The 57671-nt window shown below is 72.7% G+C and carries 44 protein-coding genes (1 of these 44 running past the window's edge); 30 read left to right on the top strand and 14 right to left on the bottom strand.

Going from position 1 to position 57671, the window contains the following annotated elements; translation table 11 throughout:
• Positions 1 to 407 carry the 5' portion of a TetR-like C-terminal domain-containing protein gene (locus VMF51_RS06480; protein WP_325473591.1) on the bottom strand. The gene continues 340 nt to the left of window position 1, outside the view, so 407 of the gene's 747 nt are visible here — the first part of the coding sequence; the start codon lies at positions 405 to 407; its stop codon lies off the left edge, out of view.
• Positions 408 to 526: 119 nt separating this feature from the next.
• On the opposite strand from VMF51_RS06480, the gene VMF51_RS06475 reads away from it, so the two are divergent.
• A complete protein-coding gene (locus VMF51_RS06475; protein WP_325473590.1) occupies positions 527 to 2707 on the top strand; it encodes an MMPL family transporter in 2181 nt (726 codons plus the stop codon).
• 110 nt (positions 2708 to 2817) lie between these two features.
• Positions 2818 to 3552, top strand: coding sequence for a hypothetical protein (locus tag VMF51_RS06470; RefSeq protein ID WP_325473589.1), 735 nt, complete (start codon positions 2818 to 2820; stop codon positions 3550 to 3552).
• 55 nt (positions 3553 to 3607) lie between these two features.
• On the opposite strand, the gene treZ is transcribed toward VMF51_RS06470, so the two are convergent.
• From treZ to VMF51_RS06445, 5 genes are all read right to left on the bottom strand, one after another.
• Positions 3608 to 5347, bottom strand: a complete 1740-nt coding sequence (treZ, locus tag VMF51_RS06465; RefSeq protein WP_325473588.1) for a malto-oligosyltrehalose trehalohydrolase — start codon at positions 5345 to 5347, stop codon at positions 3608 to 3610.
• Positions 5347 to 7635 (bottom strand): malto-oligosyltrehalose synthase, encoded by a 2289-nt coding sequence (treY, locus tag VMF51_RS06460; RefSeq protein ID WP_325473587.1) that lies wholly within the window; start codon positions 7633 to 7635, stop codon positions 5347 to 5349. Before treY ends, treZ begins: the two co-directional genes overlap by 1 nt.
• Before the next feature lie 3 nt (positions 7636 to 7638).
• Positions 7639 to 9828, bottom strand: a complete 2190-nt coding sequence (glgX, locus tag VMF51_RS06455; RefSeq protein ID WP_325473586.1) for a glycogen debranching protein GlgX — start codon at positions 9826 to 9828, stop codon at positions 7639 to 7641.
• Between the two features lie 78 nt (positions 9829 to 9906).
• Positions 9907 to 10698 carry a hypothetical protein gene (locus VMF51_RS06450; RefSeq protein ID WP_325473585.1) on the bottom strand — a complete coding sequence of 264 codons (792 nt, stop codon included), beginning with the start codon at positions 10696 to 10698 and terminating at the stop codon, positions 9907 to 9909.
• The gene (locus VMF51_RS06445) at positions 10695 to 11174 is read right to left on the bottom strand and encodes a SigE family RNA polymerase sigma factor (protein ID WP_325473584.1); all 480 of its coding nucleotides are present in this window, start codon (positions 11172 to 11174) and stop codon (positions 10695 to 10697) included. The genes VMF51_RS06450 and VMF51_RS06445 overlap by 4 nt, the downstream gene beginning before the upstream one ends.
• A 79-nt stretch (positions 11175 to 11253) precedes the next feature.
• Between VMF51_RS06445 and VMF51_RS06440 the strand changes: the two genes are divergently transcribed.
• Positions 11254 to 12399, top strand: a complete 1146-nt coding sequence (locus tag VMF51_RS06440) for an acyl-CoA dehydrogenase family protein (protein WP_325473583.1) — start codon at positions 11254 to 11256, stop codon at positions 12397 to 12399.
• Between the two features lie 51 nt (positions 12400 to 12450).
• Entirely contained in the window at positions 12451 to 13197 is a 747-nt protein-coding gene (locus VMF51_RS06435; RefSeq protein WP_325473582.1) for a VIT family protein, read from the top strand.
• A gap of 135 nt (positions 13198 to 13332) precedes the next feature.
• On the opposite strand, the gene VMF51_RS06430 is transcribed toward VMF51_RS06435, so the two are convergent.
• Positions 13333 to 14076, bottom strand: coding sequence for a GTP pyrophosphokinase family protein (locus tag VMF51_RS06430; RefSeq protein WP_325473581.1), 744 nt, complete (start codon positions 14074 to 14076; stop codon positions 13333 to 13335).
• 131 nt (positions 14077 to 14207) lie between these two features.
• On the opposite strand from VMF51_RS06430, the gene thpR reads away from it, so the two are divergent.
• From thpR to VMF51_RS06405, 5 genes are read left to right on the top strand one after another with little or no spacing between them, the layout of a single operon-like run.
• A complete protein-coding gene (gene thpR, locus VMF51_RS06425) occupies positions 14208 to 14780 on the top strand; it encodes an RNA 2',3'-cyclic phosphodiesterase (protein WP_325473580.1) in 573 nt (190 codons plus the stop codon).
• A gap of 50 nt (positions 14781 to 14830) precedes the next feature.
• On the top strand, positions 14831 to 15952 hold the full coding sequence (locus VMF51_RS06420) for an NAD(P) transhydrogenase subunit alpha (protein WP_325473579.1): 1122 nt from the start codon (positions 14831 to 14833) through the stop codon (positions 15950 to 15952).
• Positions 15953 to 15956: 4 nt separating this feature from the next.
• Positions 15957 to 16265: an NAD(P) transhydrogenase subunit alpha gene (locus VMF51_RS06415; RefSeq protein WP_325473578.1), complete on the top strand. Its 309-nt coding sequence runs from the start codon at positions 15957 to 15959 to the stop codon at positions 16263 to 16265.
• Positions 16262 to 17644, top strand: a complete 1383-nt coding sequence (locus VMF51_RS06410; protein ID WP_325473577.1) for an NAD(P)(+) transhydrogenase (Re/Si-specific) subunit beta — start codon at positions 16262 to 16264, stop codon at positions 17642 to 17644. The genes VMF51_RS06415 and VMF51_RS06410 overlap by 4 nt, the downstream gene beginning before the upstream one ends.
• Before the next feature lie 29 nt (positions 17645 to 17673).
• A complete protein-coding gene (locus VMF51_RS06405; RefSeq protein ID WP_325473576.1) occupies positions 17674 to 17847 on the top strand; it encodes a hypothetical protein in 174 nt (57 codons plus the stop codon).
• 147 nt (positions 17848 to 17994) lie between these two features.
• Here VMF51_RS06405 and upp read toward each other — a convergent pair whose 3' ends face one another.
• Positions 17995 to 18636 (bottom strand): uracil phosphoribosyltransferase, encoded by a 642-nt coding sequence (gene upp / locus VMF51_RS06400; RefSeq protein WP_325473575.1) that lies wholly within the window; start codon positions 18634 to 18636, stop codon positions 17995 to 17997.
• 119 nt (positions 18637 to 18755) lie between these two features.
• Here upp and VMF51_RS06395 point away from each other — a divergent pair, with 119 nt between their 5' ends.
• The 3 genes from VMF51_RS06395 (at position 18756) to VMF51_RS06385 (ending at position 21127) form a co-directional block, all read left to right on the top strand.
• Complete coding sequence (locus tag VMF51_RS06395) at positions 18756 to 19241, top strand: tRNA adenosine deaminase-associated protein (protein ID WP_325473574.1); 486 nt, start codon at positions 18756 to 18758, stop codon at positions 19239 to 19241.
• A gap of 62 nt (positions 19242 to 19303) precedes the next feature.
• Entirely contained in the window at positions 19304 to 19738 is a 435-nt protein-coding gene (locus tag VMF51_RS06390; protein WP_325473636.1) for a nucleoside deaminase, read from the top strand.
• 81 nt (positions 19739 to 19819) lie between these two features.
• Positions 19820 to 21127, top strand: a complete 1308-nt coding sequence (locus VMF51_RS06385) for a hypothetical protein (protein WP_325473573.1) — start codon at positions 19820 to 19822, stop codon at positions 21125 to 21127.
• A 7-nt stretch (positions 21128 to 21134) separates the two neighbouring features.
• Here the strand turns inward: VMF51_RS06385 and VMF51_RS06380 are convergent, their stop codons facing one another.
• Positions 21135 to 22097 (bottom strand): FAD-dependent oxidoreductase, encoded by a 963-nt coding sequence (locus VMF51_RS06380; RefSeq protein WP_325473572.1) that lies wholly within the window; start codon positions 22095 to 22097, stop codon positions 21135 to 21137.
• 99 nt (positions 22098 to 22196) lie between these two features.
• On the opposite strand from VMF51_RS06380, the gene VMF51_RS06375 reads away from it, so the two are divergent.
• The gene (locus tag VMF51_RS06375) at positions 22197 to 22880 is read left to right on the top strand and encodes a VC0807 family protein (protein ID WP_325473571.1); all 684 of its coding nucleotides are present in this window, start codon (positions 22197 to 22199) and stop codon (positions 22878 to 22880) included.
• A 23-nt stretch (positions 22881 to 22903) separates the two neighbouring features.
• Here the strand turns inward: VMF51_RS06375 and VMF51_RS06370 are convergent, their stop codons facing one another.
• Positions 22904 to 23929 (bottom strand): LacI family DNA-binding transcriptional regulator, encoded by a 1026-nt coding sequence (locus VMF51_RS06370; RefSeq protein ID WP_325473570.1) that lies wholly within the window; start codon positions 23927 to 23929, stop codon positions 22904 to 22906.
• A gap of 215 nt (positions 23930 to 24144) precedes the next feature.
• On the opposite strand from VMF51_RS06370, the gene VMF51_RS06365 reads away from it, so the two are divergent.
• From VMF51_RS06365 to VMF51_RS06315, 11 genes are all read left to right on the top strand, one after another.
• Positions 24145 to 25695, top strand: coding sequence for a sugar ABC transporter ATP-binding protein (locus tag VMF51_RS06365; RefSeq protein ID WP_325473569.1), 1551 nt, complete (start codon positions 24145 to 24147; stop codon positions 25693 to 25695).
• Entirely contained in the window at positions 25692 to 26810 is a 1119-nt protein-coding gene (locus VMF51_RS06360) for an ABC transporter permease (RefSeq protein WP_325473568.1), read from the top strand. The genes VMF51_RS06365 and VMF51_RS06360 overlap by 4 nt, the downstream gene beginning before the upstream one ends.
• The gene (locus tag VMF51_RS06355) at positions 26807 to 27904 is read left to right on the top strand and encodes an ABC transporter permease (RefSeq protein WP_325473567.1); all 1098 of its coding nucleotides are present in this window, start codon (positions 26807 to 26809) and stop codon (positions 27902 to 27904) included. Before VMF51_RS06360 ends, VMF51_RS06355 begins: the two co-directional genes overlap by 4 nt.
• 45 nt (positions 27905 to 27949) lie before the next feature.
• Complete coding sequence (gene rhaS / locus VMF51_RS06350; RefSeq protein WP_325473566.1) at positions 27950 to 28987, top strand: rhamnose ABC transporter substrate-binding protein; 1038 nt, start codon at positions 27950 to 27952, stop codon at positions 28985 to 28987.
• Positions 28988 to 29271: 284 nt separating this feature from the next.
• The gene (locus VMF51_RS06345; RefSeq protein ID WP_325473565.1) at positions 29272 to 29658 is read left to right on the top strand and encodes an L-rhamnose mutarotase; all 387 of its coding nucleotides are present in this window, start codon (positions 29272 to 29274) and stop codon (positions 29656 to 29658) included.
• 7 nt (positions 29659 to 29665) lie between these two features.
• Positions 29666 to 30838, top strand: coding sequence for an L-rhamnose isomerase (gene rhaI / locus VMF51_RS06340; protein WP_325473564.1), 1173 nt, complete (start codon positions 29666 to 29668; stop codon positions 30836 to 30838).
• Between the two features lie 38 nt (positions 30839 to 30876).
• On the top strand, positions 30877 to 32913 hold the full coding sequence (locus tag VMF51_RS06335) for a bifunctional aldolase/short-chain dehydrogenase (protein WP_325473563.1): 2037 nt from the start codon (positions 30877 to 30879) through the stop codon (positions 32911 to 32913).
• Positions 32910 to 34421, top strand: coding sequence for a rhamnulokinase family protein (locus VMF51_RS06330; RefSeq protein WP_325473562.1), 1512 nt, complete (start codon positions 32910 to 32912; stop codon positions 34419 to 34421). Before VMF51_RS06335 ends, VMF51_RS06330 begins: the two co-directional genes overlap by 4 nt.
• Before the next feature lies 1 nt (position 34422).
• Positions 34423 to 34632, top strand: coding sequence for a hypothetical protein (locus VMF51_RS06325; protein WP_325473561.1), 210 nt, complete (start codon positions 34423 to 34425; stop codon positions 34630 to 34632).
• Positions 34633 to 34818: 186 nt separating this feature from the next.
• Positions 34819 to 40944 carry a family 78 glycoside hydrolase catalytic domain gene (locus tag VMF51_RS06320; protein WP_325473560.1) on the top strand — a complete coding sequence of 2042 codons (6126 nt, stop codon included), beginning with the start codon at positions 34819 to 34821 and terminating at the stop codon, positions 40942 to 40944.
• A 181-nt stretch (positions 40945 to 41125) separates the two neighbouring features.
• Positions 41126 to 44107 (top strand): glycosyl hydrolase, encoded by a 2982-nt coding sequence (locus tag VMF51_RS06315; protein WP_325473559.1) that lies wholly within the window; start codon positions 41126 to 41128, stop codon positions 44105 to 44107.
• 18 nt (positions 44108 to 44125) lie between these two features.
• Here VMF51_RS06315 and VMF51_RS06310 read toward each other — a convergent pair whose 3' ends face one another.
• Positions 44126 to 44812 (bottom strand): FadR/GntR family transcriptional regulator, encoded by a 687-nt coding sequence (locus VMF51_RS06310; protein WP_325473558.1) that lies wholly within the window; start codon positions 44810 to 44812, stop codon positions 44126 to 44128.
• Positions 44813 to 44896: 84 nt separating this feature from the next.
• Between VMF51_RS06310 and VMF51_RS06305 the strand changes: the two genes are divergently transcribed.
• Genes VMF51_RS06305 through VMF51_RS06295 form a run of 3 tightly spaced genes read left to right on the top strand, consistent with a single transcriptional unit; the run spans position 44897 to position 47755 of the window.
• Complete coding sequence (locus tag VMF51_RS06305) at positions 44897 to 45643, top strand: (Fe-S)-binding protein (protein ID WP_325473557.1); 747 nt, start codon at positions 44897 to 44899, stop codon at positions 45641 to 45643.
• Positions 45640 to 47136 carry a lactate utilization protein B gene (locus VMF51_RS06300; protein WP_325473556.1) on the top strand — a complete coding sequence of 499 codons (1497 nt, stop codon included), beginning with the start codon at positions 45640 to 45642 and terminating at the stop codon, positions 47134 to 47136. Before VMF51_RS06305 ends, VMF51_RS06300 begins: the two co-directional genes overlap by 4 nt.
• A gap of 1 nt (position 47137) precedes the next feature.
• On the top strand, positions 47138 to 47755 hold the full coding sequence (locus VMF51_RS06295) for a lactate utilization protein C (RefSeq protein WP_325473635.1): 618 nt from the start codon (positions 47138 to 47140) through the stop codon (positions 47753 to 47755).
• Positions 47756 to 47838: 83 nt separating this feature from the next.
• Here VMF51_RS06295 and VMF51_RS06290 read toward each other — a convergent pair whose 3' ends face one another.
• Positions 47839 to 48702 carry a PfkB family carbohydrate kinase gene (locus VMF51_RS06290; protein ID WP_325473555.1) on the bottom strand — a complete coding sequence of 288 codons (864 nt, stop codon included), beginning with the start codon at positions 48700 to 48702 and terminating at the stop codon, positions 47839 to 47841.
• Positions 48703 to 48753: 51 nt separating this feature from the next.
• Here VMF51_RS06290 and VMF51_RS06285 point away from each other — a divergent pair, with 51 nt between their 5' ends.
• Complete coding sequence (locus VMF51_RS06285) at positions 48754 to 49758, top strand: aldose epimerase family protein (RefSeq protein WP_325473554.1); 1005 nt, start codon at positions 48754 to 48756, stop codon at positions 49756 to 49758.
• 294 nt (positions 49759 to 50052) lie between these two features.
• Here VMF51_RS06285 and VMF51_RS06280 read toward each other — a convergent pair whose 3' ends face one another.
• Positions 50053 to 52218 (bottom strand): alpha/beta hydrolase, encoded by a 2166-nt coding sequence (locus tag VMF51_RS06280; protein WP_325473553.1) that lies wholly within the window; start codon positions 52216 to 52218, stop codon positions 50053 to 50055.
• 40 nt (positions 52219 to 52258) lie between these two features.
• Positions 52259 to 53341, bottom strand: a complete 1083-nt coding sequence (locus tag VMF51_RS06275; protein WP_325473552.1) for a class I SAM-dependent methyltransferase — start codon at positions 53339 to 53341, stop codon at positions 52259 to 52261.
• A gap of 104 nt (positions 53342 to 53445) precedes the next feature.
• On the opposite strand from VMF51_RS06275, the gene VMF51_RS06270 reads away from it, so the two are divergent.
• Together VMF51_RS06270 and VMF51_RS06265 are read left to right on the top strand one after the other, a co-directional pair.
• Positions 53446 to 56196 (top strand): ATP-binding protein, encoded by a 2751-nt coding sequence (locus VMF51_RS06270; protein ID WP_325473551.1) that lies wholly within the window; start codon positions 53446 to 53448, stop codon positions 56194 to 56196.
• Between the two features lie 127 nt (positions 56197 to 56323).
• The gene (locus VMF51_RS06265; protein WP_325473550.1) at positions 56324 to 57610 is read left to right on the top strand and encodes an O-acetylhomoserine aminocarboxypropyltransferase/cysteine synthase; all 1287 of its coding nucleotides are present in this window, start codon (positions 56324 to 56326) and stop codon (positions 57608 to 57610) included.
• The last annotated feature ends 61 nt before the right edge of the window (positions 57611 to 57671 follow it).

Here is a 57671-nt window from a genome sequence, read left to right as displayed (position 1 = left end):
AACAGGTGGCCCGACGACGACAGGGTCAGCATCTCGCGGCGGGTGCAGGACGCGTCGGCGACCGGGTTGGCGAAGACCAGGCCGAACTCGCGCGGCTGGGTGAGCGCCCACTGGCGGAACGCGGTCACCGACACCACGAGCCGGCCGGCGTGGTCGTCCTCGGGCAGCTCGTCGGCGGCCGCCGCGAATGACGCGGTCGCCGCCTTGTCGATCTCGAACGCGACCAGGTCCACGAGCTCCTGGTAGCTCGCGACGTAGCGGTACAGCGCCGGCGCGGTCATCCCCATCCTGCTGGCCACCGCGCGCAGCGAGAGCTCGGCGCCCTCGGCGAGCAGGGCCCGTGAGGCCCGCACGATCTCGTCGTACGTCGCCTCGCGCTGGCGCTCACGCCTGGTCGGCTCCCGCAACGTCCCCACCTGTGTTCACTCCCGTCGCCCCGAAACCGTTGACGTGAGCAGTTTACACCGTTTATGGTTTACACCGTTCACTTTACTTACCTGTGTTCACCAGTCCCGAGGAGACCGTGATGATCGAACGCTGGGGTGCCTACGTCGGACGCCGGGCACGGACCGTGCTGCTCGCCGGACTGGCGATCGCCCTGGCCGCCGGTGCGTTCGGCATGGGCGTCTTCGACCATCTCTCGCAGGGCGGCTTCGACGACAAGGCCAGCGAGAGCTCGCGCGAGCTCCGCGTCGAGCAGGACACGTTCGGCAACCGGTCGCTCGACGTGATCGCGATCTACTCCAGCGAGGAGCTCACCGCCGACCAGCCGGAGTTCCGTGCGGCCGTCGCGGCCGTCGTCGACGCGATCCCGCAGGACCTCGTCTCCGCGGTGGTGCCGTACTACGACAGCGAGCGACCGGACCTGGTCAGCGCCGACGGACACGCCGCGCAGGTGCAGATCTCGTTGGCCGGCGAGACCGAGGACGACTTCACCAGCGCCTACGAGGAGCTGAGCCCCGACCTCGTGGCCACGGGCCTGGAGACCGACCTGGCCGGCACGTACGCCGTCTTCACCGATGTCAACGAGATCACCTCCGACGACCTCAAGCGCGCCGAGCTGATCTCGATGCCGCTGGTGCTGCTGCTCGCCCTGCTGATCTTCGGCAGCCTGGTGGCGGCGTCGATGCCGGTCCTAGTCGGCGTGGTGGCGATGCTCGGGGCGCTGGCGGTGGTGCGGGCGCTGACCATGGTCACCGACGTGTCGATCTTCGCCGTCAACGTGATCTCACTGCTCGGCATCGGTCTCGCGATCGACTACGCGCTGTTCGTGGTCAGCCGGTTCCGCGAGGAGCTCGCGCTCCTGCCGGACGACCATCCGGATGCCGCCGCCATCGCCGTACGGCGCACCATGGCGACCGCGGGCCGGACCGTGCTCTTCTCCGGCCTGACCGTGGCGGCGGCGATGTCGAGCCTGCTGATCTTCCCGCAGGCCTTCCTCAAGAGCATGGGGTACGGCGGGATCGCGGCGGTCCTGGTCGCGATGGTCGCGGCGCTGACCGTGCTGCCGGCGACGCTGCGCCTGCTGGGTCGTCGCGTGGACGCCGGCCGGCTCCCGTGGCGCCGGCACCGTCCCGTGGTGGTCGACGACGCCCACGGCCGGTGGGCGCGGCTGGCCCGTGCGGTGATGCGCCGGCCGGTCGCCGTGATCGCGGTGACCGTGGTCGGCCTGCTGGTCATCGCCTCGCCGTTCCTCGGCGCGCGCTGGGGGAGTGTCGACCACCGGGTGCTGCCGGACGACGCACCCGCGCACGTGGCGATCGACAAGCTGAACACGGAGTTCGGCGCCGAGGCGTCGACCGCGTCGCTGCTGCTGCGGGACGTGCCCGACGAGCAGGTGGCGTCGTACACCCGTGCGGTCCAGGAGGTCGACGGCGTCACGGCCGTCATCCCGGTCGCGCAGGCCGACGGCGCCACCCTGTTGCGGGCGGTCTGGGAGGGCAACAGCCAGACCGAGGCGTCCCAGGCCGTCGTCCACGACCTGCGGGAGGTCGATCCCGACGTAGGCACCGTGCTCGTCGGCGGCCAGACCGCGGCGACCGTCGACCTGATCGACTCCGTCGGCGCGCACCTGCCCTGGATGGGGCTCATCGTGCTCGTCGTGATGCTGGTGCTGCTGTTCCTCGCCTTCGGGTCGGTGGTGCTGCCGTTCAAGGCGGTGCTGATGAACCTGTTCTCGGTCGCCGCCTGCTTCGGGGTCGTGACCTGGATCTTCAGCGACGGCCACCTGGCCGACCTGTTCGGCTTCACCCCCCAGGGCTTCCTCGACGTGACCAACCCGATCCTGATGCTGGCGATCCTGTTCGGTCTCTCGATGGACTACGAGGTGTTCCTGCTCTCGCGGATCCGCGAGCAGTGGGACCGCACCCACGACAACGACCTCGCGGTCGCGACCGGCCTGCAGAAGACCGGCCGCATCATCACCAGCGCGGCCCTGCTGCTGGGCGTGGTGATCGGCGCGTTCGGCACCAGCGGGATCGTGTTCATGAAGATGCTCGGCATCGGCATGCTGGTCGCGCTGCTCATTGACGCGACGGTCGTCCGTGCGCTGCTGGTGCCGGCGACGATGAAGCTGCTCGGCGACTGGAACTGGTACGCCCCCGGCCCGCTGCGCCGCTGGTGGGAGCGGTACGGCTTCCGCGAGGGCGACGACGTGCTCGACGGCGTCGCCGAGGACGACCCCGGCCGGAAGGCGTCCGTGGTCTGATCCGGGCCGTGACATCGGCCTCACTGCCGGGGTGTCCCGTTTTGTGCGTCGCTCTCAGGGCACGTCTTGTGCTGTGATGCGGGCCCGACCCCCCGCCTTGAGGAGATCCGATGAAGACCCTGACCCTGGCCGCCGCTGTGCTCGGCGCCGCGACCCTGCTGACCGGCTGCGGTGGCGACGACGACAGCGGCAACGGCGGCGGGTCCGCCGGCGACAGCTCCTTCACCGACCAGTCCGCCAAGGAGATCGCCGACACCGCGCGCGAGGCCATGGCCGGCCTGGAGTCGGTGCGCGTCGACGGCTCCATCACCAGCGACGGTCAGGAGATCGCCCTCGACCTCGCGGTGAGCACGGCCGGCGAGTGCGCGGGCACGGTCTCCATCGGCGGCGCCTCGGCCGAGCTGCTCGGCACCGACGGCACGGCCTGGTTCAAGCCGAGCGACGAGTTCTGGACCGCCCAGGCCGGCGAGCAGGCCCAGACGATCATCGACCTGGTCGCCGGACGGTGGGTCGTGATGCCCGCGGACGACGACAGCTTCGGCGAGTTCTGCAACCTGAACTCCCTCCTCGAGGAGCTCGTCGACAGCGACGACGAGGGCAGCTACGAGAAGGGCGACGTGTCGGAGATCGACGGCACCGAGGCGATCGCGATCACCAACACCGACCAGGAGGACGGCCCGTCCGTCGGCCACGTCCAGGTCGACGGTGACCACTACCTGCTGAAGGTGGAGCGCACCGAGGGCGACGACCAGGGGTCGATCACCTTCTCCGACTTCAACGAGGAGGTGCCGGTCGAGGTCCCCGCCGAGGAGGACATCGTCGACCTCAACCAGCTCGGCAGCTGATCAGCGGCAAGGACGGGGCGGGGCCGCAGGTAGCGGCTCTGCCCCGTCCTGGCGTTCAGGGCGCGAGCAGCGCTCCCGCGTGCGGCGGCAGCGTGAGCGTGCCGCCCGCCAGCTCGGCTCCGGCGAGCGTCGCGAAGAGCAGCCGGCCGTGCGGCAGCGCGAAGCTCGCCTCGGCGTCGCCGAGGTTGACCACCACGGCCAGCTCGCCCCGGTGCATCACGAATGTACGGCGCTCCTCGTCCACCTCGCACCGGGTGCGGGCGAACGCCGGGTCGGTGAGCTGGCTCCACTCGCGACGCAGCGCGCCCAGCCGCCGGTAGACGTCGAGGATCCGCGCGTGCCGGCCCTCGGCCGCCTCGGCCCAGTCGAGCTTCGAGCGCGCGAAACTGGCCGGGTCCTGCGGGTCCGGTACGACGGCCGGGTCCCAGCCCATCCGCTCGAACTCCGCGATCCGTCCCTCGGCCGTCGCCTTCCCGAGCTCGGGCTCCGGGTGCGAGGTGAAGAACAGGAACGGCGACGAGGCCGCCCACTCCTCGCCCTGGAAGAGCATCGGCGTGAACGGGCCGGCCAGCGTCAGCAGCGCCGCGCAGGCGAGCTGGTCCTCGTCGAGGTGGTCCGTGATCCGGTCGCCGACGGCGCGGTTGCCCACCTGGTCGTGGTTCTGCGCGCACACGACCAGCCGCCAGCTCGGCATCGCCGCGGTGTCGACCGGGGTCCCGTGGTCGCGGCCGCGGAACGACGAGAACGTGCCGTCGTGGAAGAAGCCGCGCTCGCACACCTTGGCGAGTGCGCCGAGCGGCGCGAAGTCGGCGTAGTACCCGTCGGTCTCCCCGGTCAGGGCGACGTGCACCGCGTGGTGGAAGTCGTCGCTCCACTGCGCGTCCAGGCCGTAGCCGCCGGCCTCGCGCGGAGTCACCAGCTTCGCGTCGTTGAGGTCCGACTCCGCGATCAGCGTCAGCGGCCGCCGCTGGTGGGCGGAGAGTGCCGCCACCTCGACGGCCATCTCCTCCAGCAGGTGGGTCGCCGACCCGTCGGCCAGCGCGTGTACGGCGTCCAGCCGCAGCCCGTCGACGTGGTAGTCCTCCAGCCACATCCGGACGTTGTCCAGGATGTAGCGCCGCACCTCCGCCGAGCCGTCACCGTCGAGGTTGACCAGGTCGCCCCAGGTGTTGCTGCCGGACTTCAGGTAGGGACCGAAGAGCGGCAGGTAGTTCCCGGACGGGCCCAGGTGGTTGTAGACCACGTCCTGGATGACGCCGAGCCCGGCGGCGTGGCAGCCGTCGACGAAGCGCTGGTAGCCCGTGGGGCCGCCGTACCCCTCGTGGACCGCCGACCAGAGCACACCGTCGTAGCCCCAGTTGTGGGTGCCGTTGAAGGCGTTGACCGGCATCACCTCGACGAGGTCGACGCCGAGGTCGCGGAGGTGGTCGAGCCGGCCGAGCGCCGCGTCGAACGTCCCCTCCGGGGTGAAGGTCCCGACGTGCAGCTCGTAGACGACCGCCCCCGCGAGCTGGCGCCCGGTCCAGGCCTGGTCGGTCCAGGCGAACGCCGCGGGGTCGTGGGTTCGCGAGCGCTGGTGGACGCCCGCCGGCTGGCGCCGCGACCGCGGGTCGGGTCGGGGCACGTCCGAGTCGTCGATCAGGTAGCCGTAGTCCACCTCCGAGCGTGGATCGGGAACGGGTCCCGCGGGGGTCCACCAGCCGTCGTCTCCGCGGTGCATGTCGACGATGGCATCGCCCACCGACAGGCGGAGGCGCGACGGCCGCGGTGCCCACACGTCGTAGACGGAACGCATCAGATCTCCTCCACCAGTAGCGCGACGGGATACCCGTCGAGCAGCTCTCCCACCTGCGCCGACGCGGGCCGGTCGGCGATCACGTCGTGCCAGCGTCCGTCGGGCAGCCGGAGCTCGGTGTCGCCCCAGCCGCCCCGGGCGGCCAGCCCGACCGGCAGCCGGGTGACGACGGCGATCGCCCCGCCCCGGTCGTAGGCGAGCACGTGGCCGGCCGCCGGCCCGCTCGCGGCGACCGGCGCGTAGGACCCGAACAGGTCCGGCCGGTCGCGGCGCAGGCTCAGCGCCGCGTGGGTGACCCGCAGCTTCGTCACCCCCGGGTCGTCGAGCGCGCTGCCGAGCGGCGACCACTCGGCGGCCCGCAGCAGGTCCTGGCGACGGTCGAAGTCGACCCGGCGCCGGTTGTCGGGGTCGACGAGGGACTGCTCCCACAACTCGCTGCCCTGGTAGACGTCCGGCACCCCGGGGATCGTGAGGCCCAGCAGCTTGGCCGACAGTGCGTTGACCCAGCCCGGGCCCACCACGTGGGGGAGCAGGTCCTCGATGACGGCACGCACGTCGTCGCGGTCGAACGCCGCGTCGACGGCCGCGTGGACGGCGGCCTCGTACTCCTCGTCCGGCTCCGTCCAGGTGGTCCGGTCGCCGGCCTCGCGCATCGCCTTCTCGGCGTACCCGTGCAGCCGGGAGCGCAGGTCCGGGTCGGACGGCAGCCACGAGCCGACGACGGCCTGCCACAGCAGCGAGCCGAAGCCCGGGTCCGGCAGCGGCACCAGCGAGAGCAGCGACTCCAACGCCGGCTCCCACCGCCCGGGCAGCTCGGCGTACGTCGTGATCCGCGCCCGGACGTCCTCGCCGCGTTTCGTGTCGTGCGTCGACAGCGTCGTCATCGCGTGCGGCCAGTCCCGCTGCCGCTCGGCCATCGCGGTGTGGAAGTCCGGCACGGACAGCGCGAACACCGACGGGTCACCGCCGACCTCGTTGAGGGAGGTGAGCCGGGAGTAACGGTAGAAGGCGCAGTCCTCGACACCCTTGGCCATCACCATGCCGCTGGTCTGCTGGAACCGCTTGGCCCCGGCCAGGTCGGCGTCGAAGAGCCACGGCTCCAGCCGGTCGAAGGTCGCGCCGAGGTCGGGGCGGTGCCGCCGGGCCTCGGCGAAGGCGTGCTCGAGGTGCTCGCGGCCCTCGGGCAGGTAGGAGCGGTAGACCGGGAAGCAGGCCAGCAGCTCGCCGACGGCGTCCTCGGCACGGAACGCAGGGACCAGCGGCACGTGACGGCGCAGGTCGCGCACGATGCGTCGTACCTCGGAGTGCAGGATGCCGTCGGCGACCGCGCGCTTGGTCCCGTGGACCATCTCGGCCCAGTCGACCGGCCCGCCGCGCAGCCGCGCCTCGAGGTCGTCGAGCGGCGCCTGGCCGGCGGGGTCGGTGAGCACGCGGTCGATGTGGGCGAGCGCGTCGTACCCGGTGGTGCCGGCGGTCTCCCACGAGCCAGGCAGGCGTTCGCCCGGCTCGAGGATCTTCTCCACCAGCACGTAGGCGCCGCCCGTGAGCGTGGCGAGGTCGCGCAGGTAGCCCCCGGGATCGCGCAGCCCGTCGGGGTGGTCCACCCGCAGCCCGTCGACCAGCCCCTCGTCGAACCAGCGGCGGATCTCGACGTGGGTGTCGGCGAAGACCTCCGGCTCCTCGACGCGTACGGCGGCCAGCGTGTTGACCGCGAAGAACCGCCGGTAGTTGAGCCCCTCGTCCGCCATCCGCCAGTTGACGAGCTCGTAGTGCTGCTCCGTCAGCGTGGTCGTGCCGGGGGCGAGCGGGAAGCGGTTGTCGTGGTAGCGGACCTCGCCCTCCTCGACGAGCACCTCGATGGCGTCCTCGTCGTCGTCGCCGACCACGGGGATCCGCAGCTTCTGTCCCGTCGCGTCCCAGTCGATGTCGAACGCGGCGGCGTGCTCCGCCTCGCGGCCGTGCTTCAGCACGTCCCACCACCACGGGTCCGCCTCCGGCGTCGCGACGCCGACGTGGTTGGGCACGATGTCGACGAGGACGCCCATGCCCAGCCGCCGGGCCTCGGCGGACAGCGCCGCGAGGCCCTCCGCGCCGCCGCGCGCGGGGTCGACCCGGTCGTGGCGGATGACGTCGTACCCGTGCGTGCTGCCGGGCGCGGCCTCCAGGATGGGCGACAGGTAGACCCAGTCGGCGCCCAGCTCGTGGAGGTAGGGCAGCAGGCGGGCACAGGCGAAGAGGTCGAGGTCGGCGGTGACCTGGAGCCGGTAGGTGCTGGTCGGGACCCGCACGGATCAGCTCCTGCGCGCCTGCGCCGCGACGGACGCCGCGACGGAGAGGTCCGGCTCGGACTCGGGCTCCCGGTGCTCCCGGAGTACGACGAGGCTCCGCGTGCCGAGCGGGAACGACCCGCCCGCCTCGACGGTGCCGTCCTCGTCGGCCGCGCCCCCGGTGTCGATGACGACGTCCCAGGCCTCGGCGTACTCCAGGGGTGGGAGCGTCACCTCGGTGTCGCCGTCGGCGTTGAAGTAAAGCAGGAAGTGGTCGTCCTTGATGACCTCGCCGCGGGCGTCGCGGCCGGCGATGCCGTTGCCGTTGAGGTACATCCCGATCGCCTTCGACCCCGACTGCCAGTCGTCGTCCTCCATGGGCCGGCCGTCGAGGTGCAGCCAGACGATGTCGTCGAGGCGCTCGCCGTACGCCCCACGGACCTCCTCGCCGGTGAAGAAGCGCTTGCGGCGGAAGGTCGGGTGCTGCGCGCGCAGGCGCGAGACCGCGGCGGTGAACTCGACCAGCGGCGCGTCGACCTCGTCCCAGTGCACCCAGCTCAGCTCGGAGTCCTGGGCATAGGTGTTGTTGTTGCCCTGCTGGGTGCGGCCGAGCTCGTCGCCGTGCAGCAGCATCGGCACGCCCTGGCTGAGCAGCAGGGTCGCGATGAAGTTCCGCTGCTCGCGGGCACGGAGCGCGAGCACCTCCGGGTCGTCGGTCGGACCCTCGACCCCGTGGTTCCAGGACCGGTTGTGGCTCTCGCCGTCGTTGTTGTCCTCGCCGTTGGCCTCGTTGTGCTTCTCGTTGTAGGAGACCAGGTCGCGCAGCGTGAAGCCGTCGTGGGCGGTGACGAAGTTGATGCTGGCGAAGGGCCGGCGCCCGGACCGCTCGTAGAGGTCGGAGGAGCCGGCGATCCGCGAGGCGAACTCGCCGAGCGCGGGCTCGCCGCGCCAGAAGTCGCGGACCGTGTCGCGGTACTTGCCGTTCCACTCCGTCCACTGCGGGGGGAAGCCGCCGACCTGGTAGCCGCCCGGGCCGACGTCCCACGGCTCCGCGATCAGCTTCACCTGCGAGACGACCGGGTCCTGCTGCACGAGCTCGAAGAAGGTCGCCAGCCGGTCGACGTCGTAGAACTCGCGCGCCAGCGTCGAGGCCAGGTCGAAGCGGAACCCGTCGACGTGCATCTCGGTGACCCAGTAGCGCAGCGAGTCCATGATCAGCTGCAGCGAGTGCGGGTGTCGGACGTTGAGGGTGTTCCCGGTGCCCGTGTAGTCCATGTAATAGCGCGCGTCGTCCTCGACGAGGCGGTAGTAGGCCTGGTTGTCGATGCCCTTGAAGGACAGCGTCGGCCCGAGGTGGTTGCCCTCGGCGGTGTGGTTGTAGACCACGTCGAGGATCACCTCGATCCCCGCCTCGTGCATCGCCTTGACCATCGCCTTGAACTCCTGGACCTGCTGGCCCAGGGCACCCTCGCCGCGCGCTGCGCTGTAGTCCTCGTGCGGCGCGAAGAACCCGAGGGTGTTGTAGCCCCAGTAGTTGCGCAGCCCCTTCTCCTGCAGCGTGCTGTCCTGGACGAACTGGTGCACGGGCATGAGCTCGATGGCCGTGATCCCGAGCTTCTGAAGGTGCTCGACGACGGCCGGGTGCGCTAGCCCGGCGTACGTTCCTCGGATGTCCTCGGGGACGTCCGGGTGCAGCCGGGTCAGGCCCTTGACGTGCGCCTCGTAGACGACCGAGTCGTTGTACGGCGTCCGCGGGCGACGGTCGCCCTCCCAGTCGAAGAACGGGTTGATGACGACGCCGTAGGTCATGTGCGGCGCCGAGTCGTCGTCGTTGCGCGAGTCCTCGTCACCGAAGTCGTAGGAGAACAGCGCCTGGTCCCAGTCGATCTCGCCGCTGGTCGCCTTGGCGTACGGGTCCAGCAGCAGCTTGCTGGGGTTGCAGCGCAGGCCCTGGGCCGGGTCCCACGGCCCGTGCACGCGGTAGCCGTAGCGCTGGCCCGGCTGCACCTGCGGCAGGTAGCAGTGCCAGACGTAGGCGTCGACCTCGGTCAGCTCGACCCTGGTCTCGGTGCCGTCGGCGTCGAAGAGGCACAACTCGACCCGGTCCGCGACCTCGCTGAAGAGGGCGAAGTTGGTGCCGGCGCCGTCGTACGTCGCGCCCAGGGGGTAGGCGTCGCCGGGCCAGATCTCGAGGGTGGGGCTGTCGTCGCTCACGGAGAGCGTGTACCCACTGCCGTCCCCGCCGGACCGGGTCCGGCGGGCGACGTTCGTCTCGTCCTGGCGTGGCCGCGGTCAGCCGACCGGGGGACTCTCGTGCTGCCGGTGGATGCCGATGGTGTCCAGCACCTCCCCGTCCTCGTCGTACGCCGTCACGGTCGCGGCCTCGTACTCCGACCGGCTCAGGGTCACGCCCTCGGGCAGCCAGAACATGGCGACCCGGTCGGTGACCGCCGCCTCGTAGGTCGTGCCGCCCGCCTCGATGGTGACCCGGTCGACGGAGGGCGAGATCTCGATCATCCCCGCGATCTCGAACACGGGCCCCTGCGGTCCGTCGTCGCGCGTCATGAACGCGTGCCGGAGGTGCCTCCCGGCCGGCAGGTGCCACCGCTCGCGCGCCAGTCCCGTCGGGTGCTCCGCGCCGGCCCCCGACGCCCGCGGCGGGCTCCACCAGCAGTTCACGACCTCCTCGCCGAGGTCGTAGACCACGATCGTGTGACGCGCGCGGCTCTGACCCGCCACCGGCGATGGGAGCGTCGCGGTCGTGATGTCGTCCCACGCGCCGCGGACGGACGAGGAGCAGTCGCGGAGGACGTCGTCGGCCACCTCGGGGTCGAGGTTGACCAGCTCCGGACCCCAACCGGCGGCGTACGACGTCGTCGGCGTGAGTGGGGCGCTCCCCGGCGGCAGGATCGTCGCGAGGCCGATGGCCCCGACGGCACCGAGCGCGGCGATGCTCCCGAGGGCCGTCACGCGCCGGCGGCGCCGCAGTCGGTTGCCGCGGCCGAGCACCTCCCCGGCGGGTCGGCGCATGGTCAGGTGCGCGGTCCCGGCTGCGAGCCGGTCGTGCAGGTCGTCCTCGGTCATCGCTGTGTCCTCTCGGAGTGGGTGAGGTGTGAGCGGAGCGTCGCGATCGCCTTGTGGAGCTGCGAGGCCACCGTCCCCGGCGCGATGCCGAGGCGGGAGGCCGTCTGCTCCGTGCTGAGGTCGAGGAGGTAGCGGAGCACCACCACCTCCCGCTGCCGCGGCGGCAGCCGGCGCACGGCCGAGAGCAGGTCGGTGCGGTCCGCACCGTCCTCGTGGACCTCGTCCGGAGGCGTCGACGCGGGCGACTCGCGCCGCCGCTTGCGCCACCACGAGATGTTGGCGTTCACGGCGGTGCGAACGACCCACGCCTCGGGTGCGCCGAGTCGTCGTACCTTCCCCCAGTGCGACCAGGCCCGGGCGAAGGCCTCGGCCACCGCCTCCTCGGCCTCGTCGGGCCGCAGCCCCGACGCGACCGCAGCGCGCAGGCACCGGTCCCGGTGTCCCACGTAGAACTCGCTGAACTCGCTGTCGCTCACACCCCGATGACGCACGGGCGTGATGATCCCTTGCCTCGGCCGCGAGACTCGTTGGTTACCAACCAGTAGGATCCGGCGCATGAAGCGCGAGATCTACGACGAGGACCACGAGGCGTTCCGGGCATCGGTCAAGGAGTTCCTCGACCGGTCGGTCATCCCGCACGTCGAGCAGCACGCCGCCGAGAAGGCGATCCCCCGGGAGTTCTGGCGGGAGGCGGGCCGCCAGGGGTTCCTCGGACTGGAGATCCCCGAGGAGTACGACGGCGCCGGCGCGGGCGACTACCGCTTCAACGCCGTCCTGCTGGAGGAGCTCAACAAGGTCAACGCCGCGCTCGGCTCGTGCGTGGGCATCCACGCCGACATCACCGCGCCGTACCTCGTCGAACTGGGGACGGAGGAGCAGAAGCGGCGCTGGCTGCCGGGTGTGGCCTCCGGCGAGATCCTGCTCGCGATCGGCATGACCGAGCCGTCCGGTGGCTCGGACCTGGCCGCGCTGAAGACCACGGCAGTGCGCGACGGCGACGACTGGGTGATCAACGGCTCCAAGACGTTCATCACCAACGGCTACTCCGCCGACCTGGTCCTGGTCGCCGCGCGCACGTCGCCCGAGAAGAAGGCCCGCGGTATCACGCTGTTCGCCGTCGACACGACGCTGCCGGGCTTCAGTCGCGGCCGCAAGCTCGACAAGGTCGGCCAGGACGAGTCCGACACCGCCGAGCTCTTCTTCGAGAACCTGCGCGTCACCGACGCCGAGATCGTCGGCGAGCTCGACGGCGGCTTCATCCACATGATGCAGAAGCTCCCGCAGGAGCGGCTCGGCTGCGCGATCAGCAACGTCGCGCACGCGAAGCAGATCCTCGAGGAGACCATCCAGTACGCCAAGGACCGCCAGGCCTTCGGCCAGTCGATCGGCAACTTCCAGCACAACAAGTTCCTGCTCGCCGAGCAGGTCACCGCGATCGAGGTCGCCGAGGCGTTCATCGACCGCTGCGTCGTCCAGCACGACGCGGGCGAGCTGACCCCGGTCGACGCCGCGAAGGCCAAGTGGTGGAGCTCGCAGGTCCAGAACGACGTCCTCGACCACTGCGTCCAGCTGCACGGCGGCTACGGCTTCATGAACGAGTACCGCGTCGCCCGTGCGTGGCGCGACGCCCGCGTCTCCAAGATCTGGGCCGGCTCCAACGAGATCATGAAGGAGCTGATCGGGAGGGACCTCGGCCTGTAGCCGACCCTGCCCTTCCTTGCGGGCGATACGACGCGGCGCGACGATGCGGGCATGACGACGGAGGTGCCGGCCGACGTGCCCGCGGAGCCACGCGCGCAGCGCCACGACGACGAGCCGCACGAGCAGGGGCTGAACAACCGCCTGAACTGGCTGCGTGCGGGGGTTCTCGGCGCCAACGACGGCATCGTCTCGACGGCGGGCATCGTGATGGGCGTCGCCGGCGCGACCACCGACCGCAACGCGATCCTGGTCGCCGGCGTGGCCGGGCTGGCGGCGGGCGCGCTGAGCATGGGCGCGGGGGAGTACGTCTCGGTCAGCACCCAGCGCGACTCCGAGCTCGCGCTGCTCGCGAAGGAGCGCCGCGAGCTCGCTGAGGACCCCGCCGACGAGCTGGAGGAGCTCGCCTCCCTCTACGTCGACCGCGGGCTCACCGAGGACCTGGCGCTCCAGGTCGCCGAGCAGCTCACGGCGTACGACGCCCTCGGCGCGCACGCGGAGGTCGAGCTGGGCATCGACCCCGACGACATCACGAGCCCGTGGAACGCGGCGCTCGCCTCGACGCTCGCGTTCACCATCGGCGCCCTGCTGCCGCTGCTCACGATCACGCTCGTCGTCGCGGACGCCCGGGTCGGGGTCACGGTCGCCTCGGTCCTGCTCGCGCTCGCCCTGACCGGCTGGGCCAGCGCGCGGTTCGGTTACGGCCCCGCGGGCCGCGCCGTGGTGCGCAACGTGCTCGGCGGTGCCTTCGCGATGGCGGTCACGTACGGCATCGGGACGCTGCTCGGCACGCAGGTCTGAGGCGTCGGCCGGGGAGCGGAACGGGACGTCCGGAGGCCGCAATTGCAGCCGTTAGGCAGGTTCTGGCGCGATCACCATGTCCGGGGGCCGCAATTGCGGCCGTCGGGCGGGCGGGGCGGCGGGGCGACCGGGTGCTCAGTGCCGCCGCGGTCCGGAGCGGCCGTCGCCCATCCGGCGCAAGGACTCGACGAGGTCCTCGGCCGGGACGTCGTCGTCGTGGCGCAGCTTCTGCAGCACCGCCTGCGGCAGTGCGTCGAGGCCGCGCACCTCCTGGTGCAGGCGCTCCATCGTGGTGTCGAGCGTGAAGGCGGTCTCGGCCGCCTCGCGCAGACCGTCGAGGAGCTCGGCGGGGATCTCGCGGCGGTACTTGTAGTAGATCTTGTGCTCCAGGCTCGCCCAGAAGTCCATGGCGACCGTGCGCAGCTGAACCTCGACCACGACCGGCACCACGCCACCCGAGAGGAACACCGGCACCTCGACCAGCACGTGCAGGCTGCGGTAGCCGTTCTGCTTCGGCTGGGCGATGTAGTCGCGGACCTCGACCGTCCGGACGTCCTGCTGGGCGGTCAGCAGGTCGAAGACCTGGTAGACGTCCGAGACGAAGCTGCAGGTCACGCGGACGCCGGCGATGTCGGTGACCCGCCGCCGGACCTCGTCGTACGCCGCCGGCCCGTCGAGGTCGATGCCCTTGCGCTGGATCTTCTCGACCAGGCTCTCGTGGGTCTTCAGCCGCGAGGAGACGGTCTCGATCGGGTTGTAGTCGTGCAGGTGGGCGAACTCGTCGCGCAGGATGCTCAGCTTGGTGACCACTTCGTCCATGCCGAACTTGTGCTCCAACAGGAACCTGCGGAACTCGTCGTCCCAGAGCGCCACGGTCACCCCGCCAGCGTACGCACGGAAACTGGGAGGCTCCTGTGCCCCCTCCCGACCTACCATCGCTCCGTGGTCCCCACCCGTCACCTGCCGGCCCTCGTGGTCGGCCGGTCCCTCGCCCTCACCGGCCCGAAGGCGTGACCGGCACCCGCATGTTCGCGGCGGTCGTGCCGCCGGAGGAGGTGGTCGAGCACCTCGACGCCTTCCTGGACGTACGGCGCGCCGCCGGGCCGTTCCGCTGGGCTCCGGCGGAGCAGCTGCACGTGACCGTCGCGTTCTATGCGGAGGTTCCCGACCGGGCGCTCGACGACCTGGCCGAGCGGCTCGGCCGGGCCGCGGGGCGTCGTACGCCCTTCGAGACGAGGATCGCGGGTGGCGGCGCGTTCCCGCACGTCGCCGGCGCCCGGGTGCTCTGGGCCGGGCTGGTCCTCGACGACGAGGGACGCACCGAGCTCGACCGTCTCGCGACCGGTGCCCGCGCGGCCGCGAGCCGGGCAGGGGTCGCGGTCGACGGTCAGCGCTTCCGCCCGCACGTCACCCTCGCCCGGCTCCGTCATCCCGACGAGGTCAGTGACTGGGTGCGGCTGCTCGACGCGTACGACGGCCCCGCGTGGACGGTCGACCGGCTGAGCCTGGTGGCGTCGTACCTCGGCGAGGGTCCGCGCGGCCGGCCGCGCTACGAGACGGTGGCCGAGCTCCCGCTGGGCTGACCGCGTGTTCCCCGCCCGTGCTGTCGGCGTCATGGCCTAGGTTGACCGGGGTGAGGATCGCGGTCGTCCGGGAGACCCGCGAGGGCGAGGCGCGGGTCGCGCTGGTGCCCGAGCTGGTCGGGAAGCTGACGGCGCTGGGCCATGACGTGGACATCGAGCCCGGCGCGGGTCGTCGCGCCCTGATCAGCGACGAGGAGTACCTCGAGGCCGGCGCGGGCGTCGATCCCGACGCGCTCGCCCACGCCGACCTGGTGGTGTCGGTGCAGCCGCCGAACCCCGAGCAGGTGCGCCGTCTGCGGGAGGGCGCGCTCACGGTCTCCTTCCTGCCGACGACCCAGGAGCCCGGTCTGGTCGCCGACCTGCGTGACGTCGGCGCCACGGCCTTCGCGATGGAGCTCGTGCCGCGGATCTCGCGCGCGCAGAGCATGGACGCCCTCTCGTCGCAGGCCCTGGTGGCGGGCTACCGCTGCGCCGTGGTCGCGGCCGGGATGCTGCGCCGCTTCTTCCCGCTCAACATGACCGCGGCCGGGACCGTCCCGCCCGCCGAGGTCGTCGTGCTCGGTGCGGGCGTGGCCGGGCTGCAGGCGATCGCCACCGCGCGCCGACTCGGCGCCGTCGTCAAGGCGTACGACGTCCGTCCCGCCGCCGCCGAGGAGATCCGCTCGATGGGAGCCCAGGCGATCGACCTCGACCTGCCCGCGCTGGAGGGGGCCGGCGGCTACGCCCGCGAGATGACCGAGGACCGCGCCGCGTTGCAGATGCAGCTGCTGGCGCCGTACGTCGCCGCGGCGGACGCGCTGATCACGACCGCGGCGGTGCCCGGCCGGGCCGCGCCGCTGCTGGTCAGCGCCGCGATGGTGGAGGCGATGCGGCCCGGGTCGGTGGTGGTGGACCTGGCGGCCGAGAGCGGCGGCAACGTCGAGGGCGCGGTGGCCGGCGAGGTCGTGCGGATCGGCAACGCCCAGGTCTGGGGCGGGCGCAACGTCGCCGCGCAGATGCCCGGTCCGGCGTCGCGGCTCTACGCCCAGAACGTCGTCGCGCTGGTCACCCTGATGTCCGTCGACGGGACCCTGGCTCCCGACCTCGACGACGAGATCCTGGCGGGCTGCTGCGTCACCCGCGGCGGCCGGATCCTGCACGAGCCGACCCGACTGCTGGTGGAGGGGGCGTGATCACGTGAGCGAGCCCGTCGTCTGGCTGACGATCTTCGTGCTGAGCGTCTTCGTCGGCGTCGAGGTGATCGCCAAGGTGTCCTCGACCCTGCACACCCCGCTGATGTCGGGGGCCAACGCCATCCACGGGGTGATCCTGCTCGGGGCCGTCATCGTCACCGGCGCCACCGACAACACCGTCGCCCTCGTGGTCGGCCTGGTCGCGATCGTGCTGGCCGCCGTCAACATGGTCGGCGGGTTCGTCGTGACCGACCGGATGCTGCAGATGTTCGTGCGCCGCAGGCCGTCCGACCGGCAGGACGGCCGCGGATGATCCCCACCTGGGCACAGCTGGTCTACCTCGGCTGCGCGGTCGCCTTCATCCTCGCTCTCAAGGGACTGGCCGGTCCCCGCACCGCGCGGGCCGGGAACCTGATCGGCGCCGGGGCGGCCGTCGTCGCCGTGGCGACGCCGTTCTTCTACCTCGACCTCGACCACGTCCCGCTGATCCTGGCGGCGGTCGCGATCGGCTCGGTGATCGGCGTGGTGGGCGCGCGGCGGGTGCAGATGACCCAGATGCCGCAGATGGTGGCGCTGTTCAACGGCGTCGGCGGCGGGGCGGCGGCGCTCGTCGCGCTGGTCGAGCTCTACGAGATGGGTCCGCACGCCGAGGAGGTCGGCTGGTTCACGCTGGCCGCGACGGCGTTCACGATCCTGGTGGGCTCGGTGTCGTTCTCGGGCTCGGCGGTGACCTTCGCCAAGCTCCAGGAGCTGATGACCTCGCGGCCGGTGGTGTTCCCCGGACTGCCCGTCGTCTTCGGGCTGGCCGGGATCGCCGGGATCGCGCTCGGTGTGCTCGTCGTGACCGATCCCGGGGTCTCGTTCGGCATCCCGCTCGCGCTGCTGGGACTGCTGGTCGGCGTCCTGCTGGTGCTGCCGGTCGGCGGCGCCGACGTACCCATCGTGATCTCGCTGCTCAACGCCTTCACCGGCCTGACCGTGGCGGCCGGCGGCTACGTGCTCGGCAACGTCGTGCTCCTCGTCGCCGGCACGCTCGTCGGCGCCTCCGGCACGTTCCTCACCCTGCTGATGGCGCGGGCGATGGGCCGCTCGGTGTCCAACATCCTCTTCGGCGCGCTGCGGGGCGGGTCGACCCTCGGCGCCGGCGAGGCCTCCGACCGGCCGGTCCGCAGCGCCGGACCCGAGGACGTCGCGATCCTGCTCGGGTACGCCGAGCGCGTCATCATCGTGCCGGGCTACGGGCTCGCCGTCGCGCAGGCCCAGCACACGCTGCGCGAGCTGGTCGACGTCCTGCTGACCCGGGGCGCGCGGGTCGACTACGCCATCCACCCGGTGGCCGGCCGGATGCCCGGCCACATGAACGTGCTGCTCGCCGAGGCCCAGGTGCCCTACGACCAGCTGGTCGAGATGGACGACATCAACGGCGAGTTCAAGCACACCGACGTGGTGCTCGTCGTCGGCGCCAACGACGTCGTGAACCCCGCCGCCAAGACGACCCCCGGCGCCCCGATCTACGGCATGCCGATCCTCGACGTCGACGAGGCGCGGCAGGTGGTCTTCCTCAAGCGCTCGATGCGGCCCGGCTTCGCCGGCATCGAGAACGAGCTGCTCTTCGACCCCCGCACCACGCTGCTCTTCGGGGACGCCAAGGACTCGCTCGCGAAGGTGCTCAGCGCGGTCAAGGGCCTGTGACCCTCGCGCGGTCCGCTCGTTGAGCGGGCATGACCGACGATGACGAGGAGCGGCGCGGCCGCGCCGACGGGCACCGCTACGAGGCTCCCGAGTCCGACGAGGAGCGCCGCAGCAAGGAGTGGGCGTACGCCGCCCTCGGCGTGCTGTTCGTCGTGCTGATGATCCTGATCGCCACCGGGACGGTGCCGATCTTCCCGCACTGAGTCGGGCGGGGCGGGGGTGTCGAGGTCGGCGGGTCCCGCTGCAGGTTCATCACGGTATGCAGACGGACTCGCACCTCCCACGGCGTACCCACCGTGGGATCTGTCAGCTCGTCTGCATACCGTGATGAGCCTGCAATCGCGCGAGCCTCAGCCCGCGATGCCGTACATCCGGTCCCCGGCGTCCCCGAGCCCGGGCACGATGTAGCCCTTCTCGTTGAGCCGCTCGTCCATGGCCGCGGTCACGACCGTGACGGGGACGCTGAGTCCGTCGAGCTGCTTCTCGAGCCGGGCGCAGCCCTCGGGCGCGGCGAGCAGGCAGATGGCGGTGATGTCGTCGGCACCGCGGTCGGTGAGGAACTTGATCGCCGCGGCGAGGGTGCCGCCGGTGGCCAGCATCGGGTCGAGGAGGTAGCACTGGCGCCCGGACAGGTCGTCGGGGAGGCGCTCGGCGTACGTCGAGGCCTCCAGCGTCTCCTCGTTGCGCAGCATCCCCAGGAACCCGACCTCGGCCGTGGGCAGCAGCCGCATCATCCCGTCGAGCATGCCGAGGCCCGCGCGCAGGATCGGCACGACCAGCGGCTTGGGCGTCGCCAGCCGCACCCCGGTGGTGGGGGAGACGGGGGTGACGATCTCGACCTGGTCGACCCGGACGTCGCGGGTGGCCTCGTACGCCAGCAGCGTCACCAGCTCGTCGGTGAGGCTGCGGAACGTCGGGGAGTCGGTCTTGGCGTCCCGCAGCGTCGTGAGCTTGTGGGAGACGAGCGGGTGGTCCACGACGTGGGTACGCATAGCCCGAACCCTAGATGACCTGGGGGTGACGGCTCTGCATAAGGGCTGGCTCCCCGGGCGGTGGTCTGCCACTCTGGAGATCCACCCCGTTGGACGTGCCCAGGATCCGGAGGAGTGCCATGGTCGACCAGTTCGACGACGTGGACTTCGCGATCGCCGCCTTCCGCGAGGAGGGCGCCTGGACCGTGCAGGAGCTGACCCGCCACCACCTGGTCGACGTCGAGACCCTGGCCGACGCGCTGCGCCGGCTGCCGGGCGACTCCGGCGCCGTCGGGATGGTCGCGATGGACGAGGACTTCTTCCTCGTCGTCCGGGTCGCCGGGCCGGCGACCCGGGTGCTGCTCTCCGACGTCACCGCGGCCGACGAGTGGGACCTCGCCGCCTCGGCGGTCGACTTCCTCGGCCTGCCCCAGCCCGAGGACGAGGACGAGCAGGTCCCGGCGGGCGACCTGGAGCTCCTCGCCGACCTCGGCATGCACCCGATGGACCTCGGGGTGCTGCTCGACGACTTCGACCTCTACCCCGACGAGATGCTGTCCGACATCGCGCGCCGGGTCGGGTTCGGCGAGCTGTTCGACGACGTCGTGGGTCTGACCAGCGCCTGAGCGCCCGACAACGAGCGACGCCCTACGCTGGGCCGGTGCCGCACGACCGCTGGCGCGAGCCGATGCTCGCCGCACTCGCCGAGGCGCGGGCAGCGCTCGCGACCGACGACGTACCGATCGGCGCCGTCGTCGTCGGTCCCGACGGAGACCTCCTCGCCACGGGGCGCAACGTGCGGGAGGCGGACGCCGACCCAACCGGCCACGCGGAGGTCGTCGCGCTGCGCGCCGCCGCCCGGGCGCGGGGTGAGTGGCGGCTGGACGGCTGCACCCTGGTGGTGACCCTCGAGCCCTGCACGATGTGCGCCGGCGCCGCGGTCCTGGCCCGCGTCGACCGCGTCGTCTTCGGCGCCCACGATCCCAAGGCGGGGGCGGTCGGCAGCCTGTGGGACGTCGTCCGCGACCGGCGCCTCAACCACCGCCCGGAGGTGCTGGCGGGCCTGCTCGCCGAGGAGTCCGGCGTACTCCTGGACGGGTTCTTCCGCACCCACCGTCGCTGAGCGCCGACTGTTCATCCCCTATTCAGAGGGCAGTTTGAGCATGTGGCTGACTCTCTCAGGATCGGGATGCAGAATGGTCCGGTGCGAATTCGGGCGATGGGAGCGGCGGCGGGTGTGCTCGCCGTGACGGCCCTTGCCCTGCCGCTGCACGGCACGGGACCGGCGCAGGCCGCGTCGACGACGACCAGCGTGGTGCGCGGCACCGCCTTCCCCGATCCGCAGGTGGCCCAGCTCTCGCTCGCCGGCTGCGCGACGATGGGTGGGGTCGCCCAGCAGTCGCCGCAGGCCTTCATCGGCACCGGCGTCGCCGCGCCGCCCTCGGGCAAGCGCAGCCTGGGCTACTCCCTCACCGGCGGCAGCGCCGTCGGGGCGCTCTTCCAGCGGCCGTCGATGGCCGCCACGACCACCGCCGACCTCCAGGTGTACGCCGAGCGGGCCTCGTCCGCGGTCGTGTACGCCGGCTACCAGGAGCCCGCCGACGACGGCACGGTCCGGGTCTGGGTCGGACGTGCCACCGTCCCGGTGTCCTCCGGCGCCTGGCAGCAGGTCTCCGCGATCGGGCTCGGTTTCACCTGGACCAAGCGCGACCTCGGCACCGGCGCCGAGCTGCAGCAGGGCGGGACGGCGTCGATCGCGACGTTCATGGCCGCGCACGGCGGCGACGGGTCCGGCTTCTACTCGATCGGTGCCGGCTGCGGCGGCGGCAAGGTCTCGCTCGACACGTTCCGGGTCGGTACGGCGAGCGCCATCCGCGCCTTCGACCTCGAGGGTCTCGCGACCAGTACGTCGATCAGCGGCACCCGCGAGGTGGCCGCCGGTGAGCCGGCGAAGCTCACCGGGACGCTCCGCGACCAGAACGGCGCGCGCATCGCCCGCGCGACCCTGGTCCTGGAGCAGCGCACCGGCGACGGACCCTGGAAGACGGTCTACCGCGACGAGGCGGAGCGGAACCCGGTCGTCGTCGACGCCTCGGGTGCCGACCCGGTCGTCGAGGTGACGCCGGACGAGACCACGTCGTACCGCTTCCGGTTCGCCGACCGGCCGCTCGCCGAGGGCAGCGCCTCCGCGCCGTTCGAGGTGACCGTGGCCGACGGGAAGGACGAGGCCACGCCGCCGGCCGCCGAGGAGTCGGAGAAGCCGAAGAAGGCCCCCGCTCCGTCGGACGCGCCGGAGGCCCCGGCGCCCTCCAGCACGCCGGCCGCGCCGGCGCCGAGCGGGCCCGCGAAGCCCAGCGCGTCCACCAGCGACGAGCCCGCGCCGGAGCAGAAGCCGGACGAGCAGCCCAGCGAGAAGCCCGACCCGACGCCGTCGCCCGATGCGTCGACCAGCACGCCGGCCGCGCCCGAGTCGACCGAGCCCGCGGCCGACGCGGCGACCCCCGCCGGCTGAGCGTTCCTCAGTCGACCGCTGCGACCAGGTCGAGCACGTCCCGGGCGCAGCCCCACCCGACGGTGATCCCGGAGCCGCCGTGGCCGTAGTCGTGGACGACCGGGACCGGCAGCAGGGTGTCGTCGCGCTCGACCCGGATCGCCGGGCGACCCGGCCGTAGCCCGACGAGGCTCTCCAGCGCCTCGGCGCCCGCCAGGGCCGGGACGATGTCGGCGCAGCGCGCCAGGATGGCCTCGGTCTCGGCCGGGTCCGGGTCGGTGTCCCAGACGCCCGCGTCCAGGGTGCCGCCGAGGATGCAGTCGGTGGTGCGCGGGTGCACGTAGGCGCGGCCATCGGGGTGGTGCTCGTCGCGCACCGACAGGTCGAGGCCGGGGTTCGCGACCCGGACGATCTGCCCGCGCACCGGGAACACCGTGTCGTCGCCGACCAGCGCACCGGCCGCCAGCCCGGCCGCGTTGACGACGAGGTCGGGGGCCACGTCGAGGACGTCGTCGAGCCGCTCGAGGCGTCGTACGACGAAGGTGCCGCCGGCGCGGGCCACGGAGGCCCGGAGGTGCGGCAGGTAGCGCGGCATCTCCACCAGCGGGACGGCGTACCGGAGCCCGGCGGGGTAGGCCGGGGGCAGCTCGTCGGGCCGGGCCGGGCGTACGTCGCCGACCGCCGCGGCCCAGTTCGGGAGCGGTGCGTCCGGCTCGGGGTGCTCGCGCAGCAGCGTGAGCGACTCCCGCATCACCACGCCGGGTACGCCGGCCGCCGCCTCGGCGACCAGGGCGTCGTACGTCGTGGCGCCCCAGCGGGCGACGGCGTCGGCCGGTCCCGCGGCCGTGGGGAACCACACCGCGGCCGCGAGGGCGGACGTGGTCCGCTCGACCGGGTCCGCCGTGACGACGACGACCTCGTGGCCGGCCCGGAGGAGCAGCGTGGCGCAGCTCAGACCGCTGACGCCCGACCCGACGATGACGATGCGCATGCACCCAGCGTGCCCGAATCGGTCGGGAATGGGTCGATGAGGTCGATGTCTGTAGCGTGCAGTAGTACCCGACCGGTCCGCAGGGCCAGGCAGGAACACATGAGCTCTCTCGGAACCACCCTGTCCCCGGCCGAGCCGGACCCCGTCGTCGAGCCCGACCGGCCCGGTCTGGGCACCATCGTGAAGCGGGTGTCGCTCAGTCTGCTGATCGCCTGCCTCGTCCCGGCCGGGCTGTTCTGCTCCATCACCGTGCTTGCGGGGGTCTGGCCGGCGATCCTCGCCGCGCTCGCGTGGTCGTACGGCGCGATCGCGTGGCGCGCGGCGACCGGTCGCCGTACCTCCGGGCTGTTGATCCTGATCGCGATCGTGCTGACCGGACGGACCCTGGTGGCGCTGGTCGCGGACAGCACGTTCCTGTACTTCCTGCAGCCGATCATCAGCGACGGCGTGGTCGCGACGGCCTTCCTGCTGTCCCTGGCGACCGCGCGACCGCTGGTCGCCCGGCTGGCCGGCGACTTCTACCCGATGGACCACGAGCTGCACCTGCGGCCGCGGATCCGCGCGCTCTTCTGGCGTCTGACGCTGCTGTGGGCGCTGCTGTGCCTCGGCAAGGCCGGCGCCACCCTGTGGATGCTGCTCGCCCTCGACGTCGAGACCTTCGTCCTGGTCCGCGACGCCTCCCTGCAGACCCTCAACGTCCTCGCCGTCGCCGGCACCATCGCCCTGGCCGTCCGCGTTGCCCGCAAGGAGGGCCTCCTCGGTCCGCACGCGCTCCCGGCCTGACGCCGGGTCGCGCAGCCCGGGCCTCAGTCCAGGGTGGAGGCGCGGGCGACGAGCTCGGGGGTGAACAGGACCTGGCGGTGCTGGTGGGCGGCGTTGGTCGCCTCGTCGAGGACCAGCTCGGCGGCGGTGCGGCCCAGCTCCTGGCGGGGCTGCCGCACGGAGGTGAGGGGTACGGCGGCCGCGGCCGCGAAGACGATGTCGTCGTAGCCGACGATGGCGAGCTGCTCGGGGACCCGGACGCCGGAGCCGATCGCCTGCTGGAGCAGGCCGAGGGCGAGCAGGTCGTTGGCGCAGAAGGCGGCCGTGGGACGACGGCTCGACGGGAGGCCGGCGAGCCGCTGGCCGGCGCTGCGGCCCTCGCGTACGTCGAGCGCCTCGGTGGCCAGGACGACCAGGTCGTCGTCGGGCATGCCGGCGTCGGCCCAGGCCTGGCGGGCGCCCTCGAGGCGGTCACGGACCTGGCCGAGGTGCAGCGGACCGCCGATGAAGGCCACCCGGGTGTGGCCGCGGTCCAGGAGGTGCTCGACCGCGAGCCGGCCGCCGAGCTGGTCGTCGACGGCGACGGAGCAGAACGACTGGTCGTCGCGGGTGCGGTCGACGATCACGAGCGGGGTGCCGCGGCGTCGTACCTCTTCGAGCAGGGGCGACTCCGGCTCGACCGGCGTGACCAGGACGCCCTGGACGCGCTGCTGCTGGAGCAGCGCGAGGTGGGCCTCCTCGCGGGAGGCGCCGTTGCCGCTGTTGCAGAGCACCAGGGACAGCTCGGCGGCGTCGGCGGCGGACTCGATGCCCTGGGCGACGTCGGTGAAGAAGGGGTTCGAGGCGTCGAGCATCACGTAGGCGAGCGTCCGGCTGGTGCCGGCCCGCAGCTGGCGCGCCGACTCGTTGCGCACGAACCCGAGGTCGGTCATCGCGGCCTGCACCCGCGCACGCGTCGCGGCGCTGACCCGGTCGGGCCGGTTGAGCACGTTGGAGACCGTCCCGAGCGAGACGCCGGCCGCTGCGGCGACGTCCTTCACGGACGCGGCGCGTCCTGTCTGCGTGACCACCTGACCTCCTCGGCCGAGCGCTCCGAGTCCGTCGGAGCTGTTGAAACGTTGCGCGCAGCCTAGACCTCACGGTCGTTCCGGGCGGAACATCTCGATTTCTACGTCATTTCCGGTTCATTTCCGGAGACCGCTTGACGTGTGTGAGGGCAGTCACCTACGGTTCCGGGGTTGATGTGAAACCTTTCAATTACGACAGTCAGACAGGGGAGTCAGCAATGACTCAGGCCCACCAGGCCGGTCCGGTCCTCGAGCTCGGGGACGTGACCAAGTCCTTCGGAGCCGTGGTCGCACTGCGGTCCGGCAGTCTCACCGTCGACGCGGGCTCGATCCACGCGTTGATCGGGGAGAACGGCGCCGGCAAGTCCACGCTGATCAAGATCGTGGCGGGTGTGCACCGTCGCGACGGGGGCGTGTTCCGTTTCCAGGGCCAGGACGTGGACTTCACGTCGACGGCGGAGTCGAAGACCGCGGGCATCGCGGTCATCTACCAGGAGCCCACCCTGTTCCCCGACCTGTCGGTCGTCGAGAACATCTTCATGGGCCGCCAGCCGCTGGGCCGCGGACGCCGGATCGACTACGGCGCGATGATCGACGAGGCGGAGGCGCTCTTCGCCCGCCTGGGCGTGCACATCGACCCGCGCCGCCCCGCGCGCGGCCTGTCGATCGCCGACCAGCAGATCATCGAGATCGCCAAGGCCATCTCGCTCGACGCCGCGCTGCTGATCATGGACGAGCCGACCGCCGCCCTCTCGGGCGTCGAGGTCGAGCGCCTGTTCGCCGTGGCCCGCAGCCTGCGCGACGAGGGTCGCGGCCTGGTGTTCATCTCGCACCGCTTCGAGGAGGTCTTCGACCTCTGCGACACCGTCACGGTGATGCGCGACGGCACGTACGTGTCGACGAAGAAGATCGCCGAGACCACCGTCGACGCCCTGGTGGCCGAGATGGTCGGTCGCGAGGTCGCCGACCTGTTCCCGAAGACCGAGGCCGAGATCGGCGAGGTCGTCCTCGACGTCCAGGGCCTCTCCTCGGCCGGTCAGTTCCACGACGTGACCTTCCAGGTCCGCGCCGGCGAGATCGTCGGCCTCGCGGGCCTGGTCGGCGCCGGTCGCTCCGAGATCGCCCGTGCCGTCTTCGGCGTCGACAAGTACGACGCGGGCAGGGTCGAGCTGCTCGGCAAGCCGGTGCCCGCGCGCCGTCCGCGCGCCGCGATCAAGGCCGGCATGGCGTTCGTCCCCGAGGACCGCCGCAAGCAGGGCCTGGTCGTCGAGGAGTCCGTCGCCCGCAACGTCGCCGGCGTGATCCGCCGTGGCCTGACGACCGCGGGCCTGCTCACGAGCCGCGCGGAGAACCGTGCCGCCGGCCCGTGGGCCGGACGCCTCGAGGTCAAGACCAACGCGCTGGACATGCACGCCACCACCATGAGCGGCGGCAACCAGCAGAAGGTCGTCATCGCCAAGTGGCTGGCCACCGAGCCGAAGCTGCTGATCATCGACGAGCCCACCCGCGGCATCGACGTCGGCACCAAGTCCGAGGTCCACCGCCTGCTGTCCGACCTCGCCGGTCAGGGCCTGGCGATCCTGATGATCTCCTCGGAGCTGCCGGAGGTCCTCGGCATGGCCGACCGCGTCCTCGTCGTGTGCGAGGGCCGGATCACCGCCGACATCGACCGCGCCGACGCCACCCCCGAGAACGTCATGCGGGCCGCGACCAACGCCGCGGGCACCGCCTCGACCGCCACCGATGCCGACGTGGAGGTCCCGGCATGACCACCGACATCCAGCCCAGCGCCGTCTCCCCGGCCCAGCGGGTCGTGAAGAACCTGCTGCGCTCGCGCGAGCTCGCGGTCGCCGTGGTCCTGGTGCTCCTGATCGCGGTCACCACGATCAAGAGTGACTCGTTCCTCTTCGGCTCGACCGGCTGGCGCGACCTGCTGCTCACCCCGTCGATGCTGATCCTGCTGGCCGTCGGCCAGACCTGCGTGATCATCACCCGCAACGTCGACCTCTCGGTCGGCTCGACGATGGGCCTGACGGCGTACCTCACCGGCCGCCTGTTCATCGACACCAACCTCCCGATCATCGCCGTCGTCCTCGCCGGCGTGCTGATGGGCGCCGGGCTCGGCCTCATCAACGGCGTGCTGGTCGCCTTCGGGCGGGTCCCGGCACTGGTGATCACCCTCGGCACGATGTACATCTACCGCGGCGCGTTCCTCACCTGGGCCGGCAGCGACCGGATCAACGCCAGCGACATGCCGCGCGCGTTCAAGGACCTGGGCACCGACTCGATCCTCGGCATCCCGATCCTGACGATCGTCGCGCTCGCGGTCCTCTGCGCCGTCGGCTACTACCTGCGTACGGCGCGGGGCGGGCGTGAGCTGTACGCCATCGGCTCCGACCCGGACGCCGCCGAGCTGTACGGCCTGAAGGTCAACCGCCGCATCCTCTTCGCCTTCGTGCTCTCCGGCGCGCTCGCCGGACTGGCCGGCGTCGTCTCGGCGGCCCGCTTCGGCACCGTCTCCTCCAGCGTCGGCACGGGCATCGAGCTCGAGGCCGTCGGCGCGGCCGTCATCGGCGGCGTGGCGATCTTCGGTGGCTCCGGCACAGTCTGGGGCGCGGCCCTGGGCGCGTTCCTGCTGGTCACCATCAACCGCTCGCTGCCCGTCCTCGGCATCTCCGGCTTCTGGCAGCAGGCCGTGGTCGGCGCCCTCATCGTCGGCGCCATCGTCCTCGACCGGGTCCTGGTCAACCGGCAGGAGAGGGCACTGGTCGCCGCCCGTGACACCCGGTCGGGCTCGACCCACCAGGGGCCACCGAGCCTCGCGCCGGTCGTCCCCAGCTCCACGCCCGGTTCCGACTCCGAGTCCGAGGAGGTCGTCCGATGAGCACGCTCACCGAGACCCCCAGCGCGCCCGCGACGGCACGCACCTACGCGGCGTACTCCCGCCCGTTCTGGCAGCGCGTGGTCTTCAGCCGCGAGTTCGCCGTCATCGCCCTGCTCATCGCGGCGATCGTCTACTCCCGCTCGCAGGTCGACTACTTCGACGGCCCGCAGACGATGTACTACCTCTTCCGCGACTCCGCGAGCATCCTGCTCCTGGCGCTGCCGATGACGGCGATCATCATCACCGGCGAGATCGACCTGTCGGTGGCCTCCACCGTCGGCCTGACCAGCGTCGCGTTCGGCATGCTCCACAACGACGCGGGGCTCTCGGCCATGGTCGCGGCGATCCTCGCGATCGGCATCGGCGCCCTGTGCGGAGCGTTCAACGGCTTCCTGGTCGCGTACGTCGGGCTCCCGTCGATCGCGGTCACCATCGGCACCCTCGCCCTGTTCCGCGGCATCGCGGCCGGCCTGCTCGGCACGGAGTCGCGCACCGACTTCCCCGACGGGTGGACCGACTGGGCCAAGCAGCGCATCGTCGAGGACCAGCCGTACCCGATGATCCTGATCCCGTTCGTGATCCTGGCCATCGCGTTCGCCCTGCTGCTGCACTTCTCGCCGTTCGGCCGGGGCGTCTTCGAGATCGGCCTGAACGACGAGGCCGCGCACTTCACCGGCGTCGACGTGGCCCGCACCAAGGCGATCCTCTTCGTCCTCGCCGGCACCGTGGCGGGCTTCGTGGGGATCTACACCACGCTGGTCACCGGCGTGGCCCGGGCCGAGAACTCCCAGGGCCTGGAGCTGCAGGTCATCGCCGCGGTGCTGCTCGGCGGCGTGTCGATCTTCGGCGGCAAGGGCGCCCTGCACGGCGTCATCGCCGGCGTGCTCCTGATCGGCGTCATCCAGCGGGCCATGCTCCTCAACGGCCAGACGATCAACATCATCAACATCACCATCGGCGTGCTCCTCGTGCTCTCGGTGATGTCCACCAGTCTTCTCGCCCTGGCCCGTCGGGTCATCGAGGCGAGCAGGGGGGCGCGTACCTCGGGGCGCGCCTCCGGCAGCGACAAGACAGCGCCGGCAAGCGGTCGCTGAGCTGATTCCGGCATCGAATGCCGGATGGATCCGAAAGGTAAGTAGATGAAGTTCCAGAACCGACGCCTCGCGACCCTCGCGGCCGCGGCGCTGGTCACCAGCCTGGCCCTGACCGCTTGCGGCAGCGACGACGACTCCTCGTCGGGCGGCAGCGGGGGCAGCGGCGGTGGCGACGGCACGACCGTGACGTTCATCCCGAAGAACCTGGGCAACCCGTACTTCGAGACCTCCAACGCCGGTGGCGAGGAGGCCGTCAAGGAGTTCGGCGGCTCGTACGAGGAGGTCGGCCCGGCCGAGGGCTCGCCCGACGGTCAGGTCCAGTACATCAACACCGCCACCCAGCAGGGCCGCAACGCCCTGGTGATCTCCGCCAACGACCCCGACGCCCTGTGCGACGCGATCGGCGAGGCGCGCGACGCCGACATCAAGGTCGTCACGTACGACGCGGACACCAACCCGGACTGCCGCGACATCTTCGTCAACCAGGCCGACGCCGAGGGCATCGCCAAGGTCCAGGTCGAGATGATCGCCGAGCAGATCGGCGACGAGGGCGAGATCGCCTTCCTCTCGGCCGCGGCGAACGCGACCAACCAGAACGAGTGGATCGAGCTCATGACCGCCGAGCTCGAGGCCAGCCACCCGAACATCACCGTGGTGGACACCGTCTACGGCGACGACGACGACCAGAAGTCGTTCGACGAGACCGCGGCGCTGCTGCAGAAGCACTCCAACCTCAAGGGCATCATCTCGCCGACCACCGTCGGTATCGCTGCCGCCGCCCGCTACCTGTCGACCTCCGACGCCAAGGGCAAGGTCGCGCTGACCGGTCTCGGCACCCCGAACCAGATGCGTGAGTTCGTCGAGGACGGCACCGTCACCGAGTTCGCCCTGTGGAACCCGGCCGACCTGGGCTACCTGGCCGCCTTCACCGCCAAGGCCCTGGTCGACGGCGACATCGAGGGCGAGGGTGACACCTTCGAGGCCGGCAAGCTCGGCGAGTACACCGTCGGCGCGGACAACACCGTCCTGCTCGGCGAGCCGTTCCGCTTCAACGCCGACAACATCGGCGACTTCGACTTCTGACAGCCCGAGCCTGAGCCCGCGAAGGCTCGGGCGTGGCGATCGCCCAGGTCCGAGCTTGCGAGGACCTGATCAGGCGATCGGGTTGAGGAGGGTTGCGCAGACCTGAGCTCGCGAAGGGCTGCGCAACCCGTCTCGAAACCTCATCGAGGTTCCGAAGTCACACCGGCTCCGAGCCGGCGTACCACGTAACACCCCTCTAGATCCGCCCGGCCGGTCCTCCCTCCCCACGAGGGCCGGCCGGGCACTCCAGAAACTCACCACCACCACACTGAGAGGCCGGAACCGTGCAACGCGTCTGCTTCCAGCTCCAGGTCCGTCCCGACCGGATGGCGGAGTACCGGCAGCGTCACGCGGCCGTGTGGCCCGACATGCTCCAGGCCCTGCACGAGACCGGCTGGCACAACTACTCGCTCTTCCTGCGCGAGGACGGCCTGCTCATCGGCTATGTCGAGACCCCCGACCTCGCCGCCGCCCAGGCCGGCATGGCCGCCACCGAGGTCAACGCCCGGTGGCAGGCCGAGATGGCCGAGTTCTTCGTCGACCTCGACGGCGCTGCGCCCGACACCGGGTTCGTGCAGCTCACCGAGGTATTCCACCTCGAGGACCAGCTGGCCGACCTCGCAGCCTCCCCGGCGACCCCACCCGCGGCCGCCCCGACCACCGAGAAGTGATGTCACGATGACGACGTTCAGCCAGATCGCCCCCCAGCTCGAGGGCCAGGCCATCGAGCTGCCCTCGTGGGCCTTCGGCAACTCCGGCACCCGGTTCAAGGTGTTCGGCACCCCCGGCACCCCCCGCTCCGTCGAGGAGAAGATCGCCGACGCGGCGACCGTCAACCGCTTCACCGGCCTCGCGCCGAAGGTCGCCCTCCACATCCCGTGGGACAAGGTCGACGACTACACCGCCCTCCGCGCGTACGCCGCCGACCAGGGCGTCGCGCTCGGCACCATCAACTCCAACACCTTCCAGGACGACGACTACAAGTTCGGCGCCCTGACCCACGTCGACCCGAAGGTGCGCCAGAAGGCGATCGACCACCACTTCGAGTGCATCGACGTGATGGCCGCGACCGGTTCGCGCGACCTGAAGATCTGGCTCGCCGAGGGCTCCAACTACCCGGGCCAGGCCGACCTGCGGGGCCGCCAGGACCGCCTCCACGACTCGCTGTCCGCGATCTACGAGCGGCTGCTGACGATCGGCGACGAGCAGCGCCTGGTCCTGGAGTACAAGTTCTTCGAGCCGGCGTTCTACCACACCGACGTCCCGGACTGGGGTACGTCGTACGCCCAGGTCAGCGCGCTCGGCGAGCGGGCGACGGTCTGCCTCGACACCGGCCACCACGCGCCCGGCACCAACATCGAGTTCATCGTCATGCAGCTGCTGCGGCTCGGGAAGCTCGGCTCGTTCGACTTCAACAGCCGCTTCTACGCCGACGACGACCTGATCGTCGGCTCGGCGGACCCGTTCCAGCTGTTCCGGATCCTCTTCGAGGTCATCCGCGGCGGCGGCTACGGCCCGGACTCCGAGGTCGCGTTCATGCTCGACCAGTGCCACAACGTCGAGGACAAGATCCCCGGCCAGATCCGCTCGGTGCTCAACGTCCAGGAGATGACGGCGCGTGCGCTGCTCGTCGACCGTGACGCGCTGGCCGCGGCGCAGGAGGCCGGCGACGTCCTCGGCGCCCACGAGATCTTCAACGACGCGTTCTACACCGACGTCCGCGCCGACCTGGCCGCGTGGCGCGAGGAGCGCGGCCTGCCCGCGAGCCCGATGAAGGCGTACGCCGAGTCCGGCTACCAGCAGCAGATCGAGGAGTCCCGCGTCGGCGGGACCCAGCTGTCCTGGACCTGATCCACCTCCCCGAGAAACCCAGAGACGAGAAAGGCATCATGACCAACCCTGCTGCGGCCGAGCTGATCGCCCGGTCCAACCGCCTCGGCGCCGACCCCAAGAACACCAACTACGCGGGCGGCAACACCTCGGCGAAGGGCACCGAGACCGACCCGGTCACCGGTGAGCCCGTCGAGCTCCTCTGGGTGAAGGGCTCCGGTGGCGACCTCGGCACCCTGAAGGAGAGCGGCCTCGCCGTGCTCCGCCTGGACCGGATGCGCGCGCTGGTCGACGTCTACCCGGGCATCGACCGCGAGGACGAGATGGTCGCGGCGTTCGACTACTGCCTGCACGGCAAGGGCGGCGCCGCGCCGTCGATCGACACCGCGATGCACGGCCTCGTCGACGCCGCGCACGTCGACCACCTGCACCCCGACTCCGGCATCGCCATCGCGACCGCCGCCGACGGCGAGCAGCTGACCTCCACGATCTTCGGCGACAAGGTCGTCTGGGTGCCGTGGCGTCGCCCGGGCTTCCAGCTCGGCCTCGACATCGCCGAGATCAAGGAGAAGAACCCGCAGGCTATCGGCTGCATCCTCGGCGGCCACGGCATCACCGCGTGGGGCGACACCTCCGACGAGGCCGAGAAGAACTCGCTCTGGATCATCGACACCGCGGCGGCGTACATCGCCGAGCACAGCAAGGCCGAGCCCTTCGGCCCCGCCCTCGAGGGGTACGCCGCCCTCCCGGAGGCCGAGCGTCGCGCCAAGGCCGCCGCCCTGGCGCCGACCATCCGCGGCATCGCGTCGGCCGACCGCCCGATGGTGGGTCACTTCACCGACTCCGAGCCGGTGCTGCACTTCCTCGAGCACGCCGAGCACCCGCGCCTGGGTGAGCTGGGCACCTCCTGCCCCGACCACTTCCTGCGCACCAAGGTCAAGCCGCTCATCCTCGACCTGCCCGCGTCGGCGTCCGTCGAGGACTCGATCGCCCGCCTGAAGGAGCTCGCGGTGTCCTACCGCGAGGACTACCAGGGCTACTACGACCGCAACGCGACCCCGGACAGCCCGGCCATCCGCGGCAAGGACCCGCTCATCGTGCTGGTCCCCGGCGTCGGCATGTTCAGCTTCGGCAAGGACAAGCAGACCGCCCGCGTGGCCGGCGAGTTCTACGTCAACGCCATCAACGTGATGCGCGGCGCCGAGGGCCTCTCGACGTACGCCCCGATCGACGAGGCGGAGAAGTTCCGCATCGAGTACTGGGCGCTGGAGGAGGCCAAGCTCCAGCGGATGCCGAAGCCCAAGCCGCTCGCCACCCGGATCGCGCTGATCACCGGTGCCGCCGGCGGCATCGGCAAGGCCACCGCCAAGAAGCTCGCCGCCGAGGGCGCCTGCGTCGTGATCGCCGACCTGGACCTCGAGAAGGCCCAGGCGGCCGCCGCCGAGATCGGTGGCTCCGACGTCGCGATCGGCGTCGCCGCCGACGTGTCCAAGGAGGACGCCGTCCAGGCCATGATCGACGCGGCCGTGCTCGCCTTCGGCGGTCTCGACCTGGTCGTCAACAACGCCGGCCTCTCGCTGTCCAAGTCGCTCCTCGAGACCACCGAGGCCGACTGGGACCTGCAGCACAACGTGATGGCCAAGGGCTCGTTCCTGGTCTCCAAGGCCGCGGCCAAGGTGCTCATCGACCAGGAGCTGGGCGGCGACATCGTCTACATCTCCTCGAAGAACTCCGTCTTCGCCGGCCCGAACAACATCGCGTACTCCGCGACCAAGGCCGACCAGGCCCACCAGGTCCGGCTCCTCGCGGCCGAGCTCGGCGCCCACGGCGTCAAGGTCAACGGCGTGAACCCCGACGGCGTCGTCGCGGGCTCGGGCATCTTCGCCAGCGGCTGGGGCGCCAACCGCGCCGCGGTCTACGGCGTGGAGGAGAAGGACCTCGGCAAGTTCTACGCGCAGCGCACCATCCTCAAGCGCGAGGTGCTGCCGGAGAACATCGCCAACGCGGTCTTCGTCCTCTGCGGCCCGGAGATGACCCACACCACCGGTCTGCACGTTCCCGTCGACGCGGGCGTCGCCGCGGCCTTCCTGCGATGAGCGCGTCGGCCCGGCCGGCCCACCCCGTGCGGGTCGCGGCGGTCGATCTCGGCGCGACCAGCGGCCGGGTGATGGCCGGCCGGGTCGGCCCGCGATCACTGCACCTGGAGGAGCTGCACCGCTTCCCGAACGGCGGCGTCCGCGCGAACGGCTCGCTGTTCTGGGACGTCCTCGGCATCCACCGCGAGGTGCTGGCGGGCGTCCGCGAGGTCGCCCGCACCGGACCGCTGCACGGCATCGGCATCGACTCGTGGGCGGTCGACTACGGCCTGCTCGACCGCGACGGCAACCTGCTCGGCAGCCCGTACAGCCACCGCGACTCCCGCACCGACGGGGTCTCGGCGAAGGTGCTGGAGCAGGTCGGCGCGGCCGAGCTGTACGCGACGACCGGCCTGCAGAACCTGCCGTTCAACACGATCTACCAGCTCGCCGCCGCCCGCGGGACGGCCGCGCTCGAGTCGGCCGAGCAGCTGCTCCTGCTGCCCGACCTGCTCGCCTACTGGCTGACCGGCAAGATCGGCGCGGAGCGCACCAACGCCTCGACCACGGGCCTGTACGACGTCCGCACCCGCGACTGGGCGGTCGACCTCGCCAAGCGGGTCGGGCTGCCCTGGGCGATCCTGCCGCCGCTGCGCGAGCCCGGCGACGTGATCGGTCCGGTGCTCGGCGAGGTGGCCGAGCAGCTCGGCGTCTCGGCCGACGTACCGGTGGTGGCGGTGGGCTCCCACGACACCGCCTCCGCGGTGGTCGGCGTACCGGCCATCGAGGACGACTTCGCCTACATCTCCTCCGGCACCTGGTCGCTGGTCGGCCTGGAGCTGGAGAAGCCGGTGCTGTCGGAGGCCGCGCGGCTGGCGGACTTCACCAACGAGGGCGGTGTCGACGGCACCACGCGGTTCCTGAAGAACGTCACCGGCCTGTGGGTGCTCTCGGAGTGCCTGCGCACGTGGTCGCACCAGCGGATCCGCGAGGCGAGCCTCGCGGCCGTGCTCGAGGGGGCCGAGGACGCGCCGCCGCTGCGGACCGTCGTCGACATCAACGACCCGCGGCTGCTGCCTCCCGGCACCGGCGAGGCCGACGGCATGCCGGCCCGGATCCAGCGGCTGGCGGAGGAGGCCGGCGAGCCGATCCCCCGCACGCCGATCGCCATCGCCCGCACCGTGCTGGACAGCCTCGCGCTGGCCTACCGGCGGCACCTGCGCACGGCGGCCGAGCTCGCCGGGCGCTCCGTGTCGGTGGTGCACGTCGTGGGCGGCGGCTCGCAGAACGCGCTGCTGTGCCAGCTGACCGCCGACGCCTGCGGGATCCCGGTCCTGGCCGGCCCGTCGGAAGCGGCCGCGCTCGGCAACGTGTTGGTTCAGGCCCGCACTCTCGGGGCAGGCCTGCCCGACCTGGCCGCGATGCGCGACCTGGTGCGTCGTACCCACGAGCTGCACCGCTACGAGCCCCGCCCGGGCTCGGACTGGGACGCCGCCGAGGCGCGGCTCGGGACCTCCGCCGCTGGATGACGTGACCTCCGCCGGCACGCCGGAGCTGGATCCGGTCGACGAGCACCTCCTCCGACTGCTGTCGGAGGGGGCGACCCTCGAGGTCGCGGCTCGTCGAGCGGGTCTGGCCGAGCGCACCGCGCGGCGCCGGCTGCGGTCCCTCGCGGACGCCGTCGGCGTGGACACCACGATGCAGCTGGTCGTCCACTTCGTGCGCGCGGGCGTGATCTGACCGTCGATCCGGGAGCGCGGTCTAGATGACGCCGGGGAAACCTGACGGCATCCGGCCAACCGGTGGTCGCGGTGAGCAGCACTCCCTAATATGACGGGCGTCACAGCGGTTTAAACGATTCAATCAGGCGCGGTTCCTCATCGCCGCCGAGTCGGGCAGCCGCTACGGTCCCGACCGGGGAGATGCATGAACCACACGCCCGGGCGCGCCTTGCGGCGCCGCCAGCGGACCCTCCGGGGTCTCGCCACCGCCACGATCGCCGGGGCCCTCGTGCTCTCCGGCACCCAGCCCGTCGGTGCGACGGAGTCGTCCGCTGCGGAGGTGAGCGCAGCGGACGAGGAGCCCGAGGTCGTCGGGCTCACCGTCGAGCACCTGGTCGAGCCCCTCGGGGTGGGGACGCCGTCGCCGCGGTTCAGCTGGCAGGGCCGGTCCGAAGACCGCGACCAGGCGCAGACGGCGTACGAGCTGGAGGTCTCGCCGGGCCTCGACGGGTTCGAGGACGACCCGGTGTGGCAGACCGGCCGGGTGGAGGACTCCGCGCAGGTCCTCGTCGCGTACGACGGTGACGCGCTGACCTCCAACACGCCGTACCAATGGCGCGTGCGGATCTGGGACACGGACGACCGGGCCTCGGCCTGGAGCGAGACGGCGTCGTTCGCGACCGGTCTGCTCGACCCCGCCGACTGGCAGGCGAGCTGGATCGCGCCCGCCACGGCCGCGGCGGGCGGCTCCTACCTGCGCGGCGAGATCACGCTGCCGGCCGAGCCCGAGCGCGCCGTCCTCTACGTGGCGGGTCGCGGTAGCTACGAGCGCGGCCGCGACAGCCACGGCATCTGCTGCGAGCAGGACTTCGGCCTCGCGCGCGGCATCTACGAGCCCTTCGTCAACGGCGGCCGCGTGGGCGACGCCGAGCTGGAGAGCCAGCCGGTGGACAGCCGGAAGCGCACCTACTACCGCGCCTGGGACGTCACCGCGCAGCTCGACGCCGGCGAGAACGTCGTCGGCCTCAGCATCGGTGAGGACTCCGACCTCGTCGCCCAGCTCGTCGTCGACAACCCCGACGGGAGCACCGCGGTGCTGGCCACCGACGGCGGCTGGACCAGCCTGCCGAGCCCGACCCGCCGGGCGGCGCGCTACAACGGCGAGACGTACGACGCGCGCCAGGAGCGCGACGGCTGGGCGGCACCGGGCGACCCGGGCGCCGGCTGGAGCCCGGTGCGGGTCATGGACACCGACCTCGGTGCCATCGATGCGGCTCCGAACGAGCCGATGCGGGTGGTGAAGACGATCGAGCCGGTCGCCGTGACCGAGCCGTCGAGCGGCGTCTACGTCCTGGACTTCGGGCAGAACATCAGCGGTCGCACCCGCCTGACCACGACCATCCCCGCGGGCCAGGTCGTGACCGTCAAGCACGGCGAGCGCCTCAACAACGGGCGGGTCGACAACGGCCTGATCATGGCCGCGCAGACCTCCACGATCACCGGTGACGGTGGCCCGATCGACTTCGCGCCGACCTTCACCTACGCCGGGTTCCGGTGGGTCGAGGTCACCGGCCTGTCCGCGCCGCCCGCGGCCGGGGTGCTCGTCGCCGAGGAGATCCACAACGACGTCGCCGAGGCGGGCACCTTCGCCGCGGACGACACCCTGCTCAACCGCCTGCACGTCGCCAACGTGCAGACCCAGGTCAACGGACTGCACGGCATCCCCGAGGACACCCCGACCCGCGAGAAGCGCGGCTGGACGGCCGACGCCCACATCGCGGCGGAGGCGACGATCAACAACAAGAACATGGCCGCCTTCTACACCAAGTGGGTCGCGGACCTCCGCGACGCGACCGGCAGCGACGGCTGGGTGCCGGACATCGTGCCGACCGAGCTCGGCACCGGTTGGGCCACGCGGTCCGACCCGGCCTGGGCCTCCGCGACGGCGCTGATGCCCTACTACGTGTGGAAGCAGTACGGCGACGAGCGGGTCATCGCCGAGCACTACGACGCCATGGCGGCCTGGGTCGACTACGTCGGCACCCGGTCGACCGACTTCCTGGTCACCAACCCCACCGGCCAGTGGGGCAACGACTGGCTGTCCATCGAGACGACCGAGGGCAAGCTCTTCCGGTCCGGCTACTACTACTGGGGCGCCGCCATCGTCGCGGAGATCGCCGCGGAGCTGGGCCACGACGAGGACGCCGAGGCCTACGCGACCCTGGCGCAGAACATCGCCGACGCGATCAACGGGGCCTACTTCAACGGGCGGAACTCGTACGGGTCGAGCCAGTTCGCCAATGCCTTCCCGCTGGTGCTGGGCATCGTCCCGGACGGCCGGGAGCAGCGGGTGGTCGACACCCTGGTGCAGAACGTCGTGGAGAAGCGCGGCAACCACTTCACCGGCGGTCTGCCCGGCATCAAGTACATCCCCGAGGCGCTGGAGATGTACGGCCGGGACGACGTCGTGCTCGACGTGGTCCGCCAGACCGACTATCCGGGCTGGGGCTACATGCTGGAGAACGGCCCCGGCACGATCTGGGAGGACTGGCACGCGGGCGCGAGCTCGCTGAACCACCCCATGTTCACCTCGATCGACAACTGGCTCTACACCGCCGTCGCCGGCATCCGGCAGGCGCCGGGCTCGGTCGGCCTGCGCGAGCTGGTCTTCGAGCCGAAGGTGACGGCGGACCTGCCGTCGGCGTCCGGCTCGCGCGACACGCCGTACGGCGAGGCGAGCATCTCGTGGGAGCGCGTCGGCGCGGCCGTCAACGCCTCCGTGAGCGTGCCGTTCGGCAGCACGGCCACCGTCGTACTCCCCGAGGCGAAGGCGGCGGAGGTCGTCGAGTCCGGCAGCCCGGTCGCCCTCGCCGACGGCGTCCGGTCGGTCGAGACCACCGACGCCGGCGTCGAGATCGTCGTGGGCTCCGGTGACTACCAGTTCGCCTCCGACGCGCGTCTGGGCCTGCTGGTGCGCGCCCTCGACGAGACCCAGGCCGCCCAGGCCGCCCTCGACGGGCTCGAGCTCGGCTCCGACCGCGAGGCGGTCGAGGCGGACCTCGCCGACGCCGAGGACGCGATCACGGCCGCCGTCGACGCGCACCTCGCCGACCCGGGCTCGACCGACACGGCGATCGAGGCGCTCGTGACGGTGCGTCGCCTCGCCGCCCGGGTGGCGACGATCGGCGGTGCCGGACCCGTGCGCGAGGCGGCCGAGTCCGCGATCGACGCGCTGAGCCGTTACGTCGGCTCCCGCCTCGAGGTCACCGTCGGGGCGACGACGCCCGAGACGACGATCGCGCCGGGGGAGAGCCTGCCGCTGACCATCACGGCCGCGAGCGCCGGCACCGGCGTCATCAGCGACCTCACCGAGACCGTCGAGGTCCCCGAGGGCTGGGCGGCCACGCGGTCGCGCGCCTTCCCGGGGTCCACGGTGGGCGCCGGCGCCGAGGCGCAGGCGGAGTACGTCGTCACCGCGCCCGAGGAGCCCACGACCGCGTCGGGCCGCGTCACCGTGACCGTGCAGCTCACGGTCGACGGCGTCGCCCTCACGCAGGTGGCGAAGGTCGACCTGGCCGTGAAGTCGGCGGTCCAGGTGGCCGACGTGACCGTCGCGCCGGCGATCGTCGAGCCCGGTGGCCACGCGTGGCTGCGGGCCGACCTCGGCAACCGGCTCGGGTCCGCCGAGGCGGAGGCCGAGCTGAGCGTGACCGACCTGCCGGCCGGCTGGACGGCCGCCGACGCGGCTCGCGTCTCGGTGTCCCCGTCGGGCCGCCGGATCGTCAGCCAGCGCCTGGTGGCCGCGGCGGACGCGGAGAGCGGCGAGGCCGTGGCCCTGGTCAAGGACCGGTTCGGCGTCACCGTGAGCGAGACGCCGGTCGCCCTGCGCGTCCGGGGCTCGAGCAACTGCTCGTCCGACAGCACCGGGCTGGCCTGCCTGCCGGCCTCGGCGCGGATGGTCACCAACTTCGAGACCGGCGCCGAGGGCTGGACGGCCGGGGAGAACACCTCGGCCGCCGACGCGGTGACGTCGTTCGCGAACGGGCCGGGCAAGGCCAGCGTCGGCGAGCGCGCCCTGGAGATGAAGCCGCAGGGCAGCCCGGCCGGCAACGCCTGGCGCAGCGTCGGCGTGACCTTCGACGAGCCCGTCGAGACGGGCGGCGCCCTCGCGCTGGCGGTCGACGTCAACGGGTACGGCGGGGGCGGTGCGTCCAACCACGCCCGGATCACGGCGACGGCGGTGGGCGGCGAGGTCGCGGAGGCGACCGTGCCGATCGCCCCCGACTCGTGGAGCACGGTGCGGGTGCCGCTCGAGGAGCTCGACGGGGCGCCGATCAGCGCCGTCACGGTCTCCTTCCGCGGCGAGACCGCGGGCGGCTGGCCGGCCCGGTTCCAGATCGACGCCGTGCGGCTCGACACCTCCATGCCCGAGAGCGAGAACCTCGCGCGCGGCAAGACGGTCACGGCGAGCAACCCGATCGGCTGCTGCGGCTGGGAGGTCGGGAGGCTGACCGACGGTCAGCGCACGAGCAGCTCCAGCGCACCCGGCTACTCGAACGCCACGGCGTACCCGACCCCGGACAACGTGGAGTGGGTGCGCATCGACCTCGGCACGTCCTCGCCCCTCGGGCGGGTGCTGCTCTACCCGCGCACGTCCCGTGCGGGCGAGGGGCCGGAGCTCACCGGGCGCAACTTCCCGGTCGACTTCCGCATCGAGACGTCGGCCAACGGCACGGACTGGGCCACGGCCGGCACCTTCACCGGCCAGCAGGCCGCGAACGGGCTGCCGCGCACGTACTACCTGGACGAGGGTGCCGCCGGCAGGTACGTGCGGGTCTACGTGACGAAGCTCGGCCCGGGCGCGCCCGACGAGCAGGGTGAGGCGAGCGGCGGACACCGCCTGCAGCTCGCCGAGGCCGAGGTCTACGCCCCGCGCGAGGTCGACACCGCGATCCTGGCCCAGCCTCGCGACCTGAGCGTGGACGCGGGCGAGGACGCCCGCTTCTCGGTGAGTGTCACCTCGGATCCCTATCCCACGGTGACCTGGGAGCGCAGCGTCGACGGCGGGCCCTTCGAGGCCGTCCCGCAGGGCACGGGCGAGACCCTGCTCGTGCCGAGCGTGGGGGCCGACGCGGACGGGACGGCGTACCGCGCCGTCGTCGACAACGGCCGTACGACGCCCGTGGTCTCCGAGGAGGTCACGCTGTCCGTGGCGTACCGCGCGCTCTCCGTGGCGACGCAGCCGCGCGACGTCTGGGTGCGCCCCGACGACGCCACGGCGTCGTTCGAGGCGGAGGTCGAGGGCACCGGCGTGCGCTACCAGTGGCAGCGCAGTGCCGACGGCCAGGCCTGGCGTCCGGTCGCCGGCGCGACCGGCACGGCGCTGGAGGCGAACCTGGGCGAGGGTGTCCGGCGCCAGGACCACGTGCGTCTCGTGGCCTGGAACGGCCTGGGCGAGTACGTCGTGTCGGAGGCCGCCCGCGTCAACGAGCTGATCGCCCCGGAGATCACCGGTCTGCCGACCGGGGTCGCGGCGCAGCTCGGCGAGACGGTCCGCCTGGCGGCGACGGTCACCGGCAACCCCGAGCCGGACCTGCAGTGGCTCACCCGGGCCGCCGGGTCGTCGGAGTGGACCGAGATCGAGGGCGAGACCGGGCCGACGCTGGACTGGTCGGCGACCCTGGCCCTCCACGGCGGCCGGCTCGGCCTCCGGGCGACCAGCACCGCCGGCGAGGTGACCGCGGAGGTCGCGGTCACCGTGACGGACCCGAACGCCGTGAAGCCCGCTCCGCGGGCCACCCGGCTGCCCACCGTGGCCGGCCGGCCGGTCGTCGGGTCCCGCCTGACCGCGACCCCCGGCGTCTGGGACGTGGCCGGCGTCGGCCACCGCTTCCAGTGGCTGCGGAACGGGACCCCGGTCGCCGGGGCCACCGGGTCGTCGTACCTGCTGTCGGCGCAGGACCGTGGGCGCCGGATCAGCGTCCGGGTCACGGCTTCGAAGGCCGGGCACACGGACGGTCGCGCGACCTCGGCGGCCACCGCCGCGGTCGCCCGTGCCGGGAGCAAGGTCGTGGTGCGGGTCAACAAGAAGGCGGTCAAGCGCGGCCAGGCCGTCGCGGTCCGGGTCGTCGTGCGGTCCGCGGTGCAGCCCACCGGCAAGGTCGTGATCACCCTCCGCGGCGCGAAGGCCCGGACGCTGACCCTGCGCGGTGGGGTCGCGCAGGGGGTCGTCCGCACCCGGGCGCGCGGGGTGCACCGCCTGAAGGTCACCTACCGCGGCAGCGCGGCCGTCGAGGGGAGCTCGCGCAGCATCCGGCTGCGGGTGCGCTGAGGTCACGGGTCGGGCGGGACGGTGGAGCCGCCCCGCCCGACCCGTGCGTGTGGCCGGATCCGGCCACCGGGCGTGGGGGCTGTTGCGGCCGTCACAATTCGTGACTACGTTGCTGAATCGTTTCATGACTCGGGCGACGGAACAGGTGGATCGCCCGGCCCTCGAACCTCGGAGATCCCCCATGTCTGACGCCCCCACGCCCACCTCCCTCCACCGCCGCACGCTCTTCGGCGGCGCCGCCGCCGGTCTCGGCCTCGCGGCCGTGGCCGGCGCGGCGCCCGCGAGCGCCACGAAGGGCGCCCCGGCCGGGGCCAAGGAGCTGCTCCGCTCCTTCGCCCGGCCCGGCACCGCGACCGCGGCGGGCTTCCGCTGGTGGTGGCCCAACGGGCTGGTCGACCCGCGCGAGATCGGGCGCGAGGTCGACCAGATCGCCGACGCCGGCTTCGGCGTCCTCGAGATCGCCGACGTCACCCACAGCCTGAACGCCCGCGGCATCACCATGGACCTCCGGCGCTACGGCTGGGGCACGGCCGCCTGGGTGGCCGGGGTCAAGGCCGCCCTCGAGCGCGGCGCCCGTCGCGACGTCCGCATCGACATCACCGTCGGCCCCTCCTGGCCCGCCGCCGTCCCCACGATCACGCCCGACGACGACGCCGCCTGCACCGAGCTGGCGCACGGGCGCGCCGACCTCGCCGCCGGCGCGTCGTACGACGGACCGGTGCCCGAGCCCGTCGTACCGGCGGAGAAGGGGTCCACGACGAAGCACCTCGTGGCCGTGTCCGCGTTCCGGGTCACCGCCCAGACGACCGCGCTGACCACGCTCGACCCCGCGTCGTACGTCGACCTCAGCGGCTCGGTCCGCGACGGCCGCGTCGCGTGGACCGCGCCCGCCGAGGGTGCGTGGGTGCTGCTGTCCTACTGGCGCCGCGGCTCCGCGCAGGTGCCCGAGGCCGGTCCCCACACCGACCCGCCGTCGTACGTCGTCGACCACTTCTCCGCCGCCGGCTCGCAGGCCGTCGTCGACCTGTGGGAGGACGAGATCCTCGACCGCGAGCTGCGGCGTCTGCTGAAGAAGGCGGGCGGCTACCTCTTCGAGGACTCGCTGGAGATCGAGACCGAGTCGACGATCTGGACGCCGCGGATGCTCGAGGAGTTCCGCCGCCGGGCGGGCTACGACCTGCTGCCCGTGCTGCCCGTCGTGGTCGAGTCGCACGAGAAGTACCTGTTCGTCTTCGACGGCGCCCGCACCAACCAGGTCCGCGACGACTTCAACCAGGTGCTCAGCGACCTCTACCGCGACCACCACCTGCTGCCGCTGCAGCGCTTCGCCGGCACCCTCGGGATGGGGCTGCGCGTGCAGCCCTACGGCCTCGAGACCGACACCGTCGAGCACTCGGCGCTCCTCGACATCGCCGAGACCGAGTCGCTGGGCTTCAAGAACCTCGACGACTACCGGGTGATGGCCGGCGGGCGCGACCTGGCCGGCAAGACGATCCTGTCCTGCGAGGCGGCCTGCTACAACGGCGCGGCGTACAACACCACCTGGGACCGCGCGCTGCAGACGCTCAACAGCATCTTCGCCGCGGGCGTGAACCAGTGCGTCCTGCACGGCTTCGCGTACGCCGACGCCCCCGACGTCACCTGGCCCGGCTTCGCCGCGTTCTCGCCGTACTACAACGGCGCGATCGGGTACGGCGAGGCCTGGGGTCCGCGCACCCCGCAGTGGCGCCACATGCCCGACGTGGCCGGCTACCTCGCCCGCACCCAGCTGGTGCTGCAGACCGGCGCGCCGAAGTACGACATCGTCTTCCTGCGCCAGAAGGGCTGGGCCTCCACGGGCATCGGCCCGCACTGGATCACCAACAACGGCACCGCGCTCGGCTGGTCGCACTCGTTCGCGACCGGCTCGCTGCTCGACCTGCCCGCGGCCCGGGTGAAGCGCGGCGTGCTGGCGCCCGACGGCCCGGCGTACAAGGCGATGGTCATCGGCCCCGACAAGCTGCGGAGCAACGAGGTCACGATCGACCTCGCCGCGGCGCGCAAGGTGCTGTCGTACGGTCGCGCGGGCCTGCCGATCGTGTTCATCGGCGACTGGTCGCAGGTGCGGCCGGTCGGCGTGCACAGCGAGGCCGAGCTGGCCGAGGTGCGCTCGCTCGTCGCGCAGATCCAGGCGCTGCCGACCACGCGCACGGTCCTCGAGGCGGCCGTCGGCACCGCGCTCGCCGAGCTCGGCGTCACGCCCGACGTCACCCACGAGACCTCGACGGTCATGCACGTGCGCCGGGTCGAGGACGACGTCGACCTCTACTACCTGGCCAACGCCAAGCACGCCGAGAACCGCCGCCTCGTCCGGGTCACCCAGGACGTGTGGCTGACCGCGACCGACCGCTCGTCGGTGCCCTACCTGCTCGACGCGTGGAGCGGCACGGTCACGCCCGTCGCCGCCTACGAGCGCGACGGCTCGCGGGTGCGCGTGCGGGTCGACCTGCTCCCCGGCCAGTCGACGGTGATCGCCCTGGCGCCGCCGTCGCGGTCCGACCGGACCCCGGCGGTCTCGTCCTCGACCGGCGAGGTCCGCCGGGACGGCTCGAAGGTCGTGCTGCGCACGGCTGCCGCCGGCTCGCACTCGGTCACCCTGGCGTCCGGCCGGGTCGTCCGTACGTCGGTCGACCGCGTCCGCGAGGCCGTCGTACCGACGTCGTGGGAGCTGTCCGTCGAGGACTGGCAGCCCGGCTCGTCCGCCACGTCGACGGTCCGCCCGGTGCGCCGTACCACCCTGACGACGCTGGCGCCGTGGTCGCAGATCGCGGGCTTCGAGGACATCTCGGGCATCGGCCGCTACCGCACCGTGATCGACCTGGGCCGTGACTGGGACGACGACGACGACGGCGCGCTGCTGGAGCTCGGGGAGGTCAACGACACCTTCCGGGTCACCGTCAACGGCGACGAGCTGCCCCCGTGCGACGTCCTCGACACCACCGTCGACCTCGGCACCCGCCTGCGCCGCGGCCGCAACGTCATCGAGGTCGAGATCGCCTCCACGCTGCTCAACCGCCTCCGCACGGTCACCCCCGAGGTGTACGGCGTCGCCGCCCGTCAGGCCTACGGCCTCGTCGGCCCCGTCCGCCTCGTCCCCTACGTGGAGAAGTCCCTCCGCGTCTGACCCTCTCCCGGCTCGGCGTCAGGGGTGCAGGAGGCGGCGGGAGGAGTGGATGTGCTCCTCCATCAGCTGGGCGGCGCGGTCGGCCTGCCCGGCGGCGATGGCGTCGTGGATGGCGCGGTGCTCCGCCGTCAGCCGGGTGCGTACGTCGGGCCAGCGGTCGCCGAGCTGCTCGAGCTCGCGCAGGATCGGCAGCCGCATCGCCTCGCGGATCGCGATCGTCATGTCGGCGACCAGCCGGTTGCCGCCGGCCTCGGCGATCGCGATGTGGAAGGCGGTGTCGAGGTCGTTGAAGCCGAGTCGGTCGACCTCGTCGGTCATGGACGCCAGCGGCGTCGCGATCTCGGCGAGCGCCTCGGGGGAGGCGTGCGCCGCGGCCAGCCCCGCGCTCGAGCGCTCCAGCATCACCCGGGCGGCGACCACGTCGTCCATGGCGAAGTTGGCCAGTGCGACGTGCAGCCGCAGCACCCGGGTCAGGGCCTCGGAGGGCATCGCGGAGACGACGGTGCCGGCGTTCTCGCCCGAGCCGACGCCGGACCGGACCACGCCCTGGGCGGCCAGGGTGCGCATCGCCTCGCGTACGCCGGCGCGCGAGACCTGCAGCCGGGTAGCCAGGTCGCGCTCGGCCGGCAGCCGGTCCCCGACCTTCAACGTGCCGTCGAGGATCTGCCCCTCGACCCACTCGACCACCTGTGTGTACGCGCGCACCCGGGTCCTCTCCTTTGACGCAAGCGGGGGCCGCAGCCTATCGTCGTACCCTGTGGTCAGACCACACCGATCGAACGGAGAGAAATGCGCGTCGCCCTGATGGTCACGTGCGTCAACGACGCGATGTTCCCGGAGACGGGGAAGGCCGTGGTCACGCTGCTGCGCCGGCTCGGGGTCGAGGTCGACTTCCCGGCCGCGCAGACCTGCTGCGCCCAGCCCATGGTCAACACCGGCTACCTCGACGAGGCGGTGCCCGTGGTGCGCACCTTCGTCGACGCGTTCGCGGGGTACGACGCCATCGTCACGCCGTCCGGCTCGTGCGCCGGGTCGGCCCGGCACCAGCACGGGATCGTGGCGAAGCGCTCCGGTGACGCCGGTCTGGTGAAGGCGGTCGCCGAGACCTCGCCCAAGACCTACGAGCTGACCGAGTTCCTCGTCGACGTCCTGGGCGTGACCGACGTCGGGGCCTACTTCCCGCACCGGGTGACCTACCACCCCACCTGCCACTCGCTGCGGATGCTCGGCGTCGGCGACCGGCCCCGGCAGCTGCTGGAGCAGGTGCGCGGCATCCGGCTGACCGACCTGCCCGCCGCCGAGGAGTGCTGCGGCTTCGGCGGCACCTTCGCGGTGAAGAACGCCGACACGTCGATCGCGATGGGGGCCGACAAGGCCCGCCACGTCCGCGAGTCCGGCGCGGAGGTGCTGGTCGCGGGCGACAACTCCTGCCTGATGCACATCGGCGGGGTGCTGTCGCGGCAGCGGTCCGGCGTACGCGTCATGCACCTGGCGGAGATCCTGGCCTCGACCGAGGACGCGGGGGTGCCCGCATGAGCGGCACCTTCGTCGGCATGCCGGCGTTCCCGAGCGCGGCCAAGGCGGCGCTCGGCGACACCCAGCTGCGCCACAACCTCGCTCACGCCACCGGCGTCATCCGCGCCAAGCGCGCCAAGCTCGTCGAGGAGGTCGAGGAGAACCTCGGCTGGGAGGACCTCCGCCTGGCCGGCGCCGCCGTCAAGGACCGCGCGCTGCGCGACCTGGGGGACAACCTCGAGCAGCTCGAGGCCGCGCTGACCGCCGCCGGCGCCACCGTGCACTGGGCGCGCGACGCGGCCGAGGCCAACGCCGTCGTCATCGAGGTGGCCAAGCGGCACCAGGTCGACGAGGTCGTCAAGGTCAAGTCGATGGTCACCGGCGAGATCGGCCTCAACGAGGCGCTTGAGGCCGAGGGCATCGCCGCCTGGGAGACCGACCTCGCCGAGATCATCGTCCAGCTCGGCCACGACCTGCCCAGCCACATCCTGGTGCCGGCGATCCACCGCAACCGGGCCGAGATCCGCGAGATCTTCCTGCGCGAGATGGGCAAGGTCGGCCGACCCGCGCCCGCCGACCTGACCGACGAGCCGGCCGCGCTGGCCGCCGCCGCCCGGGAGCACCTGCGCGAGAAGTTCCTGCGCGCCAAGGTCGCCGTCTCGGGCGCGAACTTCGCCGTCGCCGACTCCGGCACGCTGGTCGTCGTCGAGTCCGAGGGGAACGGCCGGATGTGCCTGACCCTGCCCGAGGTGCTGGTCTCGGTCGTCGGCATCGAGAAGGTCGTCCCCACCTGGGCGGAGCTCGACCCGCTGTTGCGGCTGCTGCCACGCTCGTCCACGGGCGAGCGGATGAACCCGTACACGTCGACCTGGACCGGCGTCACGCCCGGCGACGGCCCGCAGGAGGTGCACGTCGTCCTCCTCGACAACGGCCGCACCCGCGCCCTGGCCGACGAGGTCGGCCGCCAGGCGCTGCGCTGCATCCGGTGCTCGGCCTGTCTCAACGTCTGCCCCGTGTACGAGCGCGCCGGCGGCCACGCCTACGGCTCGGTCTATCCCGGCCCGATCGGCGCGATCCTCAACCCGCTGCTGAAGGGGACGGGCGACGCCCAGACCGACTCGCTGCCGTACGCCTCCTCGCTGTGCGGCGCCTGCTTCGAGGCCTGCCCGGTGCGCATCGACATCCCCGAGGTGCTGGTGCACCTGCGGGCGCAGGTCGTCGACGGCCACCGCGAGGACACCGTCCCCAAGCTCGAGGCGGTCGCGTTCAAGGGGGCGGCGTACGCCCTCTCCGACGCGAAGCGGCTCACGCTCGCCGAGAAGGGGTCCGGCCTCGCCGGCCGGGTCCTCTCCCGCTTCGGGCGTACGACGCTGCCCGGCGGCCGGAAGGCGGCCGGCCGGATCCCCGGACCGGGGGCCGCCAAGTGGACCAGCGCCCGTGACCTGCCCGCCCCGCCCGCGGAGTCGTTCCGGGCCTGGTGGAAGCGCACCGACGGAGGAAAGGACGGTGGTTGAGGTGCGAGCGGAGCGAGCCTCGAAACCCGCACGCGACGAGATCCTGGGCCGCGTCCGCGCCGCCCTCGCCGACGTGGAGCCCGACCGTGAGCCGGTCGCCGGCCCGCGGCTGGCGGAGAAGCCGCGCGCCGAGGTCGTCGACCTGTTCGCCGAGCGGGTCGAGGACTACCGCGCGATCGTCGAGCGCTGCCCGGCTGCCGAGCTCGCCTCGGTCGTGGCCGCCGCGGTGCCCGAGGGTGCCCGCGTGGTCGTCCCCGACGGCCTGTCGGTGTCGGTGCCGGGCGCGGTGGTCGACGACGGCACCCTGAGCGCCTACGACCTCGACGCGATCGACGTGGTCGTCACCGAGGCCCGGGTCGGCATCGCCGAGACCGGCACCATCGTGCTCGACCACGCCGCCGGCCAGGGCCGCCGCGCGATCACCCTGGTCCCGGACCGGCACGTCTGCATCGTCCGCGTCGACCAGGTGGTCGCCGACGTACCCGACGCCGTCGAGCTCCTCGACCCCACCCGCCCGCTGACCTGGATCAGCGGCCCGTCGGCCACCAGCGACATCGAGCTCGACCGGGTCGAGGGCGTGCACGGGCCGCGGACGCTGCACGTGATCGTGGTCGGCTGAGCGAGTTGCGACCGCCGCTGTAACGCGGTGTCCACCGACCTGGTGCGGTGCTGCGGCACCGCAGGAGCACGGTGGACACCGCGTTACAGCTGAGCGGCCCGCGCCCCGGCGTACCCCACGGACTCCGCGGCGGCGGCGATGGCGCTCGCCAGGGCGTCGTCGAGCGCGTTGCCGATGGCCAGGGCGGCGGCGAGGGTGCCGGCGAGTACGTCGCCCGCGCCGGTCGTGTCGACGACCTCGACCTTCGGCGACGGCAGGTGGCGGCCGCCGGCGGCGTCGGCGACGCGCAGCCCGTCGGCGCCGAGGGTCACGACCACCGAGCGGGCGCCCGTCCGCGTCCGGACGGCGGACGCGAGGTCGGATGCGTCCGCGCCGCCGAGCAGGTCGCGGGCCTCCGACTCGTTGACGACCAGCGGGTCGGCGAGGGCCAGCGTCTCGTCGGCAAGGCGTACGACGGGCGCCGGGCTGAGCACGAGTCGGCCGCCGGTCGCGGCTACGGCCCGAGCGGCGGCGTCGACCGGGGCCGCACCGATCTCGGTCTGGGCGAGCACCACGGCGGCGTCCGCGCAGGCGGCGGCGACCTCGTCGTCGGTGAGGGTCGCGTTGGCGCCGGCGCCGACGACGATGGCGTTCTCGCCGTCGGGGGTGACCACGATCAGCGCGGTCCCGGTGGCGACGTCCGTGCGGACCGCGACGCGGTCGACCGCCACGCCGCCAGCGACCAGCTGGTCGACCTGCTCGCGCCCGGCCGCGTCGTCGCCGACCGCGCCGCAGATCGCTACCGTCGCCCCCGCGCGTGCCGTCGCGACGGCCATGTTGGCGCCCTTGCCGCCCGCGCTCACCACCGGACCGGAGCCGACGACCGTCTCGCCGGGCGCCGGCCGCGCGTCGACGCGGACCGTCACGTCCTGGTTGATCCCGCCGACCACCACGACCGCTGCTGTCATGCGGACCAGTCTTCCAGCGGTCCCCACCGGCGCCGCGCCTAGGCTGCCGCCATGTCGTACGACGTGCTGCGCATCGGGGCCGCGCCGGGGCCGGTCGTCGAGGTGATCGCGCTGGGGGCCACCGTGCACCGGCTCGAGGTGGCGGCCGCGGACGGATCGCGGCGCAACGTGGTCCTCGGCCACGCGTCGGCGGCGGACCGGCTCGCGAGCTCGTCGTACCTCGGCGGGACCATCGGCCGGTACGCGAACCGGATCGCCGCCGGGCGGTTCCCGCTCGACGGTCGCGAGGTGGTCGTCGGGACCCACGATCGCGGCAACAGCCTGCACGGGGGGCCGGACGGGTTCGACCGGCGGCGCTGGGACGTCATCGAGCACGCGCCGGACGAGGTGGTGCTGCGGCTGGTCAGTCCCGACGGTGACCAGGGGTTCCCGGGGGCGGTCGCGGTGCAGGTCCGCTACCGGGTCGCCGGACCGGTCGTCGGCATCGAGATGACCGGCACGACCGACGCGCCCACCGTCCTCAACCTCACCAACCACGCCTACTTCAACCTCGACGGCGAGGGCTCCGGCACCGTCGACCACCACCTCCTGCACGTCGCCGCGGACGAGTTCACTCCCGTCGATGTCACCGGCATCCCGTTCGGCGACCATGCGCCCGTCGCGGGTACGCCGTTCGACCTCCGCGCGCCTGTCGCGATCGGTACGGCGCTGCGCCGCGACCATCCGCAGCTCCTCGCCGCCCGCGGGATCGACCACAACTACGTCGTGCGCGGCACCGGCCTGCGACGCCACGCGACCCTGGCGTCGACGCGGTCCGGGATCGCGCTCGAGCTGCGCTCCGACCAGCCCGGCCTGCAGGTCTACACCGGCAACGCGCTCGACGGCAGCCAGCCCTCGACCAGCGGCGGGCGCTACCGCCAGGGCGACGGCATCGCGCTGGAGCCGCAGCTCTTCCCCGACTCCCCCAACCGTCCCGCCTGGCCGTCGGCGCTGCTGCGGCCGGGGGAGGCGTACCGGTCCGTGATCGAGTGGGAGTTCTCGACCCGACCGGCCTGAGTCGAGGGGGCCGCCTCGGTCGGGGCCGACTCTCGGCGTACGGGGTTTCGAGGCTCAGGACTTCGTCCTTCGCACCTCAACCAGCGTCAGCCACCGCTGGTTGAGGTGCGAGCGGAGCGAGCCTCGAAACCTGGTGGGTCGAGGGGTGGCGGTGATGGGGGCCGGCTGTCGGCGTGCGGGGTTTCGAGGCTCAGGACTTCGTCCTTCGCACCTCAACCAGCGGGGGGGGTGACGGTGGTTGAGGTGCGAGCGGAGCGAGCCTCGAAACCCGGTGAGTTGAGAGGCAGCGGGGGCTCAGAACAGCTCCGCGAGCATCGCGGCGGCGCGGGCGGCGCCGTCGGTCTCGACCGGGCGGGCGGAGGAACCCTCGGCGAGGGTCGACAGCAGGACCTCGGCGAGCAGGTCGGGGTCGGAGGCCTCGTCGTAGGCGAGGTGACGGCCGGCGTCGTACCGGTCCAGGCGGTGCCGGACGTGCAGGTTCTGCTCGAAGTGCCGGCGCAGCGGCACGTAGACGAACGGGGTGTGGGCGGCGGCGAGCTCCATGCAGGTGGTGAGCCCGCCCTGGACGACGGCGAGGTCGCAGGCGGCGAGGTGCTCCGCGAGCCGGGGCACGTAGCCCCGCACCCGGACGCCCGTACGACGCGGTAGCGACGCCGGGTCGATCCGCGGACCGCACACCACCAGGAACCGCAGCGACGGGTCCACCCGCCGCGCGAGGGGTACGGCGTCCAGCACCCGCCGCAGCAGGGGAGCGCCGACGCCCGAGCCGCCGACCGTCACGACGCACACCCGGTGCTCGGGCCGGTAGCCGAGCGAGCGGCGCAGGGCGGCTCGGGCCGTCGACGACGGCGGCGGCGAGCCGGCGACGTACCCGGCGAAGTCGAACTCCTCGGCGGTCCAGGCGCGGATGCTCGGCAGTCCGGGGCCGAAGTCGTCCGCGACCACGTCGTCGGGGTTGCCGACGAAGACCGAGCGGTCCCGCACCCACGGGTAGCGGGCGCGGTGCTCGATCATCTCCGCGTTGTAGTCCGCGGTCAGCCGCGCCTCGGCGGCGCCGCCCTCGGGCATCGGGAGCGAGCCCACGAAGTCGGTGAGCCACGCGAAGAGGAAGTGCTTGCGCTCGGGGTTCTCGTGCAGGAAGTGGTCGACGTCCCAGGCCTCGTCGCCGACGACGAGGTCGTAGTGCCGCTCGCGCACCACCTCGTCGAAGACCATGAAGTTGTTGACGAGGATCTCGTCCATCCGCCGGACCGCCTGGAAGGCGTGCAGGTCGTGCTCGCCCGCCTCCGCCTCGAGGTGACCGGACTCGTTGGCCAGCCACGCCGACGCGGGGTGCACCCGCTCCCCGGCCCCGGCGAGCACCCGCGTCACCGGGTCCTGGGTCAGCCAGTCGACCTCCACGTCGGGGCGCAGCTTGCGCAGCTCGGCGGAGATGGCGACGTCGCGGTACGCGTGGCCCAGCCCGATCGGCGAGGACAGGTAGAGCACGCGGCGGCCGCGCCGCGGCGCCCGCACCTTGGTCCGTACGACGGGGGCGGGCGGGCAGACCCGGTCCACGAAGCCGCGGATCAGCGTGTTCACGAGCACCGGCTCGCGTGCGGGCAGGCCGTGACCGCCGCCCTCGACGAGCACGAGGTCGCCGCCGGTGAGCTCGGCGAGCCGTTCGCCCACCTTCGCCGACCGGATCCGGTCCTCGCGGCCGTGCAGCACGGTCACCGGGCACCGGACCTGCGCGCACAGCGGCTCCAGCGGCTCCGCGACCGCCCCGTCCAGGCCGAGGCCCCCGGCGCGGGTGTCGGCCAGCACCTGCGGCTCGATGGTCGAGGACCAGTCCAGGCAGTCCTCGATCTGCTTGGTGGAGTGCGCCTCGTGGAACATCCGGTCGAAGAAGAACCCCCGGAAGTCGTCCAGCCCGCCCTCCAGCCAGTGCCACTTGTTGTACTTCGCCCAGCCGCGGTCGGTGTCGTGGCGGAGGTGCCAGGCGTACCGCTCCCGCTCGGGCTGCGCCACGGCCAGCCCGCAGGACGCGCCGATCGCGAAGATCCCCCGCACCCGCTCCGGATGCCGGGCGGCCACGTGCACCGCCCAGGCGGCGCCGCACGAGAGCGCCACCAGGACCGCCGCGTCGGTCCCCGTGTCGTCGAGGACGGCGACCGCGTCGGCGGCGTACTCCCGGTCGGCGTACGCCGCCGCGCCCGACGGCTTCCCGGACCGGCCGCTCCCGCGACCGTCGAAGGTGACCACGCGGTAGTGCCGGGCGAGGTACGGCACCTGCGCCTTCCACGCCCGCGACGTGACGAGCGACCAGGTCGGCAGCAACAGCACGGTCACGTGGCCCTCGCCGTACACCTCCCACGCGAGGGGTACGCCGTCGCGCACCACCGTGCCGGTGCGATCGGGGAGCCGCGCCCGGCCCCGGTCGGCCGGGAGCACCGCGTCGGGACGGGGCTCCTCCGTCATGGCCACCATGGTGCTCCTCCTCCTGCTCGGCGGGCAGCCCTCAGGGCCGGACCTCGTAGACGTTGTTGAACGGCGTCTGCGCGACCAGGCGGAAGCGGCTGAACCCTCCGGCCGTGACCACGTCGCGGATCCGGGCCGGGCCGGCCTGGGTGCCGAGCGCGAGCCCGACGTCCTGGGCGAGCGAGGTGGGCGTGCACAGCAGCGTCGAGAACCCGTAGTACGCACGGCCCACGGGGTTGAGGTTGTCCTCGACGCGGTCCCCGGCGGCGGGCTCGACGATCATCCAGGTGCCGTCGTCGCCGAGCAGCCCGCGGATGTGCCGGGCAGCGCCGACCGGGTCGCCCATGTCGTGCAGGCAGTCGAAGGTCGTGACCAGGTCGAAGCCGGCGCCGTCGACGGTCTGCGCGGGCTCGGTCACGAACTCGGTGTTGGTCACCCCGGCGGCGCCCGCCCGCTCGCGCGCGGTCTCGATCGAGGCCCGGTGGTAGTCCGAGCCGACGAACCGCGACCGCGGGAAGGCCTGCGCCATCAGCACCGTCGAGGCGCCGTGCCCGCAGCCGACGTCGGCGACCTGCCCGCCGGCGGTCAACTTGTCGACCACGCCGTCGCAGGCCGGCAGCCACTCCGCCATCAGGTGCGCCTGGTAGCTCGGCGCGAAGAACCGCTCGCAGCCGACGTGCACGTCCGCGTTGTGCTCGTGCCAGCCGACGCCGTCGCCGCTGCGGGCCGCGGCGACGATGCTCGGGGTGTCGCGGATGGTGCCGTGCGCGATCTGGAAGAGACCGCACAGGTACGCCGGGCTGTCCGGGTCGGTGAAGGCGACCACCTGCTCGGGCGGGAGCAGGTAGCGGCCGGTCGCGCCGTCGTACTCCACGTAGCCGCCGGCGGCCTGGGCGTTGAGCCACTCCCGCGCGTAGTGGACGTCGGTGCCGGTGCGGTCGGCCAGCTCGTGCGGCGTGCTCGCGCCGTGCTCGGCCAGCGCGCGGTAGTAGCCGAGCTCGTCGCCCATCACGACGAGCGCCGCGTTGAGCGCGGCCCCGACCTCCTCGACCGCGCGGAAGACGAAGCTCATCAGCGCGTCGGGGTCGAGCTGGCGGGTGGAGTCCTGGGGGATGGTGGTCATGGTGCTGCTCCTCGATCGGGGGTTGGTACGACGAGGTTCGCGCCGGAGCCGACCGCCCCGAATCAGGTGACCCCCCTGGTCCTCGATCGCCCTACCCTCGGGAGGTGCTCATCGGCCGGGACGCCGAGCGTCGGGCACTCGCGTCGCTCGCGGTGGCGGCGCGGGTGTCCGAGAGCGGTGCGCTGCTGGTCGTCGGCGAGGCGGGCCAGGGCAAGACCGCGCTGCTGACCGACCTGGCGGAGCGGGCCGAGGGCCTGCGGGTGCTCTGGGCTCGGGGCACGGAGTCGGAGAGCGACCTCGCCTTCGGCGGGCTCGACCAGCTGGTCCGGCCACTGCTGCCGCTGCTCGGGGAGATCCCGGATCCGCAGGCACTCGCGCTGGAGACCGCGCTGGCGCTGCGGCCCGGCGAGCGGGCCGACCGGTTCGCGATCAGCGCGGCCACGCTCAGCCTCCTGGGTCGCGCGGCCGAGGAGCAGCCGGTCCTGGTCCTGGTCGACGACGCGCACGCGCTGGACCGGCCCTCGGCCGAGGCCCTGGCGTTCGTGGCCCGACGGATCCTGGCCGACCCGCTGGCGCTGGTGGTGGCGAGCCGGCCCACCGGGGGCGTGCTGCTGGGCGCCGGCCTGCCCCGGATCGAGGTCGAGGGACTGTCCCCGACGGAGGTCGCGGCGCTGCTGACCCAGCGCTCGGGCCACCTCCTGCCCGAGGACGTCGCCGTCCGGGTCCACGAGGCGACCGCGGGCAACCCGCTGGCCATCGTCGAGCTGGCCGACGCGGAGCCCGAGCTGCTCGACGGGCTCACCCCGGCCACCCCGATCGGCGTGCCGGACCGGGTCGTCGCCGAGTACGTCCGCCGTACGGCGGGGCTCGGTGCGTCCGCCCGGACGGCGCTGCTGGTCGCGAGCGTGGCGGCCACGGCGAGCGGCAGCTCGGTGACCGCCGCCGCGATGGCGCGGCTCGGGGCGGGGTGGGAGGACCTGCGCGAGGCGGAGGCGGCCGGCCTGGTGGTGCTGCGCCCGGGCGGCGTGGAGTTCCGGCACCCGCTCGCGCGGGCCGGGGCGTACGCCGCCGCCTCGGCCGAGCAGCGACGGGAGGCGCATCTCGCGGTCGCGGCCGTGACCGACGACCCCGACCGGCGGGCCTGGCACCGCGGCGAGGGCACGCTCGGGCTGGACGACGAGGTCGCCGACGAGGTGGCCGCGGCGGCCCGGCGCAGTCTCGACCGCGGGGCCTACTGGGTCGCGGCGTCGTCGTACGAGCGGTCGGCGGCGCTCGCCACGGACCGCGAGCAGCGGGCGGAGCGGCTGCTCGCGGCGGGCGAGGCGGCCGACCTCGCCGGGCACGGGACGCGGGCCGGTGCGCTGCTGGACCTGGCCGCGACCGAGACGGGGGATCCGTGGCACCGGGGCCGGATCGACGCCCTGCGCGGGGCGGTCGAGCAGCGCTGGGGGTCGCTGGAGCGCAGCCGGGACCTGATCCGCCGTGCCCTGGCCGAGCTGGCGCCCGCGTCTCCGGATGCCGCGGTCGACGCCGCCACCGACCTGGTGGGCACCTGCTTCTACCTCGGCGACACCGCCCTCGCGGCACGGACGGCGGACCTGCTGGACCGGCTGGCCGACCGCGCGTCCGACGCGGCGCGGATCCGCTGCCTGCTCGTGGCCGGCGTGGCCCGGGTGCTCGCGGGGGAGGACGGGATCGCGTCGATCCGGGCCGCGGTGGGCGCGATGGCGGGAGCGCCGCCGGAGCCGGACGAGCGGCGCCCGAGCTGGCTGGTGCTCGGCCCGCTGTTCCTCCGGGAGGAGTCCGCGACCGCACGAGGGCTCGCCGAGCTCGCGGAGCGCCGGCTGCGCGACCGCTCCGCGATCGGGTCGCTGGCCGGCCTGCTCTTCGTGGTCGCGCGGTTCGCCGGCACCTCCGACCGCTGGGACGACGCGGCCCGGCACTACCAGGAGGGGATCGCGCTGGCCCGGGAGGCGGGCCAGACGACCGACCTGGCCATGCACCTCGCCGGGCTGGCCTGGCTGGAGGCGCGCACCGGGGTCGAGGAGTCGTGCCGCGAGCACGCCGCCGAGGCGCTCCGGCTGGCGGACCGGCACCGGGTGCACCTCGCGCGGATCTGGGCGACGTACGCCCTCGGCGACCTGGCGCTGGGCGCCGGCCGGCACGCCGAGGCCCTCGAGCGGTACGCCGAGCTCCAGGCGTTCCTCGAGCGGATCGGGTTCCGCGACGTCGACATCTCCCCGGCGCCCGAGCTCGTCGAGTGCCTGCACCGCACCGACCGGCGCGACGAGGCGGCCCGGCTGGCCGAGGACTACCGGCGCCGGGCGAGCGCGAAGGGGCAGCCCTGGGCGCTCGCGCGGGCCGAGAGGACGAGCGCGCTGGTCGTCGAGGACCCGCGGCCCGGCCTGGTCAGGGCGACCGAGCTGCACGCCGCGAGCCCGGACCGCTTCGAGGAGGCGCGCACCCGGTTGGCCCTCGGGGAGGCGGAGCGCCGGGCGCGGCGGCGTACCGCCTCGCGCGAGCCGTTGCGCATGGCCCTGGCGTCGTTCGAGAGCCTGGGCGCGCGACCCTGGGCGGACCGGGCGGCGGCGGAGCTGGAGGCGACGGGGGAGCGCCCGCACCGGCGGGCGGACCGGAGCATCGACCTGCTGACGCCGCAGGAACTGCAGGTCGCGACGCTGCTCGCGGAGGGACGGACCACCCGGCAGGCGGCCGCGGCGATGTTCCTCAGCCCCAAGACCGTGGAGTACCACCTGCGGCACGCCTACACGAAGCTCGGCATCAACACCCGGACCGATCTCGCGGCCGTCCTCGCTGGTGAGACCTCGGTCGGGACGACCGGGCCGCCTACCTAGGATTGGGGATGCCAGACTCGGGTCCCTCGTGCTGGGCGGACCCGCTTCCGGTCGGTCGATCAGCGACCTATTGTCCACTAATTAGGTCTGCTTTAAGTTGAGCGCAACCCGATCCCGAGGAGCAGCTGTGCCGCATCGTCCCGAGACCCTGGCCATCCACGCCGGCCAGGAGGAGCACGACCCCGCGACCAACGCGCGGGCCGTCCCGATCTACCAGACCACGTCGTACGTCTTCGACGACACCGAGCACGCCGCGAACCTGTTCTCGCTGGCCGAGCCGGGCAACATCTACACCCGCATCATGAACCCGACGCAGTCGGTCTTCGAGGAGCGGATGACGCAGCTCGAGGGCGGCGTCGGCGCCCTCGCCACCGCGTCGGGCTCCGCCGCCACGACGTACGCCGTGCTCAACCTGGCCGGCGCCGGCGACAACATCGTCGCGCTCTCCACCCTGTACGGCGGCACCTACGCGCTGTTCGCGCACACGCTCCCGCAGTTCGGGGTGACCGTGCGGTTCGTCGACCCCGACCACCCCGAGCAGCTCGCCGCCGCGGTGGACGCGCGGACCAAGCTGGTCTTCGCCGAGACCATCGGCAACCCGAAGGTCAACGTCGTCGACATCCGCGCCTGGGCCGACGCCGCGCACGCGCAGGGCCTGCCGCTGATCGTCGACAACACCGTGCCCACGCCGTTCCTGTCCCGGGTCTTCGACCTCGGCGCGGATGTCGCGGTGCACGCCGCGACCAAGTACATCGGCGGCCACGGCACCTCGATCGGCGGCGTGATCGTCGACTCGGGCAACTTCGACTGGGCCGCGCATGCCGAGCGGTTCCCGGGCCTGACCGGCCCGGACGCGGCGTACCACGGCGTCGTGTGGACCGAGGCCGTCGGCAACCTGGCCTACATCATCCGCGCGCGCACGGTGCTGCTGCGCAACACCGGCGCCGCGATCGCGCCGCTGAACTCCTGGCTGTTCCTGCAGGGCCTGGAGACGCTGCACCTGCGCATGGAGCGGCACAGCGCCAACGCGCTGCGCGTCGCGGAGTTCCTCTCCGACCACGCCGAGGTGTCGTGGGTCAGCTACCCCGGCCTGCCGGACAGCCCCTACAAGGAGGTGGCCGACCGCGTCCTGACCGGTCGCGGGTACGGCGGCATCCTCAGCTTCGGCGTGCGCTCGGGCCGCGAGGGCGGCAAGAAGTTCATCGAGGCGCTGGAGCTCTTCACGCACCTGGCCAACATCGGCGACGCGAAGTCGCTGGCGATCCACAACGCCACCACCACGCACTCCCAGCTCACGCCCGAGGAGCTGGAGGCGGCCGGCGTACCCGAGGACATGGTGCGGCTCTCCATCGGCATCGAGCACGTCGAGGACCTGATCGCCGACCTCGAGCAGGCCCTGGCCGCCAGCAAGTGAGCTCTCTTGCCTGACCTGCCCGACCTGGCCGAGCGGGTCGTCCGCGCCACCGAGGACGACC

It is taken from the genome of Nocardioides sp., from assembly GCF_035503875.1.
Lineage (GTDB): Bacteria > Actinomycetota > Actinomycetes > Propionibacteriales > Nocardioidaceae > Nocardioides.
The sequence above is the reverse complement of the archived record's forward strand: the minus strand, read 5'-3'. Positions and strand labels throughout refer to the sequence as shown.

Bases quoted from the DNA above. Each gene is read 5' to 3' on its own strand.
- VMF51_RS06475 (WP_325473590.1), top strand. From the start codon at position 527: ATGATCGAACGCTGGGGTGCCTACGTCGGACGCCGGGCACGGACCGTG.
- VMF51_RS06470 (WP_325473589.1), top strand. From the start codon at position 2,818: ATGAAGACCCTGACCCTGGCCGCCGCTGTGCTCGGCGCCGCGACCCTG.
- treZ (WP_325473588.1), bottom strand. From the start codon at position 5,347: ATGCGTTCCGTCTACGACGTGTGGGCACCGCGGCCGTCGCGCCTCCGC.
- VMF51_RS06450 (WP_325473585.1), bottom strand. From the start codon at position 10,698: ATGACCGAGGACGACCTGCACGACCGGCTCGCAGCCGGGACCGCGCAC.
- VMF51_RS06440 (WP_325473583.1), top strand. From the start codon at position 11,254: ATGAAGCGCGAGATCTACGACGAGGACCACGAGGCGTTCCGGGCATCG.
- VMF51_RS06435 (WP_325473582.1), top strand. From the start codon at position 12,451: ATGACGACGGAGGTGCCGGCCGACGTGCCCGCGGAGCCACGCGCGCAG.
- VMF51_RS06410 (WP_325473577.1), top strand. From the start codon at position 16,262: ATGATCCCCACCTGGGCACAGCTGGTCTACCTCGGCTGCGCGGTCGCC.
- VMF51_RS06405 (WP_325473576.1), top strand. From the start codon at position 17,674: ATGACCGACGATGACGAGGAGCGGCGCGGCCGCGCCGACGGGCACCGC.
- upp (WP_325473575.1), bottom strand. From the start codon at position 18,636: ATGCGTACCCACGTCGTGGACCACCCGCTCGTCTCCCACAAGCTCACG.
- VMF51_RS06395 (WP_325473574.1), top strand. From the start codon at position 18,756: ATGGTCGACCAGTTCGACGACGTGGACTTCGCGATCGCCGCCTTCCGC.
- VMF51_RS06390 (WP_325473636.1), top strand. From the start codon at position 19,304: ATGCTCGCCGCACTCGCCGAGGCGCGGGCAGCGCTCGCGACCGACGAC.
- VMF51_RS06380 (WP_325473572.1), bottom strand. From the start codon at position 22,097: ATGCGCATCGTCATCGTCGGGTCGGGCGTCAGCGGTCTGAGCTGCGCC.
- VMF51_RS06375 (WP_325473571.1), top strand. From the start codon at position 22,197: ATGAGCTCTCTCGGAACCACCCTGTCCCCGGCCGAGCCGGACCCCGTC.
- VMF51_RS06365 (WP_325473569.1), top strand. From the start codon at position 24,145: ATGACTCAGGCCCACCAGGCCGGTCCGGTCCTCGAGCTCGGGGACGTG.
- VMF51_RS06360 (WP_325473568.1), top strand. From the start codon at position 25,692: ATGACCACCGACATCCAGCCCAGCGCCGTCTCCCCGGCCCAGCGGGTC.
- VMF51_RS06355 (WP_325473567.1), top strand. From the start codon at position 26,807: ATGAGCACGCTCACCGAGACCCCCAGCGCGCCCGCGACGGCACGCACC.
- rhaS (WP_325473566.1), top strand. From the start codon at position 27,950: ATGAAGTTCCAGAACCGACGCCTCGCGACCCTCGCGGCCGCGGCGCTG.
- rhaI (WP_325473564.1), top strand. From the start codon at position 29,666: ATGACGACGTTCAGCCAGATCGCCCCCCAGCTCGAGGGCCAGGCCATC.
- VMF51_RS06335 (WP_325473563.1), top strand. From the start codon at position 30,877: ATGACCAACCCTGCTGCGGCCGAGCTGATCGCCCGGTCCAACCGCCTC.
- VMF51_RS06330 (WP_325473562.1), top strand. From the start codon at position 32,910: ATGAGCGCGTCGGCCCGGCCGGCCCACCCCGTGCGGGTCGCGGCGGTC.
- VMF51_RS06320 (WP_325473560.1), top strand. From the start codon at position 34,819: ATGAACCACACGCCCGGGCGCGCCTTGCGGCGCCGCCAGCGGACCCTC.
- VMF51_RS06315 (WP_325473559.1), top strand. From the start codon at position 41,126: ATGTCTGACGCCCCCACGCCCACCTCCCTCCACCGCCGCACGCTCTTC.
- VMF51_RS06305 (WP_325473557.1), top strand. From the start codon at position 44,897: ATGCGCGTCGCCCTGATGGTCACGTGCGTCAACGACGCGATGTTCCCG.
- VMF51_RS06300 (WP_325473556.1), top strand. From the start codon at position 45,640: ATGAGCGGCACCTTCGTCGGCATGCCGGCGTTCCCGAGCGCGGCCAAG.
- VMF51_RS06290 (WP_325473555.1), bottom strand. From the start codon at position 48,702: ATGACAGCAGCGGTCGTGGTGGTCGGCGGGATCAACCAGGACGTGACG.
- VMF51_RS06285 (WP_325473554.1), top strand. From the start codon at position 48,754: ATGTCGTACGACGTGCTGCGCATCGGGGCCGCGCCGGGGCCGGTCGTC.
- VMF51_RS06280 (WP_325473553.1), bottom strand. From the start codon at position 52,218: ATGACGGAGGAGCCCCGTCCCGACGCGGTGCTCCCGGCCGACCGGGGC.
- VMF51_RS06275 (WP_325473552.1), bottom strand. From the start codon at position 53,341: ATGACCACCATCCCCCAGGACTCCACCCGCCAGCTCGACCCCGACGCG.